Annotated in this window: 47 protein-coding genes, 2 pseudogenes and 1 other annotated feature (1 of these 50 only partly in view); of the genes and pseudogenes, 43 read left to right on the forward strand and 6 right to left on the reverse strand. The window is 52.0% G+C overall.

The genetic code is table 11. The features are described 5' to 3' along the window. Positions 1-61 precede the first annotated feature (61 nt). The 8 genes from AC3ZPD_RS02195 to AC3ZPD_RS02230 all read left to right on the forward strand — a co-directional run bounded on the left by AC3ZPD_RS02195 (position 62) and on the right by AC3ZPD_RS02230 (position 11,118). Positions 62-1,000: an aldo/keto reductase family protein gene (locus AC3ZPD_RS02195; protein ID WP_490982621.1), complete on the forward strand. Its 939-nt coding sequence runs from the start codon at positions 62-64 to the stop codon at positions 998-1,000. Between the two features lie 473 nt (positions 1,001-1,473). Further along, positions 1,474-3,549 (forward strand): alpha-amylase family protein, encoded by a 2,076-nt coding sequence (locus tag AC3ZPD_RS02200; RefSeq protein ID WP_490982622.1) that lies wholly within the window; start codon positions 1,474-1,476, stop codon positions 3,547-3,549. 63 nt (positions 3,550-3,612) lie between these two features. Beyond that, a complete protein-coding gene (locus AC3ZPD_RS02205) occupies positions 3,613-6,234 on the forward strand; it encodes a carbohydrate-binding protein (RefSeq protein ID WP_490982623.1) in 2,622 nt (873 codons plus the stop codon). A 270-nt stretch (positions 6,235-6,504) separates the two neighbouring features. After that, complete coding sequence (locus AC3ZPD_RS02210; RefSeq protein ID WP_490982624.1) at positions 6,505-7,398, forward strand: aldo/keto reductase; 894 nt, start codon at positions 6,505-6,507, stop codon at positions 7,396-7,398. A gap of 282 nt (positions 7,399-7,680) precedes the next feature. Beyond that, complete coding sequence (gene fsa, locus AC3ZPD_RS02215; protein ID WP_490982625.1) at positions 7,681-8,346, forward strand: fructose-6-phosphate aldolase; 666 nt, start codon at positions 7,681-7,683, stop codon at positions 8,344-8,346. Positions 8,347-8,581: 235 nt separating this feature from the next. After that, entirely contained in the window at positions 8,582-9,436 is an 855-nt protein-coding gene (locus AC3ZPD_RS02220) for an EAL domain-containing protein (RefSeq protein WP_490982626.1), read from the forward strand. A 65-nt stretch (positions 9,437-9,501) separates the two neighbouring features. After that, positions 9,502-10,476, forward strand: a complete 975-nt coding sequence (locus AC3ZPD_RS02225) for a GGDEF domain-containing protein (protein WP_490982627.1) — start codon at positions 9,502-9,504, stop codon at positions 10,474-10,476. 129 nt (positions 10,477-10,605) lie between these two features. Then, positions 10,606-11,118 carry a GNAT family N-acetyltransferase gene (locus tag AC3ZPD_RS02230; RefSeq protein ID WP_490982628.1) on the forward strand — a complete coding sequence of 171 codons (513 nt, stop codon included), beginning with the start codon at positions 10,606-10,608 and terminating at the stop codon, positions 11,116-11,118. A gap of 91 nt (positions 11,119-11,209) precedes the next feature. Here AC3ZPD_RS02230 and AC3ZPD_RS02235 read toward each other — a convergent pair whose 3' ends face one another. Next, positions 11,210-11,794: a GNAT family N-acetyltransferase gene (locus AC3ZPD_RS02235; RefSeq protein WP_490982629.1), complete on the reverse strand. Its 585-nt coding sequence runs from the start codon at positions 11,792-11,794 to the stop codon at positions 11,210-11,212. A 235-nt stretch (positions 11,795-12,029) separates the two neighbouring features. Here AC3ZPD_RS02235 and AC3ZPD_RS02240 point away from each other — a divergent pair, with 235 nt between their 5' ends. The 20 genes from AC3ZPD_RS02240 (at position 12,030) to AC3ZPD_RS02335 (ending at position 31,719) form a co-directional block, all read left to right on the forward strand. Further along, positions 12,030-12,617 (forward strand): YjgB family protein, encoded by a 588-nt coding sequence (locus AC3ZPD_RS02240; protein ID WP_490982630.1) that lies wholly within the window; start codon positions 12,030-12,032, stop codon positions 12,615-12,617. A gap of 214 nt (positions 12,618-12,831) precedes the next feature. Continuing rightward, entirely contained in the window at positions 12,832-14,073 is a 1,242-nt protein-coding gene (locus AC3ZPD_RS02245) for an SGNH/GDSL hydrolase family protein (protein ID WP_490982631.1), read from the forward strand. A 156-nt stretch (positions 14,074-14,229) separates the two neighbouring features. Further along, positions 14,230-15,393 (forward strand): Gfo/Idh/MocA family protein, encoded by a 1,164-nt coding sequence (locus AC3ZPD_RS02250; RefSeq protein ID WP_490982632.1) that lies wholly within the window; start codon positions 14,230-14,232, stop codon positions 15,391-15,393. Between the two features lie 71 nt (positions 15,394-15,464). Beyond that, a complete protein-coding gene (locus AC3ZPD_RS02255; protein ID WP_490982633.1) occupies positions 15,465-16,199 on the forward strand; it encodes a ThuA domain-containing protein in 735 nt (244 codons plus the stop codon). An 18-nt stretch (positions 16,200-16,217) separates the two neighbouring features. Further along, entirely contained in the window at positions 16,218-17,324 is a 1,107-nt protein-coding gene (locus AC3ZPD_RS02260) for a Gfo/Idh/MocA family protein (protein WP_490982634.1), read from the forward strand. A 209-nt stretch (positions 17,325-17,533) separates the two neighbouring features. Next, positions 17,534-19,186, forward strand: a complete 1,653-nt coding sequence (locus tag AC3ZPD_RS02265) for an AraC family transcriptional regulator (RefSeq protein WP_490982635.1) — start codon at positions 17,534-17,536, stop codon at positions 19,184-19,186. Between the two features lie 91 nt (positions 19,187-19,277). Further along, positions 19,278-20,318 (forward strand): iron-hydroxamate ABC transporter substrate-binding protein, encoded by a 1,041-nt coding sequence (locus tag AC3ZPD_RS02270; protein ID WP_490982636.1) that lies wholly within the window; start codon positions 19,278-19,280, stop codon positions 20,316-20,318. A gap of 57 nt (positions 20,319-20,375) precedes the next feature. Further along, positions 20,376-21,383 (forward strand): FecCD family ABC transporter permease, encoded by a 1,008-nt coding sequence (locus AC3ZPD_RS02275; RefSeq protein ID WP_490982637.1) that lies wholly within the window; start codon positions 20,376-20,378, stop codon positions 21,381-21,383. Continuing rightward, positions 21,376-22,404: a FecCD family ABC transporter permease gene (locus tag AC3ZPD_RS02280; RefSeq protein ID WP_490982638.1), complete on the forward strand. Its 1,029-nt coding sequence runs from the start codon at positions 21,376-21,378 to the stop codon at positions 22,402-22,404. The genes AC3ZPD_RS02275 and AC3ZPD_RS02280 overlap by 8 nt, the downstream gene beginning before the upstream one ends. Positions 22,405-22,441: 37 nt before the next feature. Continuing rightward, positions 22,442-23,272: an alpha/beta hydrolase gene (locus AC3ZPD_RS02285; RefSeq protein ID WP_490982639.1), complete on the forward strand. Its 831-nt coding sequence runs from the start codon at positions 22,442-22,444 to the stop codon at positions 23,270-23,272. A gap of 24 nt (positions 23,273-23,296) precedes the next feature. Continuing rightward, on the forward strand, positions 23,297-23,617 hold the full coding sequence (locus AC3ZPD_RS02290) for an antibiotic biosynthesis monooxygenase (RefSeq protein ID WP_490982640.1): 321 nt from the start codon (positions 23,297-23,299) through the stop codon (positions 23,615-23,617). A gap of 321 nt (positions 23,618-23,938) precedes the next feature. Beyond that, positions 23,939-25,003 (forward strand): HD-GYP domain-containing protein, encoded by a 1,065-nt coding sequence (locus AC3ZPD_RS02295; protein WP_490982641.1) that lies wholly within the window; start codon positions 23,939-23,941, stop codon positions 25,001-25,003. A 218-nt stretch (positions 25,004-25,221) separates the two neighbouring features. Next, complete coding sequence (locus AC3ZPD_RS02300; RefSeq protein ID WP_490982642.1) at positions 25,222-25,758, forward strand: DMT family transporter; 537 nt, start codon at positions 25,222-25,224, stop codon at positions 25,756-25,758. Between the two features lie 23 nt (positions 25,759-25,781). Beyond that, on the forward strand, positions 25,782-26,480 hold the full coding sequence (locus tag AC3ZPD_RS02305; RefSeq protein WP_490982643.1) for a Crp/Fnr family transcriptional regulator: 699 nt from the start codon (positions 25,782-25,784) through the stop codon (positions 26,478-26,480). 19 nt (positions 26,481-26,499) lie between these two features. Beyond that, positions 26,500-26,976: a DMT family transporter gene (locus AC3ZPD_RS02310; protein WP_490982644.1), complete on the forward strand. Its 477-nt coding sequence runs from the start codon at positions 26,500-26,502 to the stop codon at positions 26,974-26,976. 251 nt (positions 26,977-27,227) lie between these two features. Further along, a complete protein-coding gene (locus AC3ZPD_RS02315) occupies positions 27,228-27,806 on the forward strand; it encodes a sigma-70 family RNA polymerase sigma factor (RefSeq protein ID WP_490982645.1) in 579 nt (192 codons plus the stop codon). Next, complete coding sequence (locus AC3ZPD_RS02320; RefSeq protein ID WP_490982646.1) at positions 27,799-28,659, forward strand: hypothetical protein; 861 nt, start codon at positions 27,799-27,801, stop codon at positions 28,657-28,659. The genes AC3ZPD_RS02315 and AC3ZPD_RS02320 overlap by 8 nt, the downstream gene beginning before the upstream one ends. A 190-nt stretch (positions 28,660-28,849) precedes the next feature. After that, positions 28,850-30,307: a 4-hydroxyphenylacetate 3-hydroxylase family protein gene (locus AC3ZPD_RS02325; protein WP_490982647.1), complete on the forward strand. Its 1,458-nt coding sequence runs from the start codon at positions 28,850-28,852 to the stop codon at positions 30,305-30,307. A gap of 261 nt (positions 30,308-30,568) precedes the next feature. Beyond that, entirely contained in the window at positions 30,569-31,057 is a 489-nt protein-coding gene (locus AC3ZPD_RS02330; RefSeq protein WP_490982648.1) for a DinB family protein, read from the forward strand. A gap of 170 nt (positions 31,058-31,227) precedes the next feature. Continuing rightward, the gene (locus tag AC3ZPD_RS02335; RefSeq protein ID WP_490982649.1) at positions 31,228-31,719 is read left to right on the forward strand and encodes a GNAT family N-acetyltransferase; all 492 of its coding nucleotides are present in this window, start codon (positions 31,228-31,230) and stop codon (positions 31,717-31,719) included. Positions 31,720-31,786: 67 nt separating this feature from the next. On the opposite strand, the gene AC3ZPD_RS02340 is transcribed toward AC3ZPD_RS02335, so the two are convergent. After that, on the reverse strand, positions 31,787-32,704 hold the full coding sequence (locus tag AC3ZPD_RS02340) for a YheC/YheD family protein (protein WP_490982650.1): 918 nt from the start codon (positions 32,702-32,704) through the stop codon (positions 31,787-31,789). Positions 32,705-32,968: 264 nt separating this feature from the next. Between AC3ZPD_RS02340 and AC3ZPD_RS02345 the strand changes: the two genes are divergently transcribed. Further along, entirely contained in the window at positions 32,969-34,423 is a 1,455-nt protein-coding gene (locus AC3ZPD_RS02345) for an amino acid permease (RefSeq protein WP_490982651.1), read from the forward strand. 16 nt (positions 34,424-34,439) lie between these two features. Here the strand turns inward: AC3ZPD_RS02345 and AC3ZPD_RS02350 are convergent, their stop codons facing one another. Together AC3ZPD_RS02350 and AC3ZPD_RS02355 are read right to left on the reverse strand one after the other, a co-directional pair. Further along, positions 34,440-35,069: a LysE family translocator gene (locus AC3ZPD_RS02350; RefSeq protein WP_490982822.1), complete on the reverse strand. Its 630-nt coding sequence runs from the start codon at positions 35,067-35,069 to the stop codon at positions 34,440-34,442. A gap of 163 nt (positions 35,070-35,232) precedes the next feature. Further along, positions 35,233-35,662: pseudogene (locus AC3ZPD_RS02355) on the reverse strand (DUF3231 family protein); the annotation flags it as partial. 108 nt (positions 35,663-35,770) lie between these two features. Here AC3ZPD_RS02355 and AC3ZPD_RS02360 point away from each other — a divergent pair. Further along, entirely contained in the window at positions 35,771-37,444 is a 1,674-nt protein-coding gene (locus AC3ZPD_RS02360; protein ID WP_490982652.1) for a ribonuclease J, read from the forward strand. A gap of 113 nt (positions 37,445-37,557) precedes the next feature. On the opposite strand, the gene AC3ZPD_RS02365 is transcribed toward AC3ZPD_RS02360, so the two are convergent. Then, entirely contained in the window at positions 37,558-38,499 is a 942-nt protein-coding gene (locus AC3ZPD_RS02365; protein ID WP_490982653.1) for a DMT family transporter, read from the reverse strand. Between the two features lie 107 nt (positions 38,500-38,606). Between AC3ZPD_RS02365 and AC3ZPD_RS02370 the strand changes: the two genes are divergently transcribed. From AC3ZPD_RS02370 to AC3ZPD_RS02400, 7 genes and pseudogenes are all read left to right on the forward strand, one after another. Beyond that, on the forward strand, positions 38,607-40,031 hold the full coding sequence (locus AC3ZPD_RS02370; protein ID WP_490982654.1) for an aminotransferase-like domain-containing protein: 1,425 nt from the start codon (positions 38,607-38,609) through the stop codon (positions 40,029-40,031). 237 nt (positions 40,032-40,268) lie between these two features. Continuing rightward, on the forward strand, positions 40,269-43,016 hold the full coding sequence (locus AC3ZPD_RS02375) for a stalk domain-containing protein (protein WP_490982655.1): 2,748 nt from the start codon (positions 40,269-40,271) through the stop codon (positions 43,014-43,016). 125 nt (positions 43,017-43,141) lie between these two features. After that, positions 43,142-43,407 (forward strand) — a binding site (T-box leader). 61 nt (positions 43,408-43,468) lie between these two features. After that, the gene (locus AC3ZPD_RS02380) at positions 43,469-45,124 is read left to right on the forward strand and encodes a 2-isopropylmalate synthase (protein WP_490982656.1); all 1,656 of its coding nucleotides are present in this window, start codon (positions 43,469-43,471) and stop codon (positions 45,122-45,124) included. Between the two features lie 385 nt (positions 45,125-45,509). Further along, a complete protein-coding gene (locus AC3ZPD_RS02385) occupies positions 45,510-48,989 on the forward strand; it encodes a discoidin domain-containing protein (protein ID WP_490982657.1) in 3,480 nt (1,159 codons plus the stop codon). A gap of 205 nt (positions 48,990-49,194) precedes the next feature. Further along, positions 49,195-50,430, forward strand: coding sequence for a winged helix-turn-helix domain-containing protein (locus AC3ZPD_RS02390; protein WP_490982658.1), 1,236 nt, complete (start codon positions 49,195-49,197; stop codon positions 50,428-50,430). An 81-nt stretch (positions 50,431-50,511) separates the two neighbouring features. Further along, positions 50,512-51,210, forward strand: a pseudogene (locus tag AC3ZPD_RS02395) (SDR family oxidoreductase). Between the two features lie 36 nt (positions 51,211-51,246). Continuing rightward, a complete protein-coding gene (locus tag AC3ZPD_RS02400) occupies positions 51,247-52,128 on the forward strand; it encodes a TolB family protein (protein WP_490982659.1) in 882 nt (293 codons plus the stop codon). A gap of 151 nt (positions 52,129-52,279) precedes the next feature. On the opposite strand, the gene ggt is transcribed toward AC3ZPD_RS02400, so the two are convergent. Further along, positions 52,280-53,884 (reverse strand): gamma-glutamyltransferase, encoded by a 1,605-nt coding sequence (gene ggt / locus AC3ZPD_RS02405; protein WP_490982660.1) that lies wholly within the window; start codon positions 53,882-53,884, stop codon positions 52,280-52,282. A 261-nt stretch (positions 53,885-54,145) separates the two neighbouring features. Here ggt and AC3ZPD_RS02410 point away from each other — a divergent pair, with 261 nt between their 5' ends. The 6 genes from AC3ZPD_RS02410 to AC3ZPD_RS02435 all read left to right on the forward strand — a co-directional run. Continuing rightward, positions 54,146-54,889: a ThuA domain-containing protein gene (locus AC3ZPD_RS02410; protein ID WP_490982661.1), complete on the forward strand. Its 744-nt coding sequence runs from the start codon at positions 54,146-54,148 to the stop codon at positions 54,887-54,889. Positions 54,890-55,073: 184 nt separating this feature from the next. Continuing rightward, entirely contained in the window at positions 55,074-55,862 is a 789-nt protein-coding gene (locus tag AC3ZPD_RS02415) for a hypothetical protein (RefSeq protein ID WP_490982662.1), read from the forward strand. Then, the gene (locus AC3ZPD_RS02420) at positions 55,862-56,320 is read left to right on the forward strand and encodes a hypothetical protein (protein ID WP_490982663.1); all 459 of its coding nucleotides are present in this window, start codon (positions 55,862-55,864) and stop codon (positions 56,318-56,320) included. Before AC3ZPD_RS02415 ends, AC3ZPD_RS02420 begins: the two co-directional genes overlap by 1 nt. A gap of 177 nt (positions 56,321-56,497) precedes the next feature. Further along, a complete protein-coding gene (locus tag AC3ZPD_RS02425; protein ID WP_490982664.1) occupies positions 56,498-57,085 on the forward strand; it encodes a bifunctional transcriptional activator/DNA repair enzyme AdaA in 588 nt (195 codons plus the stop codon). Further along, entirely contained in the window at positions 57,082-57,642 is a 561-nt protein-coding gene (locus AC3ZPD_RS02430) for a methylated-DNA--[protein]-cysteine S-methyltransferase (RefSeq protein ID WP_490982665.1), read from the forward strand. Before AC3ZPD_RS02425 ends, AC3ZPD_RS02430 begins: the two co-directional genes overlap by 4 nt. Next, a protein-coding gene (locus AC3ZPD_RS02435; protein WP_490982666.1) for a DNA-3-methyladenine glycosylase family protein crosses the window boundary here: on the forward strand, positions 57,608-57,671 show its start. The gene runs 857 nt beyond the window's last position; only the first 64 of its 921 coding nucleotides appear in the window; it begins with the start codon at positions 57,608-57,610; its stop codon lies off the right edge, out of view. The genes AC3ZPD_RS02430 and AC3ZPD_RS02435 overlap by 35 nt, the downstream gene beginning before the upstream one ends.

Here is a 57,671-nt window from a genome sequence, read left to right on the forward strand (position 1 = left end):
TATATGAACTTGTTTAGAATGAAAAGGGTTACTCCAAATCACTTGAGGAGGTAGATTAAAAATGAAATACCGGAAATTAGGCGGAAGCGGACTTAAAGTCAGCGAAATCAGCTTGGGAAGCTGGCTTACATATGGCGGTTATGTAGAGCGCGAAAATGCGGTCAACTCTATTAAAACTGCATACGATTTGGGCATCAACTTTTTTGATACGGCGAACGTTTACGAGAAAGGCGCGGCTGAGGAACTAGTAGGCAAAGCGCTGAAAGAATATCCTCGTGAATCCTACGTGCTGGCTACGAAAGCATTTTGGCCGATGGGCGATGGCCCGAACGACCGCGGCTTGTCCAGAAAACATATCACGGAGCAGGCTAATGCGAGCTTGAAGCGCCTTGGACATGACTATGTGGATATTTTCTACTGCCACCGTCATGATCCGGAAACCCCGCTTTACGAAACGCTTCGTGCGATTGACGACCTGGTTCGTCAAGGCAAAGTGCTGTATGTAGGCGTGAGCGAATGGCAGGCTTCCCAAATCGCGGAAGCGCTTGGCGTTGCCGACCGTTATCTGCTGGACCGCATCGTTGTCAGCCAGCCGATCTACAACATGTTTGAACGTTATATCGAAAAAGAAGTGATTCCGCTGAGCGAACGCTCCGGCATCGGACAAGTCGTATTTTCGCCGCTGGCCCAAGGCCTGCTGACAGGCAAATACACTTCGGCTTCCGACGTTCCGCAGGACAGCCGTGCGGCCAAGCTGGATTGGATGCGCAAAGGCATCACCGAAGAGAAGATCAACAAAGTTCACCAGCTTGAAAGCGTTGCGAAAGAGTTGGGCATTTCCGTCGGCAACCTGGCGCTGGCTTGGATTTTGCGTCAGAATAACGTAGCAAGCGCCCTGGTGGGCGCAAGCCGTCCTGAACAGGTTACGGAAAACGCGAAAGCTTCCGGCATTGAGCTCAGCGAAGACGTATTGAACCGGATCGAAGAAATTTTGAAATAATTTGAAGCAAATGGAATTGGGTGCTTGAATCGGTTGAGAAAAGCCGTCCTGCGGGGCGGCTTTTTTTGCTGGCTATGAAGCTAAGCATATGATAGAACGCAAAAGGGACAGGCCGCGGATTGCGGTTATAGCAGATTACCTCGATATAGTCGGAGTCAGTCGCCGCGATGTGAAGATATTTTCGGGCGAAATTACTTTTGGGGAATTGATCCTGAGGATGACTAATAATGCCAAGAAAAATCGCCGCTGTTAGGTTATTTTTCTTGGCATTTTTCTTTTTTTTGCGACTTTCCTTATAATTGCTCATTCTGGATTAACGCAGTATCTCATTCTAACGCTCCCCTTTGGCAAACTTTAGTCACTTCACGGCATGGATCGGAAAATCGAAGCATAGAAAGCGCTTTATTCCTTTTCTATAATAGCAGCGAAAGCGGTTTATCCGCAAAATTCAGCAACGTTAAGGAGGGAAAAACATGAATGCAAACAGCACCATCCCCGTGAAGGTGGAGAGGGCTGGAGATTCCCGGCTGGTGGTTAACAACGGGAAGCTGGAGCTGAACATTGATTTGGAAAATGGGGCTTATGCGTGCTCCATGGAAGGATTTACGGAGCTCAAGCAATTAAAGAGCGCTTTCCGGTGGAACGGCCGGGAGTACGATACCGGCCATTACGAAAGTCACCGTCTTAAAGAAGAGGCAAGCCCGGTCGAAGACGGATTCGGAAAAGGGCTTCATCTGACCGTGATCCATTCATCTAAGGCGCTGCCGGAGCTGGAGCAGCATTTTTACGTATACGAACAGGTTCCGTTCGTGCTGCTGAGAACCGCCGTGACCGGAGACAGGGATTTCAAGGCTAACCGTCTGTCGGTCTTTAAAATGAATGCGCTGACATTCGAAGAACCGAATCATCCAGGAGACCAGCTTCATGTGCTGCGTATTCCGTACGACAACGACAAGTGGGTGCGGTTCGATGCGCAGAAGCTCCCCTTGACTACCGAAAGTTATGAAGCGACCGCGTTGTTTTTGCCGGAAAGCCGCAAAGGGATCGTTATGGGTTCCATCAGCCATGAGCTTTGGAAAACCGGCATCAAAATCAAAGCGGAGACTCCGACCAAGATTGATGAACTGGAGCTGTATGGCGGTGCGGTCAGCGAAATGACCCGCGACTTCCAGCCTCACGGCTATGTCAAAGGGCCGCGTGTAGAGTCCCCTTTGGTTTTCCTTGGTTTTTACGAGGATTATCGCGCCGGACTTCAAACCTATGGATGGGCCAACACGGTTATAGAACCGGCGCTTCCTTGGGAAGGCGGCGTGCCGTTTGGGTGGAACAGCTGGTCCGCCGCGGCTACCAAGCTGGATTATGAGCTTTATACCTCAACCAGCGATTTTTTGAAAAAGGAAGTTCAGCCTCAAGGCTTCGAAAACGATGGGACGCTTTATATCAACTTTGATGCGTTCTGGAACAATCTGAGTCCCGAAGAATTCAAGTCGGCGCTTGAGCGTGTCCGGCAAAACGGGCATAAGCCGGGCACCTACTGGACCCCGTTTGCTTTCTGGGGAGGGCCGGATCAGTTTGGCAAACCGGTAGAAGGCACGGACGGCCAATATGTTTATGCCGACATTCTGCTCCGGGATGCGGAAGGGGAAATTGTGCCCGACATAGCCGGAGGACTGGCCATCGACCCGACGCATCCGGCGGCGCTCGCCAGGATCGACTGGTTTACGGCCAAAACGCTCGCGGATGGATTTGAATACATCAAGCTGGATTTTATGGCGCATGGCGCTCTGGAAGGCCAGCACCATAATCCGGAGATTACGACGGGGATTGCCGCTTACCACTACGGCTTATCTTATTTGGCGGATAAATTGTCACCGGAGAAAGCGGGAAGACCGTTTTTCATCCATCTGTCGATTGCGCCGCTATTCCCTTATGCCTTTGCCCACAGCCGCCGAATTTCCTGCGACGTATTCGGTGAAATCGGCGATACGGAATATCTGCTCAATTCGCTGACGCATGGCTTCTGGATGAACAACACCTTGTATCGCTATAACGATCCGGATCATTCCGTCATGTATAAAAGCTTCAACCAGGAGCCGACCACCCGGCACGAAGGGCGAAGCCGCCTGACGGCCTCGCTCATTTCGGGCACCGTGCTGCTGCTCGGGGACGATTTCCGCAGAGAAGAGGCCGCCTGGCGCGCCAAAAACTGGCTGGCTAACCGCGAGGTGCTGGACCTGGCCCGGCTGGGCCAAACCTTTATTCCGGTCGAAGGGAATTTTGGCCAGCAGGCCTGCGATATTTTTATATTGAAGCAGGAGGAACCGGCTCCAAACAACGGGGAAGTACTGTATGCGGCAGTTTTTAATTTTGATAAACAAAACTCTGTACGGAAAACTTTTTCCCTGCGGCGCATGGGCTTGGAATCAGGGCGTACTTACCGGCTTGCCGAGCTTTGGGAAGGAGAGACGGATATCGTCAAAGATGAGCTGATCTGCGATTTGGAGCCGGCGGAATCGAAAATCTTCAAGCTGATTTTGATTCAGGACTAAATGCCGGAATCGAAGATCCGCAGTAGCCAGAAATACACCCAGATGCCGAAGAGGAGGAATTTTATGAACTTACGGGGATTTAACCGGTTGATGCAAAAACCAGCGGCAGTTTTGTTATCTTTGCTTTTGACATTCACGATTTCAGGCGGTGCTTTTGCGGATGCCCAGAATCCTTTGACGGGGAATGCCGTTGACCCGGCACCTGCCGTCCAAAGCGTCCTATCTTATGAAGCCGAGGCTGCCGGGAATACTTTTACCGGCAATGCAGGTCCCGTCAACTGCGATGCCTGCTCCGGAGGCATCAAGGTCGGCAATGTGTACGGCGGGTCGGCGTTAACTTTTAATAATATTAACGCAGATCAAGCCGGCATCTATGATTTAACCGTTTCTTACATTTCCGGTGATCCAAGAGCGGCTTCGATCTCCGTCAACGGAGGGGAGAAGGAGAACTTCAGCTTCCCGAAAACGCCTGACTGGAATACGGTAGGGCAGTACAGCCTGCAAATTCATTTGCAGCAGGGCAGCAACTCGATCACGTTCGATGACGATAACAGCTATGCGCCGGACTTTGACAAAATCGAGTTATCCTTTAACTCTTCCGGCAGCGGAGGATCCGGAGGGGACGGAAACATCGGGGATCTCGGCAAGCTTATCAACGTCAAGAAATATGGGGCCATCAAGCTGACCCAATATAAAAATGGATTTAAGGTCGGCAATTCCGCTTACGAACTTGTATACAACACTCAAACCGGATTGTCTAAATACAACTGGAACGGACGTACGGTAGCGACTGGGCTTTACAGCTCGCTTGAAACGGATAAAACGTTCTTCAGCAAGGATTACAAAACACATAAGTTTAACCCAAGCGATGTGGTTCCTTTTAAGGACGCATCGGGTCAAGGGGTTCGCGTGACCGTTCACAATGAACAAAAGGGTGCGCCTGCACTGGACCAAATCTATACCGTTTACAACAACGGGACTTATTTGCTTGCCCAGACGGTCGCCAAGCAGTCGACTCCCCTTTCCACCAACCATATCGCGCCGATCGTCATGGAGGCTCAGGGAGGCGTAGATATCGGCAGTTATAACGATAACCGCGTGCTCTTTGCGCCTTTTGATAATGACAGCTGGTCCCGTTACCAATCCAAAACGATCAACACAAGCCTGAACAACCAGAACTATGTCAGCTCAGAGCTGACGGCCATTTATGACAACACGAGCCGCACCGGCCTCGTTTTGGGATCGGTGACGCATGACACCTGGAAAACCGGCATCTTCTGGAGCGGTTCGGACAATAAATTAAACCGGCTGCAGGTCTACGGCGGTTTTACCGCGCCTTCTTCCACCCGGGACAGTCTGCCTCATGGCAAAGTGACAGGGAAAACGGTAGCATCGCCGCAAATTTTCGTAGGTTTCTATGACGACTACCGTACCGGTCTTGAAGCCTATGGAGCGGCCAATGCCGCGGTTGCTCCGCCGCTGGATTTTGGTCCTGGTGTTCCGGCAGGCGTACCGGTCGGCTGGAACAGCTGGGGAGCTTATTCCAGCAATGTCAGTTATGACGCTGTAGTAGATACCTCCAACTATTTTAAAGAACAGCTTCAGAACCATTCCTTTGAAAATGACGGCAACGTCTACATCAACTTGGATTCCTACTGGGACAACATGAACGACCAGCAGCTTGCCAGTCTCGTTCAGCAGATCCATGCCAACGGGCAGAAGGCCGGTATTTATTATTCTCCTTTCGTGTATTGGGGCGATAATCTCCAGCAGACGGTCGAAGGCACAAACGGCGCTTACACTTACGGGGATATCGTGCTTCGCGACGGCCAGGGGAACGTACTGCCGAAGCTGGACGGAGCTTATGCGGTCGATCCGACCCATCCGGCCGTCAAGCAGCGTCTGGAATATTACATGAACCGTTTTAAAGCAGCGGGTTTTGAGTATATTAAAGTCGACTTCCTGGCACATGGTTCGCTTGAAGGGCAGCATTATGACCCGAAGGTCGCGACGGGCATCCAAGCCTATAATGAAGGCATGGCTTATCTGGACCAATTAGCGGGCGGTACAATGTTTATCAGCGCATCCATCGCGCCGATTTTCCCGAGCCAGTATGCGCACAGCCGCCGGATTTCCTGCGATGTGGACGGCTCTATCGGCAGCACGGAATATCAGCTCAACAATCTCACTTACGGCTGGTGGCAGAACGGCACGATCTACCGCTATACGGATCCGGACTATATGGCGCTCAGCAAAGGCGGTTCGCTTGAAGGTGCCCGGTCCCGCGTGAATGCTGCCGCCATTTCGGGTACGGTTTACCTGGATTCCGACGACGTGCATGATGCAACGGCCCGTGAATACATGGAAACGCTGCTGACCAATCCGGCTGTAAATGCGCTTGCCTTAAAAGGCAAAGCCTTTAGACCTGTTGAAGGCAATACGGGGACCAGCGCGGCCGATACTTTCATTCTGAACGACCATGGAACTTATTATCTGGCCGTGTTTAACTATTCTGAGGCTGCCGTCGACAAAACCGTTGATCTCAAACGGGCAGGCCTCGGCGGTAAATCAAGCTATAAAATGACGGACCTGTGGACCGGGGAAAACACCAAGGTTTCCGGTTCCCTTCATTTCTCTTTGCCGGGGGCGACTTCCAAGCTGATTAAATTGGAACCCGCGAAATAAATACGAGCTCGGCAGATGATCGGGTAGATTAGATCGAAATAGAAGGTACAGCTGCTCCCAGACCGCTGGGGGCAGCTTTGTTTTTCGAGAAGCGGTTAAAAGAAGGATATAAATTCCGGATTTTGGCTTTCAAAATGCCAGGATTTAGGGTAATAAATAGATAGGGATCCTAGAGAAGCAGAAGGCTCATTTAGGTTAGAGCGAGGAAAGGCAGGCGGCAGTGCGGTCATTGCAAGGCCGGCCTGCAAAAAAACGGTGAGGGGGATTGAAATGGAAAAACGACGTTACGGAGACACAGGCATGGAGGTCAGCATTCTTGGGTTTGGCGGTTCGGAAATCGGCCGCGGGGTATCGGAAAAAGAGGTGGAGCAGCTGCTGCTCGGTGCGCTTGATGCCGGACTTAATGTGATCGACACCGCCGAATGTTACGGGGACAGCGAAGAGCTGATCGGGAAGGTGCTGGAGGGAAGACGCAGCGATTATTATCTATTTACCAAATGCGGACATGCATCGGGCCTGCCGGGCAAAGACTGGAATCCGGACTTGCTTGAGGAAAGCATTAACCGCAGCCTGAAGCGGTTGAAAACCGATTATGTCGACGTTATTCATCTCCACAGCTGCAGTGAAGAAGTGCTGCGTCAGGGCGATGTGATCGAAGTGCTGCAGAAAGCCAAAGAGGCCGGGAAAACTCGTTTTATCGGATACAGCGGCGACAGCAGGGATGCGGCATATGCAATTCAAACAGGCGTCTTCGACAGCTTTGAAACCTCGGTGAATATCGCGGACCAGGAGTCCCTTGAGCTGACGATTCCAAAAGCGAAGGAACAGGGCATGGGCATTATTGCGAAACGGCCGATTGCCAATGCGGCCTGGACTTATGACTCGCTCGACGAAAAAGCCTATCCGTACACCTATTGGAAACGGTTTGGCGAACTGAAATACGACTTTTTGAACCAAAACATTCAGACAGCGGTAGAGACGGCGCTTCGTTTTACTTTAAGCGTGCCCGGCGTAGATACGGCGATCGTAGGGACCACCAAACCAAACCGCTGGCAGGAAAATGCGAAACTGCTGGAGAAAGGGCCGCTCCCTTCAGAGATTTTTGGCCGCATTAGGAACCGCTGGTTGGAAACGGCCAAGCCGGATTGGAGAGGGCAGGTTTGATTCCTGTTCACATAAAACCCTGGCTTTACGTGAACAATAAGCGGGACTAAGCAGATTTTTATTCGGGCCGCCAACTCGGGAATCCCGATTAATTTTGGAAAATATATCGTTTTTGGCCTTATTCAGCGATATCTCTGAACTAACCCCTCGTTTTAGCTCTGAAAATGTCGAAATACGGACACATGTGAGGTTTTTGCAAATTGACCTCTCTTAAACACGAGAGTATACTTGGGTAAGAAACTTTCAAAAATACATTAATTAAATTTGTGGAGGTTACCAAAAATGAAATTTTTCATCGATACTGCCAACCTGGACGACATCAAAAAAGCATACAAACTTGGTGTTCTGTCCGGCGTAACTACCAACCCTTCTCTGGTTGTTAAAGAAGGCGTGAAATTTGAAGACCGCATCGCGGAAATTTTGCAGGCTGTTCCCGAAGTTGAATCCGTATCTGCGGAAGTAACTCCGGATGCAGAATCCGCTGAAGATATGATTGCCCAAGCTCAAGAGCTGATCAAAATCAACAACGGCGACAAAAACATCACGATCAAGCTGCCGATGACTTTGGCTGGTCTGGAAGCTTGCCGCGCTTTGACTAAACAAGGCGTTAAAACAAACGTAACTTTGATCTTCACCGTAAACCAAGCTTTGCTGGCAGCTCGCGCCGGCGCAACTTATGTTTCTCCGTTCCTGGGTCGTTTGGACGACATCTCCGAAGACGGCGTTCAATTGGTTGCCAAAATTGCTGAATTGTTCCGTGTTCACAACCTGGACACTCAAATCATTGCAGCTTCCGTTCGTCACCCTGACCATGTTACCCGCGTAGCATTGGCTGGTGCGCACATCGCCACAATTCCATTCAGCGTTATCGACCAATTGACTAAACACCCATTGACTGAGCAAGGTTTGGCTAAATTTGCTGCCGACTGGAGCAAATCGGTTAAATAATCATGATTTAATCGGTCAATAAGCAAAAGGGCACCTCGATGAAAATCGGGGTGCTTTTTCTTTTTCAGCTCACGCCAGCAGCTTGAAATATAAGAAGTTAAATAGAATTTACATATGCTTAACGCGGTTTTAACGCTTGTCCGCTATAGGAATGATACGATAGGACTAAAGGGCTAATCATCGCCAATTCAACCCAGGAATATCACTTATAGAAAAATAAAGGGAGAAACCGCAAATGAAAAAACCGCTCTTTCCTTCCACGGAGAAAAGCGGTCTGTATAATTACATGACCTATTTTTGCCAGGCGATCCGACAGTCCTTGCAAGCTTACAAGCGTTTTAATGAACTGCAGCGCATTATCCGGGGCAAATCGCTCACTACTTATTTCCAGCCTATTTTTCATCTACAGGATAACCAGTGTCTCGGCTTTGAAGTCCTGAATCGCCCTCCGGTCTCCTCCTATTTCCCGAATACCGAATCCTTTTACGATTTTATCGGGTATACGGATCAAGTGTTTGCCATCGAACGTTTCTGCCGGGAGATTTCGCTTGAGCGTTTCAAGAAAGCCGCGGACGAGCAGGCGGAGCAGGAGGCGGTTATCTTTTTAAATGTCCATCCGGAAGTATTAGCGGATTCCAACTATCGGAGCGGAGAAACGCTGCAACTCCTATCCCGATTCGGCTTGTCCCCGGAACAAGTCGTATTTGAACTTACGGAACGCCAGGCGGTTCAGGATTACGAGGCTTTTGAAAGAGTATTGTCCCATTACCGCTCGCAGGGGTTTCGGATTGCCGTCGACGATGCCGGAGCCGGTTATAACAGTTTAAAAGCCATCATCAGCCTGAAGCCCGAATTTATTAAACTGGACAAGTCATTGGTCCGGGACGTCCACCTTCAGCCTAATCAACAGCATGTGGTAAAATTGCTTCAGGAATTTGCCTCGGCCTCCGGCACCCATATTATTGCGGAAGGTATTGAAAGCAGCCAAGAAATCTCTTATCTGCGCTCTGAGGGTATCGAATTTGGCCAAGGTTATGCGCTGGGCAGACCGGAAATCAAGCTCCAATCCATTCCTTTACCGCCGGTTTGAGCTAAAAGCTGGCCGAAGCATTTGCATTTGAGGATCTTATCTCTGGGGAGAAAGAGGGTGAGGAGATGTTTACGAAGATCGGTGAAATTGCTGAAGCCATTCCGTCCGTTACGCCCGAAACCAAATGCGGTTTTGTGTACGGACTGTTTAAACAGAATCCCAAGCTTGAAGGCATAGCGGTTGTGGGAGAAGAAGGCGAGCCCAAGCTGCTGATGAGATCGCGTTTTTACCAGCAAATCGGCACGCAATACGGCTATAATCTGTACATGGGAAGACCCGTCAGTCTTGTCGTGCATGACCGGCCGCTGGTCGTAGATTTCGAAGAGGCGATTACGGACGTCAGCATCGAAGCGATGAACCGCAGCGAGGAAGAGCTTTATGAAGGCGTTATTGTTACCAGGGAAGGCAGCTTATATGGAGCGGTTAGCATCCGCAGTCTGTTGCTTGCCGTAGCCGATATTCGCGCGGAAATAGCCATATTCCTGAACCCGCTCACCGGCTTGCCGGGGAACCGAATGATCGAACATAGGCTGAATCAATCGGTGAGGCAGGATTTTTTTAGCGTTTTATACATAGATTTGGATCACTTTAAGACGTATAACGACAGTTACGGCTTCAAGATGGGCGATCAGCTGATACAAGCTACGGCCAACCTGCTGCGCAAGCATTTTTCGGAAGATTTTCTCGGGCATATCGGCGGGGACGATTTTATCGCCATCTTGAACCACCATCAATTTGAGCCGATGTGCCGGCAGGTCATCGAAGAATTTGAAAACATGAAGCTGGAATTTTACAGCGAAGAAGACTGGAGAAACCAGTTTGTGATGGGCGAATCCCGAAGCGGATCTTACGCAGCGATTCCTCTGACCTCTATTTCCATTGCCGTCGTTACAAACCGTACCAAGCCCTATGCCTATACGGATGAGATTGTGGAAGAAGCGACCCGGATCAAAAAGATTTGCAAATCCAAACCCGGCAGCATAAGTTATGCCGACACCGAGGTCGTGGCTCATATTCCCTCTATAATCGTTCAGAAATAAGTGTGTGCCCCTCTGTATGCAATTCGCCCGGCAACTGGTCTATTGGAGAAATCCTTTGTTTCTCGGCTTATGGTAGACTAATAGTCGATACTGTAAATAAACAATGGATATCGGCTGAGGGGGGAAACTATGAATATTGAAATCAAACCAGGACAACCTGGCGATCTTCAATCTTTGATGACGATGATTGCACGCTGCGTCCGTGCCATGAATGAAAGCGGTAACGAGCAGTGGGGGGAAGAGTACCCGAACCGGGAAATCATCGCGGATGATTTGGAACGGGGAGCGATGTATATTGCGGTGACGGAGGAGAGCCGGCTGCTGGGCATGATGGTTTTGGATGAGAGACAGGACGAGCAATATGAAAGAATCGACTGGAGGCAGCCTGAAGGTCCAAATCTGATCATGCACCGGCTGGCCGTTGATCCGGATACGCAGGGCAAGGGCATTGCAAGCCGGCTGATCGCTTTTGCGGAGCAACATGCGAAGGAACATGGATATAAAAGCATACGCCTGGATACTTACATGAAAAACGTTTCCGCCATGCACCTGTATAACAAACTCGGGTATGAGGTAAGAGGGAAAATCAATTACGAAGGCCGGGAAGCGGACTTTCCGGTGTATGAGAAAATCTTTGGTTAAGAGTCCTTTTATTCCGGGGAGGTACCCCCGCCGAGATAAAAATAACAATTTGTAACTACCCAACTTGATTAACCTAAAGAACCTGAAAAGCCTACCGTTTGCGGTAGGCTTTTTCATGGAAAGAGGTAATGTGCCGGAACAGGGATTTACCGTCATTCTTCAGCTCAAAACCGGGTTTTAGCGGCAAAATGAGGGCACGGTAAGGCTCAGGCACCCAAATGTAGGTATGTACATAATCGGTTGCGACAAATCCGCATTTTTCCCAAAAGCGAAGCCGGGCCCGATTGGTATCGTTATCTTCAGCTTCAGCCTCGATAAGAAGGGCGGAAACGTCCAGCTCCCGAACGGCCCAATCTTTAATTTTTTGCAGGAAATGCGTGCCCAGACCCTGACCGCGTAAATCCTTGCGGAGCGCCATATAATCAACGATCAGCTTTCGGCCGCCTTCTGTTTCCAAGCCGCTCAAGCCGGTTACGGCCATAGCCGCGGCTTCTTCTCCCAGATATCCGCCGTGCAGGCAGGCCATTCCGCGATCCAGCATGGTGCGGAGAATCGCTTCCGGTTTGGCGCCATGCGGAAAAGCTTCCGCGTAGATGGGCTTCAACTTGTTCCACACGTTCTGATCCCAATGCGTATAGGTGACAAACGACAGGTCCATCGGTATCGGTTCCTCCATTTTTCAATCAGGCTTCTAAAAATATTGTAACACAGCCTGCCCTTTTCACCGTCATCGGAGTCTGTTATCAAAATTGATATATCCTTTTCATGAGATCGTAACTTATGAAGGCCGGCAGTCGTTTATAGTATAGATAGTTTTTAGAACCCCGGGATGACGGCATTCGGATTTTCGGGTTATCAGACATGGAAACGGGTTAAATCATAAGGAACAAGAGATAAAGGAGCAGATCATCATGAAACAGAAATCAACTTTCAAAAAAGCAGCTGCCGCACTGGCCCTGGTCGGTGTAATCGGAGCAGGTTCCGCCGGACTGTACGGCGGCGTCCTGCCGGTTCAACAGGCGCAAGCCGCCACTGTAAGCAAAACGGATACCCAGATGGCCCTGAAGACCTTGAACGGTTTTTATAAGCCGGCTTTAAACGGCCATTTTCCGGGTGTAGTCAGCAGTTTCGTTGTAGGGAAAACAACCAAAGAAGAAGTGATCAAAGCGATCGGCAAGGCTCCGAGCCCTGCCAAAGACGCCGATTCCTTTGACGTTTACGGGGCGGACATGGGCAATCCGGGATACGCCATTTCCTATAAGCTGGATAAAATTCGCGAGATCCGTTATTTCGGCACTAACGTAGAACGCCAGACGAACATCGGCGGCATCACGATTGCCATGGTGAAGCAGAACTGGTTTGCGCCAAGCGCGGTATCCACGATCAAAACGGGCAAACTCACCCAGACAAAGCTGACTTATGTGCGCGGCGCATACAAACTGGAGTTTATCTTTAACAGCAGCACGGATTTGGATCATATCAACCTGACGAAGAAATAATTTTGCTTCTTAATCCTAGATGAAATAGAGAAAATAACCGGCATTCCTAAGGGAATCCGGTTATTTTATTTGCGTAAGCAGTCTTGGAGCAGGCGGCTCAAAAAAGTGCAAAAATCGAGCCGGATCGTTCTAGTTTTTGTTCCTCGCCTGACGGTATAATCTACTAGATAACCGGGGAGGCTTTCCCCGTCATTTCAGCCGGGAGGATATCGAAATGAACAAGAACGAACAGCGCGGGACAAGTGGCCAGCTGAAGCAGACCATTGAACGGAAGAAGGGAATCCAGGCCAAGGAGCTGACCCCGATGGCGTGCGGATATGTTTCCGGTACACCGCTTTCCGCGGCAGCCAACTTTATTATGAATCGGCCCGAGCCCTTCACGCACACTTACCGGACTTATGTCCGCACTTATAACAACGGCAGCCTGTCTATCCGTATCTGGCACAGCAATGCCGTGGATTCCACCTGGGACAAAGGACAGCAGGCAGCGGGGGGAGAGCCGGGAGGCCGGTGGCGTATCGAGTCCGCCTTTATAGGAGACGGCGGTTTGCAGCCTGACGGGAGCGCGGCTCCTGGAACGTTAATCCCGGTGACCTTTGACGGCCAGGACAGCAAAGAAGTGCAGCCCGGCGAAACCTTTTCGAGCGACGAAGTCACCGTTGAGCTGCCGGAAGGGCATTTTCTGGTATTCAGCTGGACCTTAACGGCTTTGGAGCCCGGGAAATCGTTTCCTTATAACGTGGAAGGCATGCTGGCTTCGGGTTATGACGGTCCGGGAGCCTTGGCGGGCGAGCCGGGAGCGGAGGGGCTGTCCCCTTCGGATCAGCTGCTGGTCCTGCCCAGCTTTATCGGAGAACACCGGCCTGCCGCGAAAAAAATGGTGCTGCTCGGTGACTCCATCACCCAAGGCGTGCGTACGAGCAAGGATGCATATGAATATTGGGGAGCCGGGATCGGCAGGGCCTTATCCGGTGATTTCGGCGTCTGGAATATCGGCTCGGGCTGGGGCCGAGCTTATGATGCCGCTGCGGAGGGGAGCCCGTGGCTTTCTAAAGCGCAGTTTGCGGATGAAATCCTGATCATGCTGGGCGTAAATGACCTGGATATCGGGGGACGGTCCGAAGAAGAGCTTTGGTCCGACTTGACGGCTATTGTCAGCCGGTTGAAGGACCGGAATCCGGCGATAAAAGTCATGCTGAGCACGGTTCCGCCTTTTAACTTTACGGAAAACAGAGAGAAGGTGTGGAGGGCTGTGAACAAACGGATTCTTTCCAGTCCGCCTGCGGGCGTAGAACGGGTTTTTCCGGTGGGGGACGTTTTGTCCTGGCCCGCACCCGAAGAGCACCGGATCCGGCCCGAATGGATGAGCGACGCTTATGACCCTCACCCTAACGGAAAAGCGGGGTTAGCGGTGGCGGAAGCTTTCCTGGCCTGGTACCGGGAGCCGGGAGAATAAGAATTTTGCGGCATAGGCTTAAAAAGCATAGAAAACAAAAAGTGAAAAAAAACTAAAGAATGTGTACTCTATTGGCGGCCATTTTGGTTTATGATAGAAATGAAAGCGTTACCTTGTTACCCAAAAAATAGGGGAGAGTGGAGGCGAAGGTTTTACATGGAGAAAGTCAGAATCGGGATGGTGGGCTATAAATTTATGGGAAAAGCCCACAGCAATGCCTACCGGGCGCTGCCAATGTTTTTCCCAGACAGCGGCTTGAAGCCGGAAATGTCCCTCATCTGCGGACGAGATCCGGGGGCTGTGCAGGAAGCGGCCGACCGCTTTGGCTGGAGTGGGGCGGTTACCGATTGGCGCGAGCTGGTAAACAGGGAGGATATCGATTTAATCGATATCAACGCGCCGAGCGATGCCCACAAGGAAATTGCTTTAGCGGCGGCGGCAGCCGGCAAACATCTGTTTTGCGAAAAACCGCTTGCGCTTTCGCTGCAGGATTCCCGGGATATGCTGGAAGCCGCCGAGCAGGCCGGCGTGAAGCATATGATCGGTTTTAATTATCGTTTTTCGCCTGCGGTCAGGCTGGCCAAGAAATTGGTGGATTCGGGCCGATTGGGCCAAATTTATCATTTCCGGGCTTTTTTCCTGCAGGATTGGATCATGGATCCGGAGTTTCCGCTCGTCTGGCGGCTGCAGAAGGAAATCGCGGGGTCCGGGTCGCTTGGGGATCTCGGCGCGCACCTGATTGACCTTGCCCATTTTCTGGTCGGCGATATCGGCGAAGTGATCGGCACAAGCGAAACGTTTATCAAAGAGAGACCGCTTGCGGCCAACATGACGGGTTTAACCGCAAAAGGAAGCAGCGGCGGGCCTAAGGGGCAAGTCACGGTGGATGACGCTACCCTCTTTTTGGCCCGGTTTGAAAATGGAGCGCTGGGTTCGTTTGAAGCGACCCGCTTTGCCGCGGGCCACCGCAGCACCAACTCGTTCGAAATTAACGGCAGCAAAGGCAGCGTCAGATTTGATTTCGAACGGATGAACGAGCTTGAAGTGTATTTCACGGAGGATGCGGAGGATGTGCAGGGATTCCGGCGTGTGCTTGCCACGGATGCGGCCCACGACTATTCGGAGGCCTGGTGGCCAGCCGGGCATACGATCGGGTTCGAACACACCTTTACGCACGAAATCCTTGAGCTGATGCAGGCCATTCAGGAAAACCGGCAGCCGTCGCCGAATTTTCAAGACGGGGTGAAATGCCAGGCGGTACTGGAAGCGGTCGAACGTTCCGTGGCCGAAAGGCGCTGGATCCGTATCAGTGAAATGTGAGCGGAAGAACGAAATATAAGATTTAAGATTGGTTTTGGAATCATACCTAATATAAAGGAGTGATTGTCAGCATGAAAGCGCTTATCGTATGGGGCGGTTGGGACGGCCATGAGCCGGAGCAGGTCGCCGCTATTTTTAAACGGATTCTGGAGTCCGAAGGTTTTGAGGTAGAGGTTTCGAATCAATTGGAAGCCTTTGCGGATAAAGAAAAGCTGCTGGGCCTCGACCTGATCGTTCCGGCATGGACCATGGGCGAGCTGAGCAGCGAACTCACGCAAAACGTGCTGGCTGCCGTCCAGCAGGGAACGGGCATTGCGGGCTGTCATGGAGGAATGGGCGATTCGTTCCGGACCAACGTCGATTGGCAGTTTATGGTCGGCGGGCAATGGGTGGCCCACCCGGGAAATGACGGCGTGGAATATACCGTGAACATCGTGGAACGGGAAACGGAAGACCAGCCGCTGCTGGCCGGGCTGCCGGATTTTGAAGTTAAAAGCGAGCAGTACTACATGCATGTGGATCCTGTGGTTCAAGTCCATGCGACAACCCGGTTTCCGGTGGTGGCCGGTCCGCATGACACAAACCCGCCTGTTGATATGCCGGTGGTATGGACCAAAATGTGGGGCAGCGGCCGCGTGTTTTACAATTCGCTTGGACATCATGCGGACATCGTCGATATGCCTGAGGTGACGGAAATTATGCGGCGTGGTTTTCTGTGGGCGGCAGCCGGCAAAAAGCTGGCTTCGGAGCGCAATGCAACTTCCGCCGCAAGCTACAGCGGCATGCAGGATAACCAATACGAATAACGAATGGGGGAGAACCGTTTGAAACCAGTGAAGGTTGGCATTATCGGCTGCGGCAAAATCAGCGGCATTTACATGGAGAACTGCAAGAAGTTCCAGAATCTGGACCTGGTCGCCTGTGCGGACCTGGATCGGACGCAGGCTGAAAGTAAGGCAGCCGAATATGGAATCCCTAACGTGTATACGCCGGCGGAATTGCTGGCCGATCCGGATATCGAGCTTGTCATCAATTTGACGATTCCGGCCGCCCATGCTTCCGTCTGTCTTGAAGCCCTGGAAGCGGGCAAACACGTGTACGTGGAAAAACCGCTCGCCGTCACCCGGGAACAAGGCCGGGAAGTGCTGCGGGTTGCGGAGGAAAAAGGGTTGCTTGTCGGCTGCGCGCCGGAGACCTTTTACGGATCGGGCATTCAAACGAGCTTGAAGCTGATTGAAAGCGGCCTGATCGGGCAGCCTGTTGCGGCTTCGGCTTTTATGCTGGGCGGAGGCCATGAATCCTGGCATCCAAGCCCGGAGTTTTATTACGCCAAAGGCGGGGGACCGATGTTTGACATGGGCCCTTATTATTTGACGGCGCTTGTGCAGCTGCTGGGACCGATCAAGCGGATCACCGGGATTACCGGCAAAGCGCTGGAAGAAAGAACGATCACCAGCAGTCCGAAATTCGGGCAGAAGATTAAGGTTGAGATTCCGACGCATATTGCCGGCGTATTGGAATTCCAGCAGGGAGCCATAGCCACGCTGGTCACCAGCTTTGACGTGTTTGGCGGAACCACGCTGCCGCCAATCGAAATTTACGGGACAAAAGGCACGATTAAAGTGCCGGATCCGAACAATTTCGGCGGTAAAGTAGAGGTCAAGCTGGCCGGGCAATCCGATTGGACCGAGCAGCCGCTGCTGCCCGGTTTTACGGAAAACGCCCGCGGCGTAGCGGCCGCCGACATGGCGGAAGCGATCCGGACCGGCCGGAAACACCGGGCGACCGGCGAGCTGGCATATCATGTGCTGGAAGCCATGTGGGCTTTCCATGATTCTTCCGACGAGATGGGCCACTATACGATGCAGAGCTCCTGCGAAGCTCCGGCCCCTGTCACGGAAGGGGAAGAGGCATTTTTGGTCAAAAGCTGAGAACGGTTAGACACAGAACAGTCACTCCTCTTAGGGGTGGCTGTTTATTTTTTTCTATGGAATAAAGGAAGGCGTCAAGTATTGACATATTTATTGAGAACCATTATCATTCGAATAGCCTTGAGTCACTGAGAACCATTATCAATATATCAAGGGTCAGCCTTCAGGTCTTTAACTGATTACGAAATTGAACTTCAGGTGGTGGAAGAATGGACGTTAGCAGCAAAGTCCCCCTGGATCCGGACCAACTTATTTTCCGGCTGCATGCCGTCTCTTGGATCCATGACGTAACCGGCTGGGAGGAGGCCGGCCTGTTCAGCGATACCTTCGTCTGGTTTGCCGTAATGAAGGGAACGGGTTTGTTGACCATCGAGCAGGATGAGTTCCGGTTAGGGCCCGGCCAGCTGTTTCTGTGTCCGCCCAATCAGGTTTATCGGATATCCGAGCAGACGCCTCGCCAGCTATCGGTCTTTGTCATAAGGTTTAGCGCCTATTCCTTCTCCGGCGCTGCTGCCCCGGAACCGATCCAGAGCAGCGGCGGGTTTCCGCTGAAGCAACATTTGCAGCCCTTGGATCCGGGTCCCTTGTTTTCGCTTTGCGGCACGATGGTTGATCTGGCGCCGGCTGATAATCCGCTGGCCCGGTTTGAGGCCCAGCTTTTGTTTCAGAGCCTGGTGCACCGGCTTCTCCGCAGTCAGCAGCAGGAGAATGCCGCCGGCTCCGCCTCCGGTACCGGCTCATCGCTCGAGGCAGCCAAAGTACATATCGAGCGAAATTTCCGCTCCAATTTGAGCATCGACCAGCTGGCGCAAATAGCGAACTTAAGCCCGAATTATTTTGTGGACCAGTTTAAGAAGGCCTTTGGGGTAAGCGCGATGGACTATTTGAATGCCGTAAGGATGAAAACAGCCAAGCAAGGGCTGGCCAAAGCAGCCGTTCACCCCCGCAAATTAAGGGATATTGCTGCCGAAACGGGCTTCCAGGACGAATTTTATTTCAGCCGCAGGTTCAAGAGATTTACCGGAATGAGTCCCAGCCAATACGTCAAAAGCCGTAAACGCAAAATCGCCGTTTATCACGCGTCGTTAACCGGTTATCTGCTGGCGCTGCAGATCATTCCTTATGCCGCACCGCTGCACCCGAAGTGGACGGCTTATTATTACCAGGCTTACAAGGATGACGTTGCCGTACCGCTTAGCGCCTACCGGAACAATAAACATTGGAAAAACAATCTGCAGGTGCTGGAGCGTTTGGCCCCTGATCTCATTCTTTATAAAGATGAACTCATGCCGGAAGAAGGAGAAACGTTAAAGCGGATTGCGCCGCTTGCCAAAATACTTTGGAGCACCGGAGAGTGGAAACAGCTGTTCCTGGAGCTGGGGGAAAGGCTTGGCGAAAAGCGGGAGGCGGAGCAGTGGCTGAGCGGTTACCACGGAAGAATCGAGCTGGCCAGAGAACGGCTTAAGACTTCCATGCAGGAGGAAAAGCTGCTTGTCCTCCGTATTTTCGGATCGGAAATTCATGCTTACAGCAACCGGACCCTGGCCGAGGTTGTTTATAGCGACCTGCAGATTCCGAGAGCCTATTTAAGCGAAAAAGAGGTCTATGACGAGCTGATTACGCTCAAGCAGCTAATGGAAGTCGGCGCCGACCATCTTATGGTGCTGCTGAGGCAGGAAACGGACACTCTGGCCTATTGGGCCCAGCTTCAGCAATCGATAGGCTGGCTTGAGCTGCCCGCTGTCCAGAAGCACCAGGTTTATGTGCTGGCTTCCGATCCCTGGTTTGAGTATTCGCCTATTGCCCATGAGAGAGTGGTAGACCTGCTGCTTGGGTTGCTATCGGAGGATCGTACAAATTAAAATCGGAATTTCGTACATGGACGAGCCGGAAGGAGGTCTTTAATATGATAATGAGAATCAATTTCATTTAGAGGAGAAAGGGGATTCATCCATGTTTTCGTTGTTTTCCGGAAAAAAAATAGCTGCCCTGGCCCTGACAGGGGCAACGGCGTTAGCGTTGGCCGCTTGCGGCTCAAATAACGCGGGCTCCTCCAATACAGATGGAGCCTCCACGGCACCTTCGCCGGCGGGCAATGCGGCCGTAAGCGCAGAGCCGGGCGCGGCTGAAGCCGCATCCGCTAACGCGTCGACCCGCACGCTTTCGTATCTGGGCAAAGAATATACGCTGCCTGCAAAGACGGACAAGCTGGTTATCTCCGGCAGCCTGGAAGCGATGGAGGATGCCCTGGTGCTGGGCGTCAATCCGGCAGGCGCCATTTCAGTCGGCGGCAAATTCCCCGACATGTTTAAGGATATTACCGCAAATGCCGAATCCGTCGGCGAGAAAACGCAGCCTGATTTTGAGAAGATCGTCAAGCTCCAGCCGGACGTTATCCTTGGAACGGCAAAATTTCCGGCGGAAGTGAGCGACAAGCTGGAGAAAATCGCGCCGATGATTCCCGTTTCCCAAATGGCCTCCGATTGGGAGGCCAATCTGAAGCTGCTCGCGGACTTGACCGGCAAGCAGGCGCAAGCGGACCAGGTGATTCAGAAGTACAAAGATGATGCGGCCGCGGCCAAAATCAAGCTTGGCGCTCAACTGCAGGACAAAAAAGTAGTGGCCGTCCGAATCCGGTCGGGCAACATTATGATTTATGGGGAGGATTTGTTTTTTAACCCGACATTATACGGCGATTTGGGTCTGACTGTACCGGCAGAGATCCATGCGGCTACCAAGCAGGAAACCGTGTCGCTGGAGAAATTCAGCGAAATGAATCCCGATTATATCTTTATCCAGTTCTCCGAAGACGAAAACAAAGATAAACCCAAAGCGCTTGAGGAGCTGGAAAACAATCCGATTTGGAAAAGCATCGGCGCGGTGAAGGCGAATCATGTATACGTCAACGTAGTGGATCCGCTGGCACAAGGCGGAACGGCATGGAGCAAAACCCGCTTCCTGCAAGCTGCGGTGGAGAAGTTGTCCGCAGATTAATCCCGCGGGCATGCGGGTGCGTAAATTTATTTTTATTCGAAGAAGAGGGGGAGCCTTATGCGCAAAAATTCGAAGCTTCCGCTGGTGATCCTGGCGGCTTCCCCGATCGCGATCGTCCTTGCTGTCGTCTTGTCTGTCATGCTTGGAGCAAAAAATATCCAAGGCTTTACCGTATGGGACGCCTTTTTCCGATTTGACCCGGGGAATGTCGATCACCAAATCATTCTTCATTCCCGGCTTCCCCGGGCACTGGGGGCCTTGATGATCGGAGCTTTTCTGGCCGTATCGGGGGCGGTGATGCAGGGAATGACCCGGAATGATCTGGCCTCGCCATCGATTATGGGCGTATCAGACGGCTCCATTTTTGCCGTTACGCTGTGCATGATCTTGATGCCGGGCACCTCGTCCCTGGGTCTGATCGGCTGCTCCATGCTGGGTTCGGCTTTGGCCGTCCTCCTGGTTTTTGGAGCCGCGTCCTTGCTTCCGGACGGTTTAAGCCCGGTTAAACTGGCGATTCTGGGAACCTTGATCGGCACGTTTCTCAGCAGTCTGGCCGCCGCCGCCGCTTCCTATTTTCAGCTGTCGCAGCAGATCAGCTTTTGGTATAACGCCAGGCTGCACCAGATGGACCCGCACCTGATCAAGCTGACCGTTCCTTTTGCCGTGATCGGTTTGGCGCTGGCCTTTGGCCTCTCGAAGTCCATCACGGTGCTTTCCCTGGGCGAAGAGGTATCCGCCGGACTCGGACAGAGGACGTTTCTGGTGAAGATGCTGGCGACCTTGTCGGTCATTATCCTCACGGGAATTTCCGTGGCTATGGCCGGTAATATCGGCTTTGTCGGCTTGATTGTCCCGCATATTACCCGTTTTCTGGTCGGCATGGATTACCGCTGGATTATCCCGTGCGCCGCCGTTCTCGGCGGCCTCTTTTTGATCGTCTGCGACCTTGCAAGCCGGTTTGCCAACTATCCGTTCGAAACGCCGATCGGAGTTATTACCGCCTTGATCGGCGTGCCTTATTTTCTGTATCTGATCAAAAGCAAAGGGGCAGGGAGGCATGCGTAACCCATCCAGGAGCCGCTACGTGTCGTTTCTGCTGCTATTTGCGGGAATGATCGCCGCCGTTTTCTATGTCAGCTTGACGAACGGCTCTTTCGATCTTTCGTTAAAAGATATTATTTATTCGCTGCTGCGGATCCGCCGCGTGGCGGAATATGATTTGATCCTTTTTGATTTCAGGCTGCCCCGCATCGCTGCGGCGGCATTGGTCGGGACGGGACTGGGCATCGCGGGAACCGTCGTGCAGGGCGTAACGCGGAACGGTCTGGCCGATCCGGGCATTTTGGGCATTAATGCGGGGGCGGGCGCGGCGGTCGTGCTGTACATGTTCCTTTTCCAAGGGAAGGTGGAGGTTCACGGTCTGGCAGGCGCTTTGACGGTCCCGGTGTTTGGCTGGGCGGGCGGATTGTTGGCCGCTTTGCTGATTTATTTTTTCGCGAGGAAAAACGGAACGCTGGATCCCCAGCAGATGATCCTTGCCGGTTTGGCCATCGGGTCGGGGCTGGGAGCCGCAACGCTTTATGTCTCGCTCAAAATGAATCCGCAGGACTTCGAAATGGCCACCGTTTGGCTTGCAGGGAGCATCTGGAACAGCAACTGGGCCTATATCCTCTGCATGCTGCCCTGGCTGTTGATTTTAACGCCGGTTATGATGCGCAAGGCTCAGCTGCTGGATCTTTATCAGCTGGGGGAACCCGCGGCCAAAGGTCTGGGCGTACGGGTGGAGCGGGAGAAAAAGGTGCTGCTGGTCTGCAGCATCGGCCTGATCGGCGCCTGCGTTGCCGTATCCGGCAATATCGGGTTTATCGGCTTGCTGTCGCCGCATATCGCGAAACGGCTCGCGGGACACCGGCATGTCCGCATCCTTCCGCTGGCGGGTCTGATCGGCGCTTTCCTGGTCATGGCGGCGGATGCGGTAGCCAAGCTGGTTTTTGCTCCTGCCGAGCTGCCGGTGGGTATCGTCATTGCCGTAATCGGCGTTCCTTATTTCATTTATTTGCTTTATGCGGCTAAACGCCGTTCGTAATCTATCCTACTTGCAAGGACAAAGGAGGCCATTTTTCATGATCGTTCAAAACCGGACCGAGCAAGCCTGGATTCCCGGAACCCGGCAGTGGGATGTCCTTTCGAGCGAAAGCCGCCGCGACTACCGAATCTTTGTGTACATCCCGAAGGAAGTGCCTCCGCCCGGCGGATTTCCGGTCATTTACCTGCTGGATGCCAACGCGGTATTTGGTACGCTGGTGGAGACTCTGAGGGTTCAATCCCGCAGGCCGGAGAAAACTGGCGTGGAGCCGGCGGTAGTCGTCGGAATCGGTTATCAGACGGAGGATGCTTTTTCACCGAGCCGGACTTACGATTTCACGTTGCCCAGGCCGGCTGCCGAACCTTCGTACACTTTTAAAGGAAGGACGTTTGCGGAGCAGGGCGGAGCAGAGCTGTTCATGCGGTTTATCCAGGAGGAGCTGAAGCCGGAAATAGAGCGGACCTGCCCGGTCGACCGGCAGCGGCAGACGCTGATCGGCCACTCGCTTGGCGGGCTGTTTGCGCTGCAGGTGCTGCTGCTTCATCCGGAGTATTTTCAATGTTATATCGCAGGCAGTCCGTCCATCCACTGGAATGAGGCTTTTATTTTTAGAGAAGCTGCCCGGCTAGGAGACAGGCTCTGCGAAACTTCCGACGGAATCCGCCTGCTTCTGGCAGCAGGGGAACTGGAAACCGCCCACAGGATGATAGAAAACGCCGAGGCGTTTAAGCGGAAGCTGGAAGAATACGTTTATCCGTCCCTTTATTCTGAGCTCAGTATTTTCGAAAAGGAAGGGCATGTCTCGGTTTTGTCCGTGCTGATGAGCCGGGGGGTAAGATTCGCTTTGGCGGCAGCAGGGAAAGTTTAAGGAATGGGAAAGGAGATTTCATTTATGCTGGTTCAAACCCGATTGATTACACTGGTTAAAGGTTACGCGGATGAGGTGGCCGGACGCTTCAGCCAGGAAAGCCCGGTTGACGGTTTTGAAGGCCTGATCGACCGGACGGTGCTGGTTAATACCAAAAACAAAGATTACGATGAAGTGATGATCCTGATCCGCTGGGCCTCCAAGGAGGCTTGGAAGAACTGGGAAAAAAGCGACGTGCATCTGGCCGGCCACCGCGCCAACCGCGGCAAAGCCGAGCCGGATTACGTGCTGGACAAAAAGGTTTCGATGTATGAGACGGTGGCGGTCATCGAAGGGAAACCTTAATTGAGGGCCGCTTCAGAAAAGCAGCCGGCCGGAGAAACAGCCTGGCCGGATACAAAGCTGAAACCGTATGGAGCCGCCGCTGTTCGGCGGTTTTTCTTTTTCGCCAGGGAGGATACAATCGTTAATGGCATTAAATTTTTGAACTTCAGGGGGCGGAAACAGGTAAAAAGTACTAAGTTGACGGCGCGTCTCTTGACTTTAAGGTCATAAAGACTATGTAAGATTCCCGAGAATGTAACGATAAAGGTGTAAGAGCCTATTTTAAGCTAAACGGCTTCTTACGTCCTTTATTTAGAAAGCTTTTTGCAGGAGGGAAATCGATTGAGAGTTTCTGTAATGAATCTTAAGCAAGGCGACCGCCTGCTGCAAGACACCTTTAACAGCTCCGGCCTTCATATTCTCGGAAAGGGAGCGGCTATTAAAGCGGAAGATATCGCGCTGCTGCTGCAGCACCGAATTGATTATGTCGAGATCGAAACGGAAGCGGAGACGGTGTCAGGAAGTTTCCTGCAAAACCTGTTGTCGGAAGAGGAGACCCATGCCGAGCAGGTGATCAAACCGAAGTTTGATTTTACGGTCCGCAATTATCAGTCCATGTTTCTGGATGCGCTGGTGAACGGCCGACTGAATTCGGCAAAGATTGAAAATGCCTTTTTTCCGCTGGTCCATGAGCTTGCCTTACATAAGGACGTCGTCCGTCTGCTGCTGATGCTAGAGCGAGATGACGTCAATAATTACACGCACTCCATTCAGGTGGGAACTTTGTCTTTTTACATAGCTAGCTGGCTGGGTTATACGGAGGGAGAATGTTATCAGATCAGCAAAGGCGGATATTTGCACGATATCGGGAAATGCAAGGTTCCGCTGCGGATCCGCTACAAGGAAGAAGCTTTGACCCTAGAAGAATGGAAAGAATATAAGAAACATACGATTTACGGTTATAATCTCATTCAAAACTCCAAAATGGATCAAACGACGGCATTGATCGCTCTTCAGCATCATGAACGCGAGGATGGAACCGGTTATCCGAACGGGATGATGAAGGACGAGATCCATCCGTTTGCGCAAATTGTAGCGGTGGCTGATGAATACATCAGCATGCGGGAACAAGCCGATCCGAGCAAGCCGAACAATCTGATCACCAATTTAAAAGAAATGTATGCGCTGAGTTTCGGCAAGCTGAGCGAGAAGCCGGTCCATGCTTTGATTCAGCATATGCTGCCCAATTTTATCGGGAAAAAGGTCCAGCTGAACAACGGCGAACTGGGCACCATCGTGCTGAACAACTTGTCCGACATGTTCCGTCCGCTCGTTAAGGTAGACGAAAACGTGTACCGGGATCTTTCGAAAAACCGGAGCCTGGATATCGAAGAAATTTTGCTGTAGCCGTATGTATAACCGGATAGCCAGCCTTGGCAAATACGCCTTCCGGAGATTTAGGTTCAGGTCTTTAAAAGCTAGCTGTCGGAGCCATCGGCTTCGGCAGTTTTTTTGTTAACCGGTTAAAATATCCGTCAAGCTGGAGCTTGAGGACATATGTCCTTCCCTTGATCCCCTTGCGTGTTTTTTAATAAGAAACAGAGACGACAGAAGGAGAGAGCCTTATGAAAGGAAGCGTAAAGGGGAGTTTATTTGCTTTTGCCGGAGGCGCCTGCATAACGCTGCAGGGTGTGGCCAATGCCCGGATCGGCAAGGATATCGGTACCTGGCAGGCAGCGGCGGTGACCCAGATGACCGGGTTTGTGCTGGCTATTTTGATTTTTCTGCTTGTCTGGATGGTCGGTAAAAAGGAGAAAAAGAAAATAAAGACCCTTCATGAAGGGAAAATAGAGTCCGGGTCCGGCGATGGCGATGCTCCATTGGAGCGGCCTGAAGCAAAACGGACCGGAATACGGGCGGTAAAGCCGCTTTATCTGATCGGCGGCGCTTTTGGCGCGGTCGTCATTTTCAGCGAAGTAACGGCTATTCAGGCCATCGGCGTCACTTTTACGATATCCGCGCTTTTGATTGCGCAGCTGGGCTTAACTTTTCTGATCGACAGCAACGGCTGGTTTGGCGTCGTCAAACAAAAAATGAAGCTGCCCCAGTTTGTAGGCATCGGTCTGATGATAGCCGGCGTTGTTATTTTAAAAGCCCTGTAACGGGTTGGAGGTTGTACACGGACATGAAAGAAATCCAAGATCGGCAGCAGCTGGACGCGTATATTAAGGAACATAGGCTGGAGGGCGTTTTCCCGGATGAGCTGCAGGACCATTTGTCCCTGTTCGCTTACGAGCGGGGGGAGCTGATTTGCTCGCAGGGCGACCCGGGCCAACAATTATTTGTGCTGGTTAAAGGCAAAATCAAAATTTTTACAACCTCTGCCGAGGGGAAATCGCTGATCCTGTCCTTCAAAACTCCTTTAGAAATTATAGGGGATATTGAATATATCCAGGGGATCGAGATCATCAACACGGTGGAAGCCGTCTCCCCGGCGGTCATGATAGGCGTCCAGTACCGCTGGCTGGATAAACACGGAAAAAATTACGCCCCGCTGCTGCGGTTTTTGCTGGATATTATTACGGAGAAGTTTCATAGAAAGTCGAATTTTCTCAGCTTCAACATGCTGCATCCGGTTGATGTCAGGCTGGCCAGCTATCTGCTGTCCGTCTCTTATGATGAAAACGGGTCGCTCGTAGACAGTCAGATCAGCACGTCGAGCCTGCGGGACGCCGCCAATCTGATCGGAACCAGCTATCGTCACGTAAACCGGGTCATTCAGAAATTTTGCGCTGAGGGGCTGGTGGAGCGAAATAAAGGACATCTGCTTCTCAAAAACAAAGACGGTCTGCGGGCTTTGACCGGCCACAGCATTTATGAGTAGTTAGAAGGGAGGCGTTTCAATGATCGCCGGAATATTGCTTGCGATAGTCGCGGGTTCGCTGGTGAGCCTGCAAAATATTTTTAACAGCAAGGTCAATCAGCGGGTCAGTTCCTGGGGAACAACTTCGTTGGTCCTCGGGATGGGATTTGCGGCTTCGCTGCTGCTTGGCCTGATATTTGAAGGGGGAAAAATGTTTAACCTGGTGAACATGCAGCCATGGTACTGGATCAGCGGGATGATCGGCGTTGGGGTGGTCATCTGTCTGGTACAGGCGCTGAAACGGCTGGATGCGACGTTCTCCATCTCCATGGTAATGACCTCTCAGCTCGGATTTGCTCTGCTGTGGGATTCGCTGGGCTGGCTGGGGCTCGAAAAGGTGCCATTCCGGCCCAATCAGCTGATCGGGGTGCTTGTCATCGTCGCTGGAATCGTTGTGTTCAAGACAGGCGGGAATTTCGGCTGGCTCCTTGGGAAGAAATCAAAATTGAATGCGTGAGTGAAAGACAGGGTGCTCTTCGGAACGGAGGGCGCCTTTTTTTCGGGCATCAAGCGGATAACTCTCCCAGGTATTTGCTGCAACGATAGGCGATTTTCGGACGTCAAATAAAAATAAAGCACATTTGTTAATGAACGGCTGTTTTTTCCGTATTAACTTACGTGAGTTTGCAAGAAACAAGTTGCGCAATTTGTAAAACTCAGAAAATACGATGGGCTGCAGCCCAATTTATGTAAAGAGGAGGGAAGCAGATGGAAGGGGTGCACCCTGCCGCAGACCGCTACCTGGACCATTCGGACAAGCCGGCTCAACGGATGCCCAAGGAGGAGTTCGCGCGCATTTTCGACCTATACCACAAGAGGGTTTATAAATATATCTGCTACCGGATCAATCATCATTATGCCGCGGAGGACTTGTGCAGTCAGGTTTTTGAGACGGTCATTCGCAAGTATCATCTTTTTTCTCCGCAAAAGGCAAAATTTGAGGTCTGGCTGTTCGCCATCGTCAGAAATGTGGTGACTGATTATCATCGCACGCAGAAGAAAAGAGCCTTGTTCTCTCTGGATCTCCTGTTGGACCTTGTGATGTCCAAACCCTCGCCGGAAGAGATGGCCATCCAAGGGGATAATCATCGGGAATTGTTTAAAGCTTTAAGCAAGCTGCGGGAGAAAGAGCGTCATTTTTTGGCGATGAAGTTTGGCGCAGGACTTAAAAATGCCGAAATTGCTGAGCTGATGGGGATTAGCGAATCCAACGCCGGTGTAGTCCTGCACCGGAGCCTGAGAAAGCTCCATAAGATTTTAGAGGCTGGGGGGTTCAAGTATGAGTGACAAAAACAATTTGGACAGGCTGGATCAATTATCGAATTGGCTTGAATCCAACGAACCAAACGATCCGTTTCTGCAAGAACGGCTTTATCACCGGATTATTCGAAAGGTTTATCTGGGACAGACAGACGATACTAAAAAATTAGAGGATGGGATGATGAACATGAACAAACGTAAATGGACTACAGGAATTGCAACGGCGGCTGTGGCAGTAGGTTTGATCGGCGGATTTTCCGCTACAGGTTATGCACAGGAGCTGTTTCAAAATATTAGAGCCCAGTTTCATATCGGCAATATGAACATCACCCAATATGACGGCGCGGTTCCGGTGCAAGAAAGTGATGGAGCAAGAGGCGGTGAGAATGCCGGTTCAGGAAATGCTGGAAACGTCTCCTCCAGACAAACCGCCGCACCGGCTCAATTGACGCTCCAGGAAGCCCGGAGTGCTACGGGCATGAACTTCCCGGCACCGACCTGGCTTGGGGATTACGAATATGTGAACACCGTTGTTCAAGGAGACAGCATGGTTGAACTGCAGTACCAGAAAGGCGAAGTGCCGCTGAACCTGCTTGTCTCCAAAGGGGGAGAAAACGGAATTTCCACGGCGGATGAAGTGAACACTAAAAATATTGGCGGAACAACGGTTTATTTTGCGAACGGAATTGTCATCTGGGAAAATCAAGGATTTACCGTTGAGATGTATGCCCAAGAAGATTTTGATACCGATACGCTTAGTAAAATCATTTCCGGGATGAAAACCGGGGAGGACGTTGCCCCTTTGACCAAAGAAGGGCAAAACCAGCTGAATGAGATGGAGAACTCGCGGAGAGCCGCGGCGGCAGAGGCATCTAGATAAGTTAGCTGTTAGGTGCAGAGCAGCTAGTAAAATATATCGAATACAGCCCATGGAAAATTCACTTTTCCATGGGCTCATTCATTATACGGAACAAAAAAATTGAAGAAAGGTTCTATCACCGGATAATTTTATGAGCCAAATTTGACAGCCGGGAATACAGTAGCTACAGAACGAGGAGGCGAATATCTTTATGCCGGTAAAAAGCGGTAACCAATACAAGGAACGTATTGATCGCCATAAGCGGAACATATGGTTAAAAGGCAGCAGGTTGGAAGGTCCGGTATCGGAGCATCTCGCATTTAAAGGACTAATGAAGACGCAGGCTCAATTATATGACCTTCAACTGGAAGATAACGGACCGACAAAATGGACCTATCCATCCCCGCTTACGCAGGAAGCGGTGGGGGTTTCTTATATGCAGCCCAGAACCAAAAAGGACCTGGCTGTCCGGAGACAAATGATGCAGGCCTGGGCGGAGGTGCATCATGGATTTTTGGGGCGTTCTCCCGATTACATGAACACGGCTGTCATGGCTTTTGCGTCCGCGGCTGGAATCCTGGAGGAAGCCAATCCGGAGTATGCATTCAACCTCAGACGTTATTACGAATACTGCCGGGAACAGGATATTACCTTGTCGCATGTGTTCATGCAGCCGAAGGCCGCCCGTTACCAGACCTTTGTCCGGACGCTGGAGGAGCCGGCGGCAGCCCGGATTGTGGATAGAAACAACGAGGGAATCATCGTAAAAGGGGCGTTCCTGCTCGACACCCAAGGTGTGACCGCGGACGAAATTTTTGTTTTGCCGACGCCTTTTCCGCATCTGGAATCCGAAGACAGCCCGTACGCCTTTTCGTTTGCCGTGCCGAGCCACCAGGACGGCATCCATTTTGTATGCCGGGAAAGTTTTGTAGGCGGCGAATCCGCTTATAATTACCCGCTAAGCTCCCGTTTTGAGGAGATGGATACCCTGGTATTGTTCGACGAGGTGCTTGTGCCATGGGACCGGGTATTCGTCTGCGGAGAAGAGAACTTAATCCAGCGTCTCTTTAGCGAAAGCCATTTCTATACGCATGCCAGCACGCAAATCATGTGCAAAAATATCGCCAAAACGGAATTTATTCTTGGAACCGTCGAAGCTATCATCGAATCGGCGGGACTGGACGGCGAGCAGCCGATCATCGACCAAGTGGCCGAATTGCTTATGGCTCTGGAAACGCTTAAGGGGCTGCAAATCTCCGCTGAACAAGGGGCGAAAAAGGACCGCTGGGGCAGCATGCTGCCCGACCGCAAACCTTTGCTTGCGGCCAATGCCTATTTCCCGAAAATTTATCCCCGCCTTATTGAAATTGTCCAATTAATCGGATCCAGCAGTCTGATGGTCATCCCGGATGAAGCCGAATTCGATTCTTCGGTGAGCGGCCTCTTATACGAATACATGAAAGGAATCGGCATCAATGCCAAAGATAACATTCATTTGTCCAGGCTTGCCTGGGAGCTGGGGGCCAGCGCGTTTGGGGGCCGGCAGCAGGTGTATGAGCGTTTCTTTTTTGGAGATGCCAAAACGGTTAACTCGCGTTTGTACAATGGATACGGGGAACAAGCGAAATATAAACAAAGAGTGATGGATTTTCTGGGCCAAAATCAATAAACCGTGGGCATCAAAGCCGCACTCCGGAGTATGAGCATTCGAACTATGCCGGCAAAAGGAATGCCGGATCGCGCAGCCGTTTCGGGGAGCAGGTTTAATAAAACCGCTGAAGGCTTGGAGGTCAGCGGTTTTTCTCCTGCCCCGGTCTTTTTTATAGGCGTTTTGATCCTTGCAATCGGTCATATTCCTGCTAGTCTGGATGCATATCGCCGTTAGGGCGGCAAATCTTGAAACCGGTCCATGAACCTGGGGAGGAATGGGATGGAGACTTTTTTTCAATATAATTGGCTGGTCAGGGAACGTTGGTATAATTGGTGCGAGGAGCTGCCTTATGAGGAGCTGATCCGGGAGCGGACAGGCGGCGTGGGCAATATCCTGAAAACTCTCTTCCATATTGTCGATGTGGAGTGGAGCTGGATCCGAGTCTTGCAGGGACAACCCGACTTTGAAGAGGACTTTGAGCTTTATAAGACCCTTGATCGGGTTCGGGAACTGGACCGGAGGTTTAAACCCGAAGTCGAAACATTCGTTAAGGCTTGGCATGAGGGTCTGGAAACCCAGCCCTACGAATGGGTGCGTTATAACGGAGAGAAGCAGCTTGTGGCTTGGGGCGAAGTGATGCGGCATGTCATCGCGCATGAAATCCACCATATCGGACAGTTGTCTATCTGGGCGAGGGAAATGGGACAAACACCGGTTTCGGCCAATGTGATCGGCAACGGATTGATCAAAGTCTCGAACACGCTTTAAATTTCCTGGGAAAGCGCAGGAATCGATAAGATCCCGCCTGGTTTGGCAAACCCTGTTGATTTCTGGCCGAACATTTCCATTTTTTGAGTACCGACTGCTTTGCGGATGTCCGGATTTCATGTACACTTATATTTAATGATTTCAAAAGAAAGAATAGGGGTTTGTTCGAAATGATCATCCGTGAATTGCAGTTTAAAGACAACGCGGCCATCGAAAGGGTTATCCGGGAATGCCTGGTCGAATTTGGCGGCAACCGGGCGGGACTGGCATGGGAAGACGAAAGCATGCACGATTTGTATCATTATTATGCTAAGCCGGGACGGGCTTATTGGGTGATAGAGCGGGATTCCGGAGAAATTGCCGGCGGCTGCGGAATCGCTCCCTTTGATGAAGGAAAGGAAATCTGCGAGCTTCAAAAGATGTACCTGACACCGGAAGCGAGAGGAACGGGCATGGCTCTGGAGCTGCTGCAAACCGCTTTGGCGTTTGCCGGGCAGCACTACAGCCAGTGTTACCTGGAAACCTTGCAAAATATGCATGCCGCCAACCGTTTTTACCGTAAAAACGGGTTCGAGCTGCTGGACGAGCCGCTTGCCGGATCGGAGCATTTTGCCTGCGATGCCTGGTATATTAAAGATCTGGCGGAAAGCACGAACTCATAATGCGTAAAAGAATAAACTTCCCCGCCTTCTCAGTTTTCACTTGAGGAGCCAGGGGAAGTTTTATTTTTCAGCGGGATCTTGCTGCATGCTTAGATAAGAAGGGTTTTGAAGACGAACGTTTTTTCCGATGCAGCTTGCTTAGAACCATTGGTGCCGGAGCGGGGATAGGGGCGGGGATTGGACCCGGATTCGGTATTGGAGCAGGGACCTCAGCCCGTTCCCGGTCTGAACCGCTCTGCCATTTCTTTAGTTCACGCATTCTCTTCAGCATTGTTTTATCCTTTAATTCCTTAAAAATAATGCTGTTCGGCTGAGTGTTCACCTCAAGTATCCATGGCTTCAGGGAGGCGTCCAGCCCGACGTCCAGCCCCAGTTCTTTGAATCCCCGGTTTGATTTCTCCAGTTCGGCAGCTATTTTATGGCTTAAGGTTTTGAGCTCCCGCAAAAACGATAACCTGGCTTTTCTGGTCCGGATATAAGGCTTCAAAATCTGATGAACCGGAAGCGCCTTGCCGTCTGCATGAAAGTTGGTGACAATCTTTCGCGGATGCGATACCCGGCCGATGATGCCCGTATATTCCCAGCGTTTCTGTTCATTCTTCTGCATGACGATCCGGATATCCGTGATTCTGCCTTTATGTTTTAAAAGCCGGATGCCCTGTTGGATGATATACGTTTTGTCGAGTTTGGCTTCATTTAAGGCCGCGTACAGCTCGGGATAGGACTTGAAGCTCCGGCTGCTGGAATCTTTATGAAAAACATAAGTGCCGTCGCTCCGTTTCCGAACCTTGATGACGCCTTTGCCGCCGGAGCCTTTATCAGGTTTGATATAGACCATCTTGTGTTTGTTCAGCATCACTTCCAGACTGTTGTAGGCGTAAGTGGACGTATCCGGGACATACTTGGAGAGCTCGGCGTTTTGCAGAAGGATTTTTGTTTTTAACCATTTGCTTCCCATCGTAACCGTCGGCTGCTCAAACGGCATGTTCCGTTCACCTCTTCGTTTGGGATCCGCGGATGAGCTGCGGGGAATGAGTTTATAATAAAATATGAACTTAGGCTTTAAATTGCTTTACTTATAACCCATCCAGGTCCATAAAGTAGGGAAACTGCCAGCTATAATAATGCTGACTTTAGAGGTGTCAGGATTGATGCAAAATGAATTTATTTAATGAAATCATCTTGGCGGGGCAGTCTAAACACGGGAAATTCAACTTCAAAATCATAACCAGATGAGGTTTTGTCCAACATGAATCAGACATCGGAAAAAAAACAATCCACAAACAGCGGGCAGGACGGCTTGAAGTGGTGGCAGCTTTCCCTGCTCGGGGTGGCCGGAACGATCGGCACTGGCTATTTTTTGGGCTCAAGCCTGGCGATTTCGTTCGGGGGACCCGCAGTATTACTGGCTTATTTGCTGGCAGCTGCAGGCACCTATATGGTTTTTGACGCTTTGTCCCGCATGACTGCGGATCAACCGGAACAGGGCTCATTCCGTTCTTATGCGAAAAAGGCGTTTGGCGGCTGGGCCGGCTTTGGCAGCGGCTGGGTGTATTGGTTTTCCGAAATGCTCATCATGGGCAGTCAATTAACGGCGCTTTCGATCTTTGCGCGGTTTTGGTTTCCGGCCGTTCCGATGTGGATTTTTGCCGCCGGATTTGGGCTGCTGGGGCTGTTGATCGTATTTTTTGGCAACAAGGGTTTTGATCGCGTGGAAAATGTGTTAGCTGTCATCAAATCGGCGGCAATCCTGATGTTTCTTATTTTGGCCGCAGGATTGCTTTTGGGCTGGATCGACGGGGGCAGATTCAAGCCTAAAATGCCCGGCGGTTATGAAGGATGGTTTCCTACCGGCTGGACCGGATTGTGGTCGGCTTTTATTTTTGCCTTTTATGCTTATGGGGGAATTGAGGTCCTCGGCATCATGTCCTACCGGCTCAAGAAACCGGAAGAAGCGCCAAAAGCGGGAAAAGTGATGTTGCTGACGTTGTCGGTGGTTTACGTGCTTTCGATCGGACTGGCGATCCTGATGGTTCCGCTCAAAGCCTTTAACCCGAAGGAGAGCCCTTTCGTGCTTGCCTTGAGCAGCGACCATTTGGCTTTTGTGCCTCATTTGTTTAACGGCGTACTGATTATCGCCGGATTTTCGACGATGACCGCCTCCTTGTATGCGGTAACTTCCATGATTAACACTCTGGCCCGGGAAGGGGATGCTCCCCGGCTGTTCGCAAGAAAGTGGAAGGATAAATATCCGGTATTCGGTCTTGCGCTGATTTCCTGCGGCCTGCTGGCCGCCATTGTCATGGCCCTGCTGCTGCCGGGAAAAGTATACGAATACATGACCACCGCCGCGGGTTTAATGCTGCTGTACAACTGGTCTTTCATTTTGCTGTCCTCAGGCAAGCTTCTCAAGGCAGGCAAGTTAAGCGCATTCAAACGCTGGACGGGCCTTGTGCTTATAGCGGCTGCGGTCACAGGAACCTTGTTCCATTCGTTAAGCCGTCCCGGCTTTTTTATTAGCCTGCTCCTCGTCTCCTGCATTGCGATCTGTGGTTTTCTGGTGGAGAAACACCGGAACGGCCGGAAGGAGACAGAAACCGAAAGCACTGAAACGGCATCCGGTTGGAAGGGACCGCCGCATCGGCTGGAGGAAGGCACCTTTTATAAGATCAAAGGGATTATCCGGCAAAAAAACAAAACTTGAAGGGAAGATTCAAGTTTTATAGGACTAACATCCGGAAAGCTTGTACGCCGAAATAAAGGCCGAAGCCGACCAGTGAAAGTCCAGACAGGAAAGAGATGCCTTTCAAAACGGCAGGGGTCAGGAATCTCCGAAAGAGGCTGGAGGCGGCAGCCATCGTAAAATCCCAAAGAACGATGCCGATGACGATTCCGCCGCTGTAAATGAGCAGCCGGTCCATAGGATAGGTATTTGCGGCATCGGCCAGAATGGAACCGTAGATGCCCAGCCAGAACAAAATGGAGAGCGGATTAAACAAGGACATGAAAAAGCCGGACAAAAAAGATTTGGCCAATAAGGGCTCGCCGCCCCTCATTTCCGCAAACGACGTCTTGCCGGCATCCTTTATGCTCTCTATTCCCGTATACAGCAGGACCATAAAGCCGAATAACCATAAAAAAGCTTTAATGTACGGCGCATCAAGCATATGCGACACCCCGAAATAGACGACAAACATATACGCCAAATCCGCCAGCAAAGCTCCCAACCCTACCGCCCAAGCATGCCAAAACCCGCCGCGGAGGCCTTTGTCCAGCTGGGCGGCGTTAATCGGGCCGATGGGTGCGGAAAGCGATAAACCAAGAAATATGTATCCGATAAACAGGTTGATGGGATTCACCTTCTTTAGGTTTGGTGCCCTATAGCTATATTCAAGACAGCCGATGATTAGGACAGGTTATTCACGTTATGGAAACAAAAGGGAAACTTGTGGTGACCCTATAAAACGAAAAAAGACGCCAAATTGGCGTCTTTCTTACTAACTGTGACCCTGCTTATTCAGGTTTCTTGATGAAAAGCGGAGGCGGGATCAGCCAGCCTTTTTCTTTGACCATTTTCAAAATTTTCAGGCCGAAAGCGGTTTTCATGCCGTGATATTTAGCGAACAAAGCGCCGATATCCTCGCGGATCGACATGCCCATCGCCGTGCTGCAGCCGACCAGCCCCGCTGAGTTTTCAACCGATTTTTGCCGCAATCCCCATGTCGGAAAATCGCGCTCCCGGCGGAATGTCCTCCAGCTTGGCTTCCGGCCGTTCCGGCGCCACCGGGAAAGGAGGGATCCCGTTTTTCAGCAAAAGATCATCGAGCTCCTTGATTTCCAGCTTGCACGGGTCGATCAGTTCGTAAAGAAGCTCTTTCAATTCTTTGTCTCCGGCATGATAAGTATAAGCTTGGGTGCAGGACAAACAGCCTTTCGCTCCCAGTATGTCCTATTCCCGAAAAAGCATCAGCCTCCAGCGCATAACTTTGGAGGATTCCCCAATACTAAAGGTAGTTTCCACCTCACTGACCATTAAGGAGGGCCCTTTTAGTTGAAGAAGACCGAACGCGGATTGCTGATTGCTGCGCTGGGCGGCGTTAACGAAATAGGTAAAAATATGTACTTCATTCAATATAACGACGATATCGTCGTTATTGACTGCGGCTCCAAATTTCCGACCGAAAATTTGCCGGGCATCGACCTCATTGTTCCGGACATTACGTATTTGCTGGATAACAAAGACAAGGTGCGGGCGCTGATCGTGACGCATGGACACGAGGATCACATCGGCGGCATTCCTTATTTGCTTAAACAGCTTAATCTGCCGGTTTACGCCAGCAAGCTGACCTTGGGGTTGATCAAAATCAAACTAAAGGAACACGGTTTGCTAAAGGATGCGGAGCTCCATACGATCAATGCCGACTCCGTTGTTCAGATTAGAGCGATTGAGGCCTCCTTTTTCTCTATTAATCACAGCATTCCCGACTGCCTGGGTATCTGTTTCGAGACGCCGGAAGGAACCGTCGTTCATACCGGGGACTTTAAATTCGATATGTCTCCGGTCAGCGGACCTTATCCGGATCTGCACCGTATGGCGGAAATCGGCAAGCAAGGCGTAAAGGTGCTGCTCTCGGAAAGCACGAATGCGGAACGTCCGGGTTTTACCCCGTCCGAGCGGCAGGTAGGCGAGCATCTGCTGGATGCTTTCATCCGGGCCAAGCAGCAAGTCTTTATTTCTACCTTTGCCTCCAACGTCAACCGGGTGCAGCAGGTCATTGATGCTGCGCTCGAAACAAACCGGAAGCTGGTTCTGCTGGGCCGCAGCATGGTTAATGTCGTTAACGTTTCAAAGGAACTCGGGTATTTGCGGATTCCGGACGACCTGATCATTGAAGCGGAGGACTCCGAACGTTATCCGGCCGAACGGATTGCCGTGCTTTGCACCGGCAGCCAAGGAGAGCCGATGGCCGCATTATCCAGATTGGCCAGCTCGAAACATCCAAAGATCGAGATTTTACCCGGAGACACGGTTATCATCGCCGCCGGACCGATCCCGGGCAACGAACGGAATCTGGCTCACGTCATCGATAATTTATACGTGCTGGGGGCCAAGGTCATTTACGGCTCGGGAAGCGCTACGGGCATGCATGTTTCGGGACATGGCAGCCAGGAGGAGCTGAAATTGATGCTCACCCTGATGAAGCCGGAATATTTGATTCCGGTGCATGGCGAATTTCGCATGCTGTACCAGCACAGGCTGCTGGCGGAGTCGGTCGGCATGGAAACCGACAACGTATTTATCGTGAACAACGGGGATACGGTGCGCGTCGAAAATGGTCAGGCGATGCTGGGTCCCAAAATTCCTTCCGGGAACAGCTTTGTTGATGGCCTTGGCATTGGCGAAGTAGGAAATATCGTGCTCAGGGACCGCAGGCATCTCTCTTCGGATGGGATGATCATCATTGTGACGACGCTAAGCAAATCCGAGAAAACAATGCTGGCTGATCCTGAGGTCATTTCCAGGGGATTTGTGTTTGTCAGGGAATCCGAAGAGCTGATGAATCAGATCCGGGATTTGGTCCTGACGACCATGAACGGCCTCAATGAAGCGGAACGAAGTCAATGGAGCGATATCAAACAAACCTTAAAGGACAACATCGGCAGATTTATATACGGACAGACGAAAAAAAGGCCGATGATTTTACCGATTGTAATCGAGGTTTAAATGAAGCGGACGGAACCAAGGACGTGTGCCGAAAGCCTGGAATGCAGAGCATTATTTCAGGCCGGCAGCGTCTTTTTTTTGCTTATTCATCTTTCGTTATTATTCTTCGAGGCTTATGAATCTTTGGCCGTTGTGACCCGGCTCCTTCTAGGCCAGCGAAGATTGAAGATTCGTTTGCTTTTCAGGGCGGACGAATTCATCAGAATCAACCCGGATACGATGACCAGGACGCCGACTATCATATACCCGTTCAACGGTTCTCGATACAGGATGAAGCCGAGGCCGAGCGCCAGCACGGGAGAAATATACAGCCAGGTCATAGGAAACATTGGCGTTGTTTTGACCACAAGCCAGTAAAATAAAGTGCTGGCGATCATGGAACCGAAGCAGATCAGATACGCCAGGGAATAAAGCGCCTCCGCACTGGAAAAGGCCCGGGCATTAAACGTCTCCGTAAAGCAGGAGACCAGCAGAAGCCCTGCCCCGCCATAAGCCATTTGCGCTGCATTCAGGGCCACGGGAGAAACCTCTTTGAACCTCGGCATGACATGTTTGGAGTATAAAGCTCCGCCCGCATAGAAGATCTCGCCGACCAGGATCACGAGGCTTGCCGTCAGCCAGTGAGACCCCTTCGGGAAGGAGGCTCCCGGAATCAGGAGCAGCGCAACGCCTGCGAAACCGACGACACAGCCGGCAGCGGCAAGAAACCGCGGCTTGTTCCGGAGAATAAGCATTTGAATCAGCAGGATCATGATCGGCCCCGTTGCGGATAAAACGGCTGCGATTCCCGAAGGCAGATATTGCTCGGCCCAATATAAACAGGCGAATAAGCCAAAGGTGAGTCCCAAACCGTTCAGCAGCATTTCTTTCCTGAGCAGCAGCGAAAAAGACTTCTTGCCACGCAGGGCAAGGAAAGCGAGGATCAAAATCCCGGCCGAGAAGAAGCGGATCCCTCCGCTCATGAAAGGCATCAGCCCCGCATCGATCCCCCATTTGATCGCAAGGAAGGTCGTTCCAAAGATCAGGCACATGATTGAAAAAGCGACATAAACCATTCCTAATTCCTCCTTTTGGCCTTATTATAGAGAACAACGGACAGACCAGAGTGAGAAGTACAGACCAGATGTTCTAAATGGTAGATTAGAGTGAAAGAGAAGGAGGGATGAGCGTGCTTACACCATCCGATAAACCCGCGCAGAAGCTGTTCAGCCAGGTTTACGACTATTTGGCGGAACAGCTGTCCAAGGACAGATGGCGCGAACACGAAAAACTGCCTTCCGTCAGAACCCTGGCCGCGGAGCTGGGCGTTAACCGGCTTACGGTGCTGCGCGCCTATCAGCTTTTGAAAGAAAGCAGGCTTGTTTACGTGAAGGAGAAATCCGGCTATTACGTGCTGCCCCGGACGCAAGCTATGTCCCAGAATAGATTAGAAGGAGAACAAAACCCATTGCCCGCTTGGTCGCCTTCGCCCGCGCTTACGAGTCCAAATGAAGATCTTATTTCATTCGCTCAGGCGATCGTGGATCCGGGTCTGCTGCCCAACCGTTATTTCTCGGAATATGCCAAAAAGGTGTTTGATCTGTATCCGAAGGTGCTGGGCACTTATTCCTCGATCCAAGGGGACGGAGAACTAAGGGGTGTGCTGGCGGATTATTTCTCCCGCACGCATGAGCTCTATGTGGAACCGGAGGAAATTCTGATCACGGGCGGTGCCCAGCAGGCGATCGATCTGGCGGGACGGGCTTTCGTAAAGCCCGGGGAAGCCGTCATGCTGGAGCGGCCTACATATCACGCCGCGATTGATATTTTTAAACATCAGGGGGCGCAAATCGTGGCCGTAGATATCCATCCTTGGGGATACGATATGGATGAAGTGGAGAAGCAGATGCGCCGGCATAAGCCGAAAATTTTTTACATAAATCCGACCTTTCATAACCCAACCGGCTACACGGTGCCCGTTCAGCAGCGGAAACAGCTGGCCGAACTGGCGGAGCAGTACCGCTGCATGATTGTGGAGGATGATTCGTTCCGCGACATTTATTTCCGGGATCCGCCTCCGCCTCCCGTAGCTGCCTTCGATACCGAAGGCTGGGTTCTATACATCCGGAGCTTCAGCAAATATGCCGCTCCCGGCTTGAGAATGGCCGCGGTATGCGCGGCATCCTCCCGGATGAAGCTGCTGCTGCATTACAAATTCCACATGGACAATGGCACAGCGCTGCTCAACCAGAAAGTATTTCTGCTGTATCTCGCTTCCGAGCGGCTGACCGGCCATCTCGAGAAATTAAGAATTGCTTTGCTGCTAAGGAAACAAGTCATGGAAAAAGAAATGCGGGCCGGAGGACCCGCCGGCTGGACGTGGGAAAGCCCGTCGGGAGGACTAAACCTGTGGGTGGAACTGCCGGAAGAAGCTCCTCCGCTCGACCGGATTGCCCGGCTTTGCGCAAGCCATCAGGTTGCTTTTTCCCCGGGAAACGCTCACGACCCGCTGGGGCGGATGAACCGCCGGCTCCGGCTCTGCTACTCTTTCCTCAATGAGGATCAGATCCGGAAAGGGATCCAAATACTGCGCGAAGCGCTCCGTTAAGAAAAGAAAACCGCTGAAATGATCAGAACCCGCTGCCAGCGGGTTTTTCTTTGTTTCGGCAAATAAACCGTAATCCAAAGAAACAGGAGCGGATAAATTTTTTGTTCCCTGATCATGAAACTTTTGGTAATCGGCAAACGTCAAAACATTTGCAGGAGGTGGGGAAATTTTAGTCACTTGGCGGACATAGTTGTCGGCTACATATACAGGTCAAGAATAAGCAGGAGGGTGAACATTTTGAAGAAAATCGTGAGCGCTTTAATGGCCACCGTCGTTTCAGCCGCTTTGATCGCGCAGCCCCAAGCGCATGCGGCTTCTACGATAAAAATTTATATCGACGGAAAGGAACTGGTGACCGATCAGGCGCCCGTCATTTCCGCCAGCCGGACCTTCGTGCCGCTTAGAGGCATTTTTGAAGCCTTGCACGCCAGCGTTTTATGGGATTCCTCGACGAAAACCGTTACTTCCTACAAAGACGGAACGACCGTGATCCTGAAATTGGGGGCCAATACGGCAACGGTCAACGGCAAAGTCGTATACCTGGATGCGCCTGCGGTCAGCAAAAACGGCCGGACTTTGGTGCCGCTGCGTTTCGTCAGTGAATCCCTTGGTCAAAGCGTGCAGTGGGTGCCGGCCAGCCAAAGAGTCGTCATTACGACGAATGACGGCTCCGGAACGCCTTCCCAAGGCGGCGTGGACAGCGTATCTTACGTAAGCGCGCGCGTATCAGGCCAGACCGGAACGGGCTCCGATGTGACGGTAAGTTTTTCCCGCCCGGAGAATCCGGCCAACATTTCGGGATACCGGATTTTTATCGTAAAACAAGCAAACGCCTCCAGCTTTACTTATGCCAAGGCGCAAACGGTCAGTTCGTCCAATTATACGGCTGTGGCGTCTAACGGCGGCGACCAGTCCGTCAACCTGAATGCGCAGACGCGGGACGTGGACGGCAACACGCTTGTTGCAGGCGCTTCCTACGAAGCCTTTGTGATGAGCGTGGGAAAAACGGGCGGCTACGCCTTATCCTCATCTTCGTCAACGTTTACTTTGTCCGGACCTGCGGTGGCTTCCGTATCGAATCTCACGATCAGGGATTCCGCAGATTATGGAGACGGACGCGACTTGACGGTGAACTTCTCAAGGGCTTCGAGCGAATCCAACATTTCCGGCTACCGGGTATTTATTGTGAAAACCGCAAACGCCTCCCAGTTCACTTTATCTTCGGCCAATTCAGTTTCAAGCAGCTATTATACATCCGTAGGCAAATCGGGCAGCAGCTTAAGCGTAACCTTAAATGCCGGCAGCCGGGATACTTCGGGCGATCTGATCAGAAACGGAGTTTCCTATACGGCTTTTGTTTTGTCGTTGAGCAATAATTCCCTTTATGCCAATAAGCTCTCCGGCCCGTCAGCTTCCTTGACGTTAAATACCGTTAATACGGCCCCGATCGTGAACCGGATAAATGACGTAACGGATTACGGGGATGGACGGGATTTGCAGGTAACTTTTACGAAATCCGCGGATGAATCCAAGGTTAGCTATTACCGGATTTTTGTGGTTAAATCGGGAAATGCGGGCAGCTTTAATTTGAGTTCCGCGAACGCGGTATCTTCCGGCCGTTATTATGATGTGGCGAGGACCGGCAATTCTTCCATCACCACGATTCTCCCGTCCAATATGAAGGATGTGCAAGGCTCCTATGTGACCACAGGCGTTTCCTACCGGGTGTTTGTCATGGCCATGTCGAACAATCCGTCGCAGTATCCAAACCTGCTTTCAGCAGCTTCGGCTTCACTCACGCTGACTTACGACAACGTAACGGCGGTCAGCAACCTGAAAGTCAGCGATACCGCCGATTATGGGGATGGCCGCGACCTGAAGGTGACCTTCAACAAAGCCGGAGACGAGGGTAACGTGTCGGGCTACCGGGTATTTGTGGTCAAAAGCGGGGATGTCAACAGCTTTAATCTATCCAAAGCGAATAGCTTATCCAGCTCTTATTACACCAGCGTTTCCCGTACAGGGGGAAATCCGAGCCTTAATTTGAACAGCTACACGCGTTCGACGGACGGAGCGGCGATCACGAGCGGCCAGAGCTACAGGGTGTTCGTCTTGACGGTGGCAAGCAGCGGTAACAACGTTTTGTCGGCGGCGTCTTCATCGATCACCTTGTCCAGTAATGTGACGCTTGGAGCCGCGAGCAATCTCGGCGTTCAGGATACAGGCGACAATGGGAATGCCAGCGATTTAAACGTCAGCTTCAGCAGAGGGGCCGGAGAGTCCAACATCGGCAGCTACCGCATTATGGTAGTCAAGGATTCGGAGGCTTCCGGTTTTACGCTGGCCAAAGCCAATAACGTTACGAGCTCTTATTATAAACAGGTAAGCAAAACGGGCAGGGATTTCGACCTGAACCTGGATGCCTGGATGAGAACGGTAAACGGAGAAACGATTAAAAACGGAACGGCTTACCGGGTATTTGTCCTGTCGGTGGGCGCTTCCGGTTACAGCGGCAGCAATGCGCTGTCAGCGGCTTCTTCGGCCATCACGCTTTCGAACAATTTGTCCATCAGCCCGGTAACCGGAGTTACCGCTGCATTAAACGCAAATAATTCGGCAATTGACGTTACCTTTGCCAAATCCGAAACGGAAAATAGGATCTCCGAATACCGGATTCTGGTGGTGCCGTCCGACCGGGGAACCTTTACGCTGAGCGACGCCGAGGCGGTTGGAGGAGTGGGTTATTTGAGCACAGGCAAAGAAGGGCAGACGGTTATGCGGACAATATCCGCCGATATTACCGGAGCGCAGCTTCAGGCGGGCCTGAGCTATAAGGTTTATGTGCTGGCCGTTTCAAACGGCAGCATCAATACGCCGGATGCGCTGTCCGCGCCGTCCGGAACGGTAACGCTTCCTGCGCCTTCTTCTCCTGTTCAGGATCCTGGCGCGGAACCTTCGGTCCCTTCTGAGTCTTCCACTCCCTAGTCTTAACGGTATGCCAAAGAGGCTAAGCGAAATTTATAAAATTCAAGATACTAAAAAGATTTTAACATCATAAGTTAATTAGGGCTGGATTAATTGCCTGGTTCCTGCTATTATTATGGAAATATTTAAATGCTTGGATGAGGAGCAGTACCTGCCTGTCCGGTTTACAGAAAGCTGCTGGTCGATGCGAAGCAGTAGAAGGACATCGGGGAACTCGCCTTGGAGCAGCCGTTTCGAAACCTGAACCTTTGGTTCCGGGAGTAGCTTCGGACGGATCGCCCGCCGTTATGAGGGGTTAGGATAAGGAGCCGGCTCTTTGTCCGCTGAGCGTATGAACAGCTGTTCATAAACTGGAGTGGTACCGCGTAAGACATGGTCTTTCGTCTCTAATGGAAATTGGAGATGAAAGGCCTTTTTATTTTTATAATAACAGCTAATGGAAGGGGTTAAGCATGATGGACTACACAAAGTACAAACGGGGATATTTCATGCCGCCGGTAATCACGTATGATTGGGTACAAAAGGATTATATCGACCAAGCGCCGATTTGGTGCAGCGTCGATCTCCGGGACGGCAACCAAGCACTGGTGAAACCGATGAATCTTCAGGAGAAGCTGGCCATGTTTCAAATGCTGGTGAAAATCGGCTTCAAGGAAATCGAAGTGGCATTTCCGGCAGCGTCCGATACCGAATTCCAGTTTTTACGGACGATTATTGAGCAGGACATGATTCCCGAGGACGTGACGATCCAGGTACTCACCCAGTCCAGGGAGCATATTATCCGCAGAACCTTCCAGGCTCTGGAGGGCGTTCCGCAGGCTATCGTGCATCTTTATAATTCAACCTCGGTCGCGCAGCGGCAGCAGGTGTTCCAGAAGAGTAAGGAAGAGATCAAACAGTTGGCCGTGGACGGCGCTATTCTGGTGAAAGAGCTGGCGGCCACGACGCCGGGAAATTTCCGGTTCCAATATAGTCCGGAAAGCTTCCCGGGAACGGAAGTGGACTACGCTCTGGAGGTGTGCAACAGCGTCCTCGAGATCTGGCAGCCGGACCGTGAGCATAAAGCGATTATCAATATTCCTACGACGGTGGAAATCGCGATGCCGCACGTTTTTGCCAGCCAGATCGAATACATTCACAAAAATCTCTCCTACCGCGAGGGTGTCGTCTTGTCCGTGCATCCACACAACGACAGAGGCAGCGGCGTAGCCGACGCGGAATATGCGGTGCTGGCTGGGGCCGACCGGGTGGAAGGAACGCTTTTTGGCAACGGGGAAAGAACGGGCAACGTCGACGTCATCACGCTGGCGATGAATTTATATTCCCACGGGGTGGATCCGAAGCTGGATTTCAGCAATATGACGGACATTATCGAGGAATATGAACGGCTTACCAATATGCGGGTTTCCGAGCGGCATCCTTATGCGGGCCAACTGGTCTTTACAGCCTTCTCCGGCTCGCACCAGGATGCGATCGCCAAAGGCATGCAGTGGAGGGAAAAACATAACTCGCCGATTTGGGATGTTCCTTATCTGCCTATCGATCCGAAAGACGTGGGCCGGAACTACGAAACGGATGTGATCCGCGTTAACAGCCAGTCCGGCAAAGGCGGCGTAGGTTATATGCTGCAGCAAAATTACGGCGTACAGCTTCCGGCCGGGATGAAGGAAGAAATGGGTTATCTGGCGAAGGGCGCTTCCGACCAAGAAGAGAAGGAATTGACCGCAGAGGAAATTTACAAGCTCTTTAAAGCCGAGTACGTCGATAACACGCAAAAATTTGATCTGATCGACTGTCATTTCAATAAACAGGGAGAATCGATCGTTGCAACGCTTGAAATCTCCCGCCAGGGAACACTGGATAAGATCAACGCCCTGGGGAACGGGCATCTGGATTCCGTGAGCAACGCCTTCAAAGCTTATCTGGGCAAAAGTTTTGATCTGTCCTTCTATGAAGAACACTCGCTCGGCCGCGAATCCTCGGCGCAGGCGATTGCTTACGTAGGCCTTACGGCAGGCGGGAAAGTGTACTGGGGAGCAGGCGTACACCCGGATATTATGCAGGCTTCGGTGCACGCGATCCTGGTGGCTTTGAACCGGATGGAGTAGTTCCGTTGCGTGAAGACTCATATTTCTAAACAGCTAAGAGAAAACCCGCCGCTGGCGGGTTTTCCTTTTTTTACCTTTGGATCACCTACAGTTTGCGTAGAATTGCTCCTCATGGTTCGAGCGCGTCATTCTCTATAATGGGAATGTATGAAGAGGAAAGGAGGGAGCTTTATAGCCGAGGTTAGTGAGGTCGGAAGAGTTACGTATGGGTAACGAAAAGAAAAGAGGAAATCGGCTGTTCGGCAGACGAGCCTGGTCAGCAGGCCTCATTTTTTGCAAACGCTATCATTCATTTCCGAAACTCTGATTGGTAGCTCTGAAATGCACTCTTTTTAAATTAGGTTCCTTGTTCAGTTCCAAAACCTTTGCTCGGAGGAGGAATAACATGCGCACTAAATTTATTTCTTTGTCGCTCGTGATCAGCATGCTGATTTCCGGTTTCTTTTTGGATTCAGGCCCCATGTCCCTGCCGGCATCCGCGGAGGGCGGTACCAATTTGACCCTTGGAAAAACCATAACCGCCAGCGGCCAGGCAGACGTATATAGTCCAAACAACGTCAAAGACGGCAACGCGAATACTTATTGGGAAAGCACGAATAATGCTTTTCCGCAGTGGATTCAAGTGGACCTCGGCACTTCAACAAGCATCGATCAGCTTGTCTTGAAACTGCCTTCGGCCAGCGGATGGAATGCCCGCACGCAGACGATAGCCGTTCAAGGTAGCGCCGACGGTTCCAGCTTTACGACGCTGGCAGGCGCAGCGGACTATGTTTTTTCTCCGGATTCCGCAAATACGGTGACGATCCACTTTGCGGCTGCAAGCACTCGTTACGTAAAACTCAATTTTACCGCAAATACGGGATGGCCGGCTGCCCAGCTTTCGGAGCTGGAAATTTACGGTTCGTCCAACCCTGAGCCAACTCCATCGCCAACGCCAACACCAACACCTACACCTACGCCAACACCGACTCCGACCCCAACGCCGTCGGCTTCTCCAACACCCAGTCCAACTCCTACACCTACACCAAGCCCGACGCCAACTCCTGGCCCAGGCTCCAATGTAGCCGTCGGCAAAACGATAACAGCATCGTCCCATACCCAAAATTTCGTGGAAACCAACGCCAACGATAACAACGTCGGCACCTATTGGGAAGGAAGCGGCAACCCAAGCACGCTTACGCTTGATTTGGGCGCCAACCACGATATCACCTCCATTGTGCTTAAGCTGAACCCGGATCCGGTTTGGGCCGCTCGCACGCAAACGATTCAGGTGCTGGGCCACAACCAGAACACGACCACCTTCAGCAATCTTGTATCTTCCAAAACTTATACGTTTGATCCGGCTTCCGGCAATTCGGTAACCATCCCGGTAACGGCAACGGTCAAACGTCTTCAGCTTAACATCAGCGCCAATACAGGGGCTCCGGCAGGACAAATCGCCGAATTCCAGGTGTTTGGAACTCCAGCGGCGAACCCTGATTTGACCGTGACCGGTTTGACATGGTCTCCGGCTTCTCCGGTCGAGAACAATGCGCTTACGCTAAACGCCGTAGTGAAAAACAACGGCACGGCAGCGGCCGGAGCGACGAGCGTTAATTTTTACCTGAATAATGAACTGGCCGGTTCCGCCCCGGTCGGGGCGCTTGCGGCGGGAGCCAGCGCCACGGTTTCACTTAACGCCGGGGTCAAAGCGGCAGGCACCTATTCCGTAACGGCCAAAGTGGATGAAAGCAATGCGGTCATTGAACAAAACGAAGGGAACAACAGCTTCACGAACCCTTCGTCTCTGATCATAACTCCCGTATCCAGTTCCGACCTGATCGGAACGATTGCCTGGTCCCCCGTGACGCCGCAAGCCGGCAATGCCGTCAGCTTCAGCGTCAATTTGAAGAACCAGGGCACGGTAGCCACAGCAAGCGGGGCGCACGGCATCACGATCGTTTTGAAAAATGCCTCCGGCGATACGCTGCAAACGTTGAGCGGCTCCTATAACGGTGCCCTGGCAGCCGGTGCCTCCGCAAATGTCTCCATTCCGGGGACATGGACGGCAGCAGCAGGCAGCTACACCGTCACGACGACCCTGGCTGCCGACGCAAATGAAATCGACGCGAAGCAGGCCAACAACACGACGACCAACAATCTGGTCGTGTACGGTGCCCGCGGAGCCAGCATGCCTTACAGCCGGTACGACACGGATGAGGCGACACGCGGCGGCGGCGCCGCTTTAAGAACCGCGCCTACCTTTGACCAGTCCTTGACGGCTTCGGAAGCTTCCGGCCAAAGCTATATCGCTTTGCCGTCGAGCGGTTCCTTTGCCGAATGGACCGTGAAGCAGGGGCAAGGCGGGGCAGGCGTCACCATGAGGTTTACGCTGCCGGATACGACTAACGGCATGGGCCAAAACGGTTCCCTCGACGTCTACGTTAACGGAACCAAAGCCAAAACGGTATCGCTTACTTCGTATTACAGCTGGCAGTATTTCTCGGGCGACATGCCTGCCGACACGCCAAGCGGCGGCCGTCCGCTGTTCCGCTTCGACGAAGTGCATTTCAAACTGGATACGGCGCTGAAAGCCGGCGATAAAATCCGCATCCAGAAAAACAGTGGGGACAGTCTCGAATACGGGGTCGACTTCCTGGAAATCGAACCTCTTCCAGCACCGGTAGCCCGGCCGGCCAACTCGGTGTCCGTCACTGATTTCGGCGCGGTAGCGAATGACAATCAGGATGATCTGGCCGCATTTAAGGCCGCGGTGAATGCAGCCGTTTCCGGAGGGAAGGTTCTATATATTCCGGAAGGCACCTTCCATCTTTCGAGCATGTGGGAAATCGGCTCCGCGAATAACATGATCAACAACATTACCATTACGGGGGCCGGCATCTGGTACACCAATCTGCAGTTCACCAACCCTAACGCAGCGGGAGGAGGCATTTCGCTCCGGATTTCCGGCAAGCTGGATTTCAGCAATGTGTACATGAACTCCAACCTGCGTTCGCGTTACGGCCAAAACGCTATCTATAAAGGCTTTATGGACAATTTCGGCACCAATTCCGTCATCCACGACGTTTGGGTAGAGCATTTTGAATGCGGCATGTGGGTTGGCGATTACGCGCATACGCCGGCCATTTACGCAAACGGCTTGACGGTGGAAAACAGCCGCATCCGCAACAACCTGGCGGACGGCGTCAATTTTGCGCAGGGCACCAGCAACTCCACCGTGCGGAATACGAATCTCCGCAACAATGGGGATGACGCTTTGGCCGTCTGGACGAGTGACACCAACGGCGCCCCTGCCGGCGTGAACAATACCTTCTCTTACAACACGATTGAAAACAACTGGCGGGCAGGCGGCATCGCCTTCTTCGGCGGAAGCGGCCACAAAGCGGACCACAACTACATCATCGATTGTGTCGGCGGCTCCGGCATTCGCATGAATACGGTGTTCCCGGGTTATCACTTCCAGAACAATACGGGCATTTTGTTCTCCGATAATACGATCATCAATTGTGGAACCAGCAAAGACCTGTATAACGGCGAACGTGGTGCGATCGATTTGGAAGCTTCTAACGATGCCATCCGGAACGTCACGTTTACCAACATTGATATCATCAACAGCCAGCGTGACGCGATTCAGTTCGGCTACGGCGGCGGCTTCCAGAACATCGTGTTCAACAACATCACGATCAACGGAACGGGTCTGGACGGCGTGACCACCTCCCGGTTCTCCGGCCCGCACCTCGGCGCGGCCATCTTCACCTACACCGGCAACGGCGCGGCCACGTTTAATCATCTGGTAACCAGCAACGTGGCTTACCCGGGTCTATATTACATCCAGAACGGATTTGGTTTGACGATCAACAATTAAGGTTTGAGAAAGAGGGGTCCGACTTGATCGGGCCTCTTTTTTTGAACTTTTATTCTCCGCGCGCAAATGAGATACTGGTTGGAAGACAGGTTATTAAATCCGCTTCGCTGAAGGAGCAGAAGCGCTTCGGAGGCCAAACGGCCGCAATTGCCTGATAAACCGTATAAGCCAGATTCGCCATTATGTTCTGCTTGGAGGGGGCCATGTGAAACCGATTCAAACTACGAAAAAAGCGCTCAGGCGTTTTCTGCTAGAAACGCAGCTTTTGCCGATCGCGAATAAAGACGCTAATCAGCAAGAAGAACCCGCCGCTCCTCATAAAAGGGTTTTAGAGGTTCTCCGTCATTTAGAATGCATTCAAATTGACCCTGTATCCGCTGTAAAACCCAATCAGCATTTGGTGCTCGCCGCCCGCATTCCCGGCTATCAGCCGAAATTATTAAACGAGCTTCTGGGTGATAGAGCCGTGTTCGAATATTTTGCTAATGCGGCGTGCGTGATCCCGATGGAGGATTATCCGGTCTTTGAACCGGTTCGCAGACGGATTTTCAGCCAGCTGGACAGCCGGCTTGAGGAAATCCGGCCTGTTGCCGACGAAGTTTTGAGCAAGCTGGAGCAGGAAGGCCCGCTTCCGGCCAAAGCTTTTCAATCCGATCAGAAGGTACGGGGATATTGGGATAATACGGCCAAAACCAAAGCGAGTTCCCACGCGATCAACCTGTTGATGGACATGGCGGAAATTCAGATTGTCGGCCGCGAAGGCAACCAGCGCCTCTTTGATTTAACCCGCCGGAGCATTCCCGGCGAATGGCTGGGTCTTGCGGAAGCGATTACGGAGGCCGAAGCGCTTGAGGGCATGCTGCAAAAATATTTCCGGGCTTACCGGGTTTTTGAACCTTCGGATCCCCGTATGGGATGGCAGCGCCTCACGGCGAAAGACCGACGGGAAACGATAGCCGGAAGGACGGCAGAAGGCGAACTTGTTCAGCTGGAGGTGGAGGGCGTAAAAAGTCCTTATTACATCCTGGCCGCCGACCTAAACCGCCTGCTGTTTCATCAAGAGACAGGAGAGCAAGAGGAGCCGCAAGGTTTTCCCGCACCCGTCCGTTTTCTTCCGCCGCTGGATAATTTGTTATGGAGCCGGAAACGGCTGGAGGACTTGTTCGACTTCGAATACCGCTGGGAGATTTATACGCCGGCCGTCAAGCGGAAATACGGCTACTACGCTATGCCAATTCTGGCCGGCGACCGGCTGATCGGCCGGATGGATCCGCGGCTCGATACCAAAAAGCAGCATTTAACCGCCCAGCTGCTGCAGATCGATCCGGGAATCGACTATACGGGCGAACTCCGGCAAAGCGTGGAGCAGGCGCTTGAACGTTTTGCAATGGTTCATGGGGCTCTGACGCTCACGGTTCAAAACGTGCGGATCGGCGAATGAGCACCTTAAAACCAAACGAAGATTGACAGCGTTTTCGAATATTGAATATGATGAAGGTGCCGGAAAAAGGAGGCGGAACCGATGTACATACTCATTACCGGGGCAAACCGGGGATTAGGCTTCGAACTGGCGCTGGAAGCGCTGAAGAGAGGGCATAGCGTCATAGCCGGGACAAGAAATCCGATAGAGAAAGAAGGAAAGCTGCAGCCGCTCCAGCAGCAGTATCCAGACCATTTGCAGGTTGTCCGCCTGGATGTGCAGGACGAGGACACGATTGCCATAGCTTCGGCAGAGCTTTGCAGGCAGGGAGTTTCACTGGGTGCAATCATTAACAATGCTGCTATTTTGAAAGCAAGGGATACCCGGATCGAAGAGCTGGACATGAAGGACGTAGCCGAATCCTTTGACGTGAACCTGTTTGGTCCGATGAGGGTGGTGAAACATATGCTGCCGCTGTTGTCAGCTTCGGAAGCTTCCGTCATCAATATTTCTTCCGAGGCAGGCAGCTTATCCCACGCGTATCCCAACGACTAACCGTACGGGATCACCAAAACGGCGCTAAACATGTTTACGCTGCAGCTCAGCAGTTTGCTGAAAGACCGGAACGTTCAGGTTTTGAGCGTGCATCCGGGCTGGATGCGGACCGATATGGGCGGGGAACAGGCCGCTATGGATCCCGCCGACAGCGCTGCCGGCATTCTGGATTTGGCGGAGCGAAAGACGGCGTCCAAGTCGCGGTATCATTTTGTGAAATTTAACGGAGAAGAAATGCCGATTTAACAAAATTATAAGCAGCCGAAAGGAGCGTTACCCGAATTGAATAAGATTGACGAATCCAACAAACCGGAGGACCGGGGCGTCACCAGCATACTGGAGACGATCGACGTACAGACCGGAGAAAGGGTAGTGCTGGCCGAGTTCGAAGAACTGATCGAAGCACCGAACTGGACCCGGGATGGGCGTACGCTCATCTATAACAGCGGCGGATCGCTGTTTAAATTTGATTTGGAAACACGGGACAGTACCCGGATGAATTCCGGTTTTGCGAACCAATGCAACAACGATCATGTCCTGTCGCCGGATAATCGGCGCGTAGCGGTCAGCCATCACACCAAGGAGGACGGCAAGTCCAGAATTTATATTTTTCCGATGGAAGGCGGGAAGCCGGAGCTGATCACGGCGATGGCGCCGAGTTATTTGCACGGCTGGTCGCCGGACGGCAGCACGCTTGCTTACTGCGCTGAACGCGGCGGCGTATTTAATATCTATACGATCCCGGCCGAAGGCGGCGTGGAGACTCAGCTGACGCATACGCCAGGGCTCGACGACGGACCGGAGTATTCGCCGGACGGCGCCCATATCTGGTTTAATTCCACGCGGACCGGCCTGATGCAGGTTTGGCGGATGAATCCGGATGGCAGCGGGCAAACCCGGGTGATGGAGGAAGACAGCAACAACTGGTTTCCGCATGTTTCCCCCGACGGCACCAAGGTGGTTTATATCGCTTACCGCAAAGGGGACGTGGACCCGGCGGATCATCCGCCGAACAAACAGGTCCAGCTTCGGATCATGGACTATGATGGCGGGAACAGCCGCGTTTTGGCCGATCTGTTTGGAGGACAAGGGACGATCAACGTTAACTCCTGGTCCCCGGACAGCCGGAAGGTCGCTTTCGTCAGCTACCGATTGAGAGGATAACCGAAAAAAAAGCAAACGCAAAGGCCCGCAGCAGATTCGCTTGCTGCGGGCCTTTGCGTTTATTTTACGGTCAAAAGCGGGTGATTAACGTTTTGCCCTGTTCAGCGGCTATTAGAGTCCCGCTATATAACATAATCGTTTGAACCAACTGTTACCAAGCGGCTACGGTGCCGTCCGTCCGGGAATCCGTCCCGCCGCAAAGCACGCCGGTTTCGAGGTCCCGCCAGATGATTTGCCCGCGGCCGAAAGAGCCGGAATCGAGCGTAATCCGGATATCATGCCCGAGCCGGGCGAGCGCCTGCGCGGTCGCGTTGGGAAAGGTCGGTTCCACAAGAACCGTTTTCCCGCCTGTCCACTGCCATCTTGGCGCATCCAAGGCGGCCTGGGGATGAAGGCCGTAGTCGATCGTATTCATCACCACCTGCATATGGCCCTGGGGCTGCATGTATCCGCCCATGACGCCAAACGGACCGACGGCCTGGCCGTTTCTCGTCAGGAAGCCGGGAATGATCGTATGATAAGTGCGCTTGCCGGGTTCCAGGCGGTTGTCATGTCCGTCCTCAAGCGAGAAATCGCTGCCCCGGTTCTGCAGGGCGATACCGGTCCCCGGCACAACCAGTCCCGAACCGAAGCCCATGTAGTTGCTTTGGATAAAAGAAACCATGTTACCTTCTCCATCGGCCGCTGCCAGATACACCGTCCCGCTCGAATGCGGGTCGCCGGCCTCGGGCTGGAGCGCTTTGGCGCCGATCAACTCCCGCCGCCAGGCGCCGTATTCCTCGGACAGCAGGCGCTTTACGTCCGCCTTCATGTGGCGGCTGTCCGTAATATATTTCTGGCCGTCCGCGAAAGCCAGCTTCATCGCTTCGATCTGGCGGTGGAAGTTCTGCACTTCATCGGCGCCGAATTCAAATCCTTTGGCGATGTTGAGCGCCATCAGGGCCACAAGTCCCTGTCCGTTCGGAGGGATTTCCCATACGTCATATCCTCTGTAGGCCGTACTGATCGGCTGCACCCATTCCGCCTGATAGGCCGCCAGATCGCTTGCCTGCAAATAACCGCCGCACTGCTGCACAAACTCCGCAATCCGTTCCGCGAGTTCTCCTCTGTAAAAGGCTTCCGCTCCCGTTTCGCCCATCAGCCGGAGGGTTTTGGCGTGGTCCGGCGAACGCCACATTTCGCCAGGTTTGGGCGCCCGGCCTGCCGGTGCGAAGGTGTCAAACCAGGGCTCATAACACTTTTCGGTAAAAAGGCCCCGGAAACGCGCATAAGCTTTTTCCCAGAAATAAGCGACCGTTGGCGAAACGGGGAACCCGTTCTCCGCGTAGTCAATGGCCGGCTGCAGCACCTCGCTCAAGGGCAGGCTTCCAAAACGGCGGGACAATTCCGCCCAGCCGCCGGGCGTTCCGGGAACGGTGACGGGAAGAGCGCCGAAGACAGGCATTTTCTCATGTCCGGCGGCTTTTACGGCTTCGCTAGTGATGGACAGGGGTGCAGGGCCGCTGGCGTTGAGGCCGTGGAGCTTTCCCTCTTTCCAGACCAGGGCAAAGGCGTCGCCGCCGATCCCGTTCGCATTTGGCTCTACAACGGTTAAAGCCGCAGCGGTGGCCAAGGCGGCGTCAACCGCGTTCCCGCCTTTCTTCAGGATATCAAGGCCGGCCTGCGCGGCCAGAGGCTGAGAAGCCGCAACCATGCCATGGCGGGCGAAGAGAGGTCTCCGGTAGGCCGGGTGAGGATGGTGATAGGAATCGAACATGACAAATCGCCTCCCTATTTTTTCATTAAATTATGAAGCATCTTGCTCCGAACATCCAGCCCCAAAATCCATGCTCCCCAAACATAAACTGCCTCTTCCCGTTTCGCCCGCCATGCTCTATACTGGGGAAGGGCTTCCATTTAAAGCGTTTTCTATATAGGACTCAGGGAAATTTTTGCCATGATTTAGCCGTGATTTTGGCCTTTCATTTACTTACGTCTGCTTTTACAACAATGGGTTAACAACGGGGAGGAATTTACATTGGCTAGTATTAAAGTAACGATTTGGAACGAATACCGGCACGAACGGAACAATGAAAAGGTTGCGGAAATTTATCCGGACGGCATCCATAACGCGATCGGCGGTTACCTCGGACAGAACGGCACCTTGGAAATTCATACGGCTACCTTGGATGAACCGGAGCATGGGCTAACGGACGAAGTGCTGGAAAATACGGACGTGCTGATTTGGTGGGGACATATCGCGCACCAGGAGGTCCGGGACGATATTGTTCAGAAGGTCAGAAACCGGGTGCTGGACGGCATGGGACTGATCGTGCTGCATTCCGGGCATGCCTCCAAAATTTTTGAAGTGCTGCTGGGTACGCGTACCGGCCAGCTGAAATGGCGGGAAGCCGGAGAGAAGGAACGTTTGTGGGTCATCGAGCCGAATCATCCGATCGCTGCCGGTTTAGGAGAATACATTGAACTTGCGCATGAGGAAATGTACGGTGAACGGTTTGAAATTCCTGCTCCAGACGAACTGGTGTTCATTTCCTGGTTTGAAGGCGGAGAGATTTTCCGCAGCGGCTGCTGCTACCGCAGAGGCAAAGGCAAGCTGTTCTATTTCCGCCCGGGCCATGAAACGTTCCCGACCTATCACCACCCGGATGTCATTAAAGTTATTTCCAACGCCGTGCATTGGGCGGCTCCAACGCCAGGGGCGGCAGTTACTTACGGGAACGCACAGCCGCTGGAACCGCTTAAGGTCGCCGAGCCGGTGTAAATCCAAGCCCAAAATGATATATAAGTTAATCAGTACCAGCACATCGTTGTGCTGGTATTTCTTTTTTTTAGGAAGACTTTGAAAGAGGATAGGAGAGGAACTGTGCCTCTATGTGAATGACTTGACCGAATAATGGGCAGGCTATTTTCACCAAAATATGGATATATTAGGTAGGAGACAAGTGATGGAGAACTTTCGGGAAAAGTGGCGAAGCAAACGGTATAAAGCTCATGTGAGCATTTTGGGGACTACTCAGCTCCATAAGAGGAACCCTTATACAATAGCCTTATGGTCCATGGCTTTTCCAGGTTTTGGACATTTGCTGCTAAACAAGTATCTTAGAGGATACGCCTTGGTCCTGTGGGAGATGTTCATCAATCAGAAAATTCAGTTGAACAGAGCCATCATCTATACCTTTAATGGGAATTTTCAAGGCGCGCGGGACGTTTTGGATCCCAACTTTACTTTTCTGTATATCCCCGTGTATTTGTTTGCAATCTGGGACAGCTATCGCACGGCCGTTGATATGAACAAGGTTTATGTCCTTGCGGAGAGGGAAAATGCGCCGTTTAATGAATTCAGTATCGGTGCGCTGGAGGTTAATTATTTGGATAAAAGGAAGCCGTGGGTAGCTGTTGTCTGGTCCATGGGAATTCCGAGCTTAGGCCAATTATATCTCCACCGCTTGATATTGGCTGTTTTTATTTTGTTTACTACCATCGTACTGGTCTGGCAATCCCATTTAGTTTTGGCGGCGCATTATCTTGTACTAGGCGATATTTCTTCTTCTAACCGGGTGCTGAATGATCAGTGGGTTTTGTATTTTCCTTCGTTTTATTTCTTTACGGTTTACGACGCTTATACAAATACGATAGAGAACAATAAATTATTTGATGAGTCCCTCAGGACAAATTTGATCCAGAAATACCAGCCTCCGGGCAGAAAAGTGACGGTTAGGAAGAAGGTGGGCTAATGCAGGTTTTTGCTACGTTTGAATATACGACCCTGCTTGAGATCGCGGTCACCGAACTTGAAGCAAAAGGGATCAATGAAATTTATGCCGTACCCTTGGAGCTTCGAAAAAAGGAACCAAGGTTAATGGACAGTATTCATCGGGCGGATGGACTATCTTTTATAGACAAAGGGATGGTCTTTGCATTTATGTTTTCGACCGTCGGGGCAAGCAAAGGTTTTGTCTGGCCCGGCGGGCCGATCATTTGGGGGATAGTCGGCGCCATTTTCGGGTTCCTGATCGGGCTTTTGATAAACTGGATCATTTATTTGCGCAAGCGCCACAAAAACGAGTCCGAAATCCGTAAAGGGAAAAAAGCCGACGTAATCCTCATCGTAACATGCGCGGATAGTCAAGCGGGGATAGTCGAAGACATTTTATGGGACCACAAAGCCATCGGGCTGGCTGTAACCCAATAAGCCTGGAATCATTTTAATAGCAGAGAAAGAGGGACTGCCGGATAGAAGAAGCCGGCAGTTTTTTATTTATATATATAAAGCGGCGGACAAGAGACTGTCGAAATCTTGCTCTCGTAGCTGGAAAGCCTTTTTGCGGGCGGGCATACGAGTTATACTTGGCCTCAGGAGGTGTAGCGAATGGACCAGGAACTGTTTGAACGGATTTATGCCGCCGTGGCCAAGAAAGACTCCGCCTACGACGGTATTTATTATACCTGTGTAAAAACGACGAAAATTTTCTGCCGTCCCTCCTGCCGGGCAAGAACCCCGTTCCCGCAAAACGTGATGTTTGTGAGCTCGGCGGCCGAAGCGGTCAAAGCCGGCTTTCGTCCCTGCAAACGCTGCAAGCCGGAGATGCCGGGAAGCGAGAATCCGGATGGGCGGACGGCAGCCGATGTGAACATGCTTCTCCAAAGCCGGCTCGATCGTGGAATTACGTTGTCTGACTTGGCGGAAGAGCTGGCGATAAGTCCTTTTCATTTGCAGAGGCTGTACAAACGGGTCACCGGGGTGACGCCAGCCGTTCAACTGCAAAAGCTCCGATTGGCCGAAGCCCGGAAAAAGCTGGAGGAGGGGGACGGGGAGGAAAACGACATGATTTCCGCCATCGCCAAATCCGTCGGCTTCCGAAGCCACTCCCATTTTTCGGCGTGGTTCAGCCGGGCTACGGGGCTTACGCCAAGCGAATACCGCGCAGTTTATAAAGAAAGGAACAAAAATAAATGAACAAACCACCGATCTATTGGGCCCGGGTGCATCCGGATTCCCCATCGAATTCATGGACGTTTATGGCAACGGAACAAGGGATTTGCCGCATTTTGTACCCAGGCGACGATCCGGAAAATTGGTGTTTATGGCTGAACCGGGTGAAGCCGGGGGCGGAGCTTGAGGAGAACCGGGACGCGGTAGGCAGATCTGGCATTTTCGAATGGTGGGAGGATTATTTCGGAGGAAAACCGGTTGATTTCAATCCGCTTCCACTGGATCTGTTCGGTACGCCTTTTCAACTGGAGGTATGGTCCGAACTCCGTCAGATTCCTTACGGCTCTGTCTGGACTTACCGGGACCTGGCCGCTGCCATCGGCCGTCCGAACGCCGTCCGTGCGGTAGGCGCGGCCAACGGGGCCAATCCTTTGCCGGTTGTTATCCCCTGCCACCGGGTGGTCGGGTCCAATCGTACTTTGGTCGGGTATCGGGGCGGTCTGGCCGTAAAGGAAACGCTGCTGCGGCTGGAAGGAGTCGATTCTGTTGAAACTAAGGGACATGCCCGTTTCCGGTTTTGAGCTTTACATTCCAGTTCCGGATGATTTTA

This window comes from Paenibacillus mobilis (genome assembly GCF_058267595.1).

What these genes read in the sequence shown, in the direction of transcription:
- AC3ZPD_RS02300 (WP_490982642.1), top strand. Translation starts at nt 25,222, where the DNA reads ATGAAAGGAAGCGTAAAGGGGAGTTTATTTGCTTTTGCCGGAGGCGCC.
- AC3ZPD_RS02335 (WP_490982649.1), top strand. Translation starts at nt 31,228, where the DNA reads ATGATCATCCGTGAATTGCAGTTTAAAGACAACGCGGCCATCGAAAGG.
- AC3ZPD_RS02210 (WP_490982624.1), top strand. Translation starts at nt 6,505, where the DNA reads ATGGAAAAACGACGTTACGGAGACACAGGCATGGAGGTCAGCATTCTT.
- AC3ZPD_RS02415 (WP_490982662.1), top strand. Translation starts at nt 55,074, where the DNA reads ATGGAGAACTTTCGGGAAAAGTGGCGAAGCAAACGGTATAAAGCTCAT.
- AC3ZPD_RS02320 (WP_490982646.1), top strand. Translation starts at nt 27,799, where the DNA reads ATGAGTGACAAAAACAATTTGGACAGGCTGGATCAATTATCGAATTGG.
- AC3ZPD_RS02240 (WP_490982630.1), top strand. Translation starts at nt 12,030, where the DNA reads ATGAAACAGAAATCAACTTTCAAAAAAGCAGCTGCCGCACTGGCCCTG.
- AC3ZPD_RS02370 (WP_490982654.1), top strand. Translation starts at nt 38,607, where the DNA reads ATGAGCGTGCTTACACCATCCGATAAACCCGCGCAGAAGCTGTTCAGC.
- AC3ZPD_RS02385 (WP_490982657.1), top strand. Translation starts at nt 45,510, where the DNA reads ATGCGCACTAAATTTATTTCTTTGTCGCTCGTGATCAGCATGCTGATT.
- AC3ZPD_RS02285 (WP_490982639.1), top strand. Translation starts at nt 22,442, where the DNA reads ATGATCGTTCAAAACCGGACCGAGCAAGCCTGGATTCCCGGAACCCGG.
- AC3ZPD_RS02200 (WP_490982622.1), top strand. Translation starts at nt 1,474, where the DNA reads ATGAATGCAAACAGCACCATCCCCGTGAAGGTGGAGAGGGCTGGAGAT.
- AC3ZPD_RS02345 (WP_490982651.1), top strand. Translation starts at nt 32,969, where the DNA reads ATGAATCAGACATCGGAAAAAAAACAATCCACAAACAGCGGGCAGGAC.
- AC3ZPD_RS02365 (WP_490982653.1), bottom strand. Translation starts at nt 38,499, where the DNA reads ATGGTTTATGTCGCTTTTTCAATCATGTGCCTGATCTTTGGAACGACC.
- AC3ZPD_RS02265 (WP_490982635.1), top strand. Translation starts at nt 17,534, where the DNA reads ATGGACGTTAGCAGCAAAGTCCCCCTGGATCCGGACCAACTTATTTTC.
- AC3ZPD_RS02220 (WP_490982626.1), top strand. Translation starts at nt 8,582, where the DNA reads ATGAAAAAACCGCTCTTTCCTTCCACGGAGAAAAGCGGTCTGTATAAT.
- AC3ZPD_RS02340 (WP_490982650.1), bottom strand. Translation starts at nt 32,704, where the DNA reads ATGCCGTTTGAGCAGCCGACGGTTACGATGGGAAGCAAATGGTTAAAA.
- AC3ZPD_RS02330 (WP_490982648.1), top strand. Translation starts at nt 30,569, where the DNA reads ATGGAGACTTTTTTTCAATATAATTGGCTGGTCAGGGAACGTTGGTAT.
- AC3ZPD_RS02245 (WP_490982631.1), top strand. Translation starts at nt 12,832, where the DNA reads ATGAACAAGAACGAACAGCGCGGGACAAGTGGCCAGCTGAAGCAGACC.
- AC3ZPD_RS02280 (WP_490982638.1), top strand. Translation starts at nt 21,376, where the DNA reads ATGCGTAACCCATCCAGGAGCCGCTACGTGTCGTTTCTGCTGCTATTT.
- AC3ZPD_RS02310 (WP_490982644.1), top strand. Translation starts at nt 26,500, where the DNA reads ATGATCGCCGGAATATTGCTTGCGATAGTCGCGGGTTCGCTGGTGAGC.
- AC3ZPD_RS02205 (WP_490982623.1), top strand. Translation starts at nt 3,613, where the DNA reads ATGAACTTACGGGGATTTAACCGGTTGATGCAAAAACCAGCGGCAGTT.
- AC3ZPD_RS02325 (WP_490982647.1), top strand. Translation starts at nt 28,850, where the DNA reads ATGCCGGTAAAAAGCGGTAACCAATACAAGGAACGTATTGATCGCCAT.
- AC3ZPD_RS02425 (WP_490982664.1), top strand. Translation starts at nt 56,498, where the DNA reads ATGGACCAGGAACTGTTTGAACGGATTTATGCCGCCGTGGCCAAGAAA.
- AC3ZPD_RS02270 (WP_490982636.1), top strand. Translation starts at nt 19,278, where the DNA reads ATGTTTTCGTTGTTTTCCGGAAAAAAAATAGCTGCCCTGGCCCTGACA.
- AC3ZPD_RS02420 (WP_490982663.1), top strand. Translation starts at nt 55,862, where the DNA reads ATGCAGGTTTTTGCTACGTTTGAATATACGACCCTGCTTGAGATCGCG.
- ggt (WP_490982660.1), bottom strand. Translation starts at nt 53,884, where the DNA reads ATGTTCGATTCCTATCACCATCCTCACCCGGCCTACCGGAGACCTCTC.
- AC3ZPD_RS02250 (WP_490982632.1), top strand. Translation starts at nt 14,230, where the DNA reads ATGGAGAAAGTCAGAATCGGGATGGTGGGCTATAAATTTATGGGAAAA.
- AC3ZPD_RS02305 (WP_490982643.1), top strand. Translation starts at nt 25,782, where the DNA reads ATGAAAGAAATCCAAGATCGGCAGCAGCTGGACGCGTATATTAAGGAA.
- AC3ZPD_RS02255 (WP_490982633.1), top strand. Translation starts at nt 15,465, where the DNA reads ATGAAAGCGCTTATCGTATGGGGCGGTTGGGACGGCCATGAGCCGGAG.
- fsa (WP_490982625.1), top strand. Translation starts at nt 7,681, where the DNA reads ATGAAATTTTTCATCGATACTGCCAACCTGGACGACATCAAAAAAGCA.
- AC3ZPD_RS02290 (WP_490982640.1), top strand. Translation starts at nt 23,297, where the DNA reads ATGCTGGTTCAAACCCGATTGATTACACTGGTTAAAGGTTACGCGGAT.
- AC3ZPD_RS02380 (WP_490982656.1), top strand. Translation starts at nt 43,469, where the DNA reads ATGATGGACTACACAAAGTACAAACGGGGATATTTCATGCCGCCGGTA.
- AC3ZPD_RS02225 (WP_490982627.1), top strand. Translation starts at nt 9,502, where the DNA reads ATGTTTACGAAGATCGGTGAAATTGCTGAAGCCATTCCGTCCGTTACG.
- AC3ZPD_RS02235 (WP_490982629.1), bottom strand. Translation starts at nt 11,794, where the DNA reads ATGGAGGAACCGATACCGATGGACCTGTCGTTTGTCACCTATACGCAT.
- AC3ZPD_RS02315 (WP_490982645.1), top strand. Translation starts at nt 27,228, where the DNA reads ATGGAAGGGGTGCACCCTGCCGCAGACCGCTACCTGGACCATTCGGAC.
- AC3ZPD_RS02430 (WP_490982665.1), top strand. Translation starts at nt 57,082, where the DNA reads ATGAACAAACCACCGATCTATTGGGCCCGGGTGCATCCGGATTCCCCA.
- AC3ZPD_RS02195 (WP_490982621.1), top strand. Translation starts at nt 62, where the DNA reads ATGAAATACCGGAAATTAGGCGGAAGCGGACTTAAAGTCAGCGAAATC.
- AC3ZPD_RS02275 (WP_490982637.1), top strand. Translation starts at nt 20,376, where the DNA reads ATGCGCAAAAATTCGAAGCTTCCGCTGGTGATCCTGGCGGCTTCCCCG.
- AC3ZPD_RS02230 (WP_490982628.1), top strand. Translation starts at nt 10,606, where the DNA reads ATGAATATTGAAATCAAACCAGGACAACCTGGCGATCTTCAATCTTTG.